The sequence below is a fragment of the Enterobacter cloacae genome, from assembly GCF_013375935.1.
In the GTDB taxonomy this organism is placed as follows: Bacteria; Pseudomonadota; Gammaproteobacteria; order Enterobacterales; family Enterobacteriaceae; genus Enterobacter; species Enterobacter pasteurii.
Map to the genome: position 1 here is coordinate 2,810,177 of NZ_CP056117.1, position 57,671 is coordinate 2,867,847.

At 58.4% G+C, this 57,671-nt stretch carries 48 protein-coding genes, 2 tRNA genes and 3 pseudogenes (2 of these 53 running past the window's edge); 18 read left to right on the forward strand and 35 right to left on the reverse strand.

Translation table 11 applies throughout. The annotated features are described in order from the left end of the window. Together HWQ14_RS13160 and HWQ14_RS13165 are read right to left on the reverse strand one after the other, a co-directional pair. Window positions 1-2,281: the 5' portion of an efflux RND transporter permease subunit gene (locus HWQ14_RS13160; RefSeq protein WP_176609965.1), read on the reverse strand. Its footprint begins 782 nt before the window's first position; only the first 2,281 of its 3,063 coding nucleotides appear in the window; it begins with the start codon at window positions 2,279-2,281; its stop codon lies off the left edge, out of view. After that, a complete protein-coding gene (locus HWQ14_RS13165) occupies window positions 2,281-3,366 on the reverse strand; it encodes an efflux RND transporter periplasmic adaptor subunit (protein ID WP_176609966.1) in 1,086 nt (361 codons plus the stop codon). The genes HWQ14_RS13160 and HWQ14_RS13165 overlap by 1 nt, the downstream gene beginning before the upstream one ends. A 469-nt stretch (window positions 3,367-3,835) precedes the next feature. Between HWQ14_RS13165 and HWQ14_RS13170 the strand changes: the two genes are divergently transcribed. The 3 genes from HWQ14_RS13170 (at window position 3,836) to ldtA (ending at window position 7,967) form a co-directional block, all read left to right on the forward strand. Further along, complete coding sequence (locus HWQ14_RS13170) at window positions 3,836-4,267, forward strand: universal stress protein (RefSeq protein ID WP_148418192.1); 432 nt, start codon at window positions 3,836-3,838, stop codon at window positions 4,265-4,267. Between the two features lie 46 nt (window positions 4,268-4,313). After that, window positions 4,314-7,007, forward strand: a complete 2,694-nt coding sequence (locus HWQ14_RS13175; protein WP_176609967.1) for a cation-transporting P-type ATPase — start codon at window positions 4,314-4,316, stop codon at window positions 7,005-7,007. A 63-nt stretch (window positions 7,008-7,070) separates the two neighbouring features. Then, a complete protein-coding gene (gene ldtA / locus HWQ14_RS13180; protein WP_176609968.1) occupies window positions 7,071-7,967 on the forward strand; it encodes a L,D-transpeptidase in 897 nt (298 codons plus the stop codon). Between the two features lie 78 nt (window positions 7,968-8,045). Here ldtA and HWQ14_RS13185 read toward each other — a convergent pair. Next, window positions 8,046-8,121: transfer RNA gene (locus tag HWQ14_RS13185), tRNA-Asn, on the reverse strand. Window positions 8,122-8,441: 320 nt separating this feature from the next. On the opposite strand from HWQ14_RS13185, the gene nac reads away from it, so the two are divergent. Together nac and cbl are read left to right on the forward strand one after the other, a co-directional pair. Next, on the forward strand, window positions 8,442-9,359 hold the full coding sequence (gene nac, locus HWQ14_RS13190) for a nitrogen assimilation transcriptional regulator NAC (protein WP_176609969.1): 918 nt from the start codon (window positions 8,442-8,444) through the stop codon (window positions 9,357-9,359). A 96-nt stretch (window positions 9,360-9,455) separates the two neighbouring features. After that, window positions 9,456-10,406 (forward strand): HTH-type transcriptional regulator Cbl, encoded by a 951-nt coding sequence (gene cbl / locus HWQ14_RS13195; protein ID WP_176609970.1) that lies wholly within the window; start codon window positions 9,456-9,458, stop codon window positions 10,404-10,406. Window positions 10,407-10,520: 114 nt separating this feature from the next. On the opposite strand, the gene HWQ14_RS13200 is transcribed toward cbl, so the two are convergent. The 6 genes from HWQ14_RS13200 to HWQ14_RS13225 all read right to left on the reverse strand — a co-directional run bounded on the left by HWQ14_RS13200 (window position 10,521) and on the right by HWQ14_RS13225 (window position 18,726). Further along, a tRNA-Asn gene (locus HWQ14_RS13200) sits at window positions 10,521-10,596 on the reverse strand. A 163-nt stretch (window positions 10,597-10,759) separates the two neighbouring features. Continuing rightward, a complete protein-coding gene (locus tag HWQ14_RS13205; protein ID WP_176609971.1) occupies window positions 10,760-12,949 on the reverse strand; it encodes a TonB-dependent siderophore receptor in 2,190 nt (729 codons plus the stop codon). A 26-nt stretch (window positions 12,950-12,975) separates the two neighbouring features. Then, complete coding sequence (locus tag HWQ14_RS13210) at window positions 12,976-14,301, reverse strand: lysine N(6)-hydroxylase/L-ornithine N(5)-oxygenase family protein (protein ID WP_176609972.1); 1,326 nt, start codon at window positions 14,299-14,301, stop codon at window positions 12,976-12,978. Next, complete coding sequence (iucC, locus tag HWQ14_RS13215; RefSeq protein WP_176609973.1) at window positions 14,298-16,040, reverse strand: IucA/IucC family protein; 1,743 nt, start codon at window positions 16,038-16,040, stop codon at window positions 14,298-14,300. Before iucC ends, HWQ14_RS13210 begins: the two co-directional genes overlap by 4 nt. Next, on the reverse strand, window positions 16,037-16,984 hold the full coding sequence (locus tag HWQ14_RS13220; protein ID WP_176609974.1) for a GNAT family N-acetyltransferase: 948 nt from the start codon (window positions 16,982-16,984) through the stop codon (window positions 16,037-16,039). The genes iucC and HWQ14_RS13220 overlap by 4 nt, the downstream gene beginning before the upstream one ends. Then, the gene (locus tag HWQ14_RS13225) at window positions 16,984-18,726 is read right to left on the reverse strand and encodes an IucA/IucC family protein (protein WP_176609975.1); all 1,743 of its coding nucleotides are present in this window, start codon (window positions 18,724-18,726) and stop codon (window positions 16,984-16,986) included. The genes HWQ14_RS13220 and HWQ14_RS13225 overlap by 1 nt, the downstream gene beginning before the upstream one ends. A gap of 138 nt (window positions 18,727-18,864) precedes the next feature. On the opposite strand from HWQ14_RS13225, the gene HWQ14_RS13230 reads away from it, so the two are divergent. Next, a complete protein-coding gene (locus HWQ14_RS13230) occupies window positions 18,865-20,073 on the forward strand; it encodes an MFS transporter (RefSeq protein WP_176609976.1) in 1,209 nt (402 codons plus the stop codon). Here HWQ14_RS13230 and mtfA read toward each other — a convergent pair. Continuing rightward, complete coding sequence (gene mtfA / locus HWQ14_RS13235; protein ID WP_148418181.1) at window positions 20,070-20,867, reverse strand: DgsA anti-repressor MtfA; 798 nt, start codon at window positions 20,865-20,867, stop codon at window positions 20,070-20,072. The two genes, HWQ14_RS13230 and mtfA, sit on opposite strands and share 4 nt — an antisense overlap. A 266-nt stretch (window positions 20,868-21,133) precedes the next feature. Here mtfA and HWQ14_RS13240 point away from each other — a divergent pair, with 266 nt between their 5' ends. Beyond that, window positions 21,134-22,036: a LysR family transcriptional regulator gene (locus HWQ14_RS13240; RefSeq protein ID WP_176609977.1), complete on the forward strand. Its 903-nt coding sequence runs from the start codon at window positions 21,134-21,136 to the stop codon at window positions 22,034-22,036. Here the strand turns inward: HWQ14_RS13240 and HWQ14_RS13245 are convergent. From HWQ14_RS13245 to HWQ14_RS13255, 3 genes are all read right to left on the reverse strand, one after another. After that, window positions 22,008-22,796, reverse strand: coding sequence for a substrate-binding domain-containing protein (locus HWQ14_RS13245; RefSeq protein WP_176609978.1), 789 nt, complete (start codon window positions 22,794-22,796; stop codon window positions 22,008-22,010). The genes HWQ14_RS13240 and HWQ14_RS13245 overlap by 29 nt on opposite strands. A gap of 6 nt (window positions 22,797-22,802) precedes the next feature. Then, window positions 22,803-24,104 (reverse strand): MFS transporter, encoded by a 1,302-nt coding sequence (locus HWQ14_RS13250; RefSeq protein ID WP_148418178.1) that lies wholly within the window; start codon window positions 24,102-24,104, stop codon window positions 22,803-22,805. Between the two features lie 260 nt (window positions 24,105-24,364). Further along, complete coding sequence (locus HWQ14_RS13255; protein WP_176609979.1) at window positions 24,365-25,660, reverse strand: serine hydrolase domain-containing protein; 1,296 nt, start codon at window positions 25,658-25,660, stop codon at window positions 24,365-24,367. A gap of 95 nt (window positions 25,661-25,755) precedes the next feature. On the opposite strand from HWQ14_RS13255, the pseudogene HWQ14_RS13260 reads away from it, so the two are divergent. Continuing rightward, window positions 25,756-26,663, forward strand: a pseudogene (locus HWQ14_RS13260) (LysR family transcriptional regulator). Here HWQ14_RS13260 and fumA read toward each other — a convergent pair. Then, complete coding sequence (gene fumA / locus HWQ14_RS13265) at window positions 26,652-28,301, reverse strand: class I fumarate hydratase FumA (protein ID WP_176609980.1); 1,650 nt, start codon at window positions 28,299-28,301, stop codon at window positions 26,652-26,654. The pseudogene HWQ14_RS13260 and the gene fumA sit on opposite strands and share 12 nt — an antisense overlap. Before the next feature lie 52 nt (window positions 28,302-28,353). Further along, complete coding sequence (locus tag HWQ14_RS13270) at window positions 28,354-29,862, reverse strand: anion permease (RefSeq protein ID WP_148418174.1); 1,509 nt, start codon at window positions 29,860-29,862, stop codon at window positions 28,354-28,356. A 608-nt stretch (window positions 29,863-30,470) separates the two neighbouring features. On the opposite strand from HWQ14_RS13270, the pseudogene HWQ14_RS13275 reads away from it, so the two are divergent. Together HWQ14_RS13275 and HWQ14_RS13280 are read left to right on the forward strand one after the other, a co-directional pair. Next, a pseudogene (locus tag HWQ14_RS13275) lies at window positions 30,471-33,253 on the forward strand (flavocytochrome c). A gap of 94 nt (window positions 33,254-33,347) precedes the next feature. Further along, entirely contained in the window at window positions 33,348-34,310 is a 963-nt protein-coding gene (locus HWQ14_RS13280) for an FAD:protein FMN transferase (RefSeq protein WP_176609982.1), read from the forward strand. On the opposite strand, the gene dcuR is transcribed toward HWQ14_RS13280, so the two are convergent. Together dcuR and HWQ14_RS13290 are read right to left on the reverse strand one after the other, a co-directional pair. Further along, window positions 34,291-35,010, reverse strand: a complete 720-nt coding sequence (gene dcuR, locus HWQ14_RS13285) for a two-component system response regulator DcuR (protein WP_148418171.1) — start codon at window positions 35,008-35,010, stop codon at window positions 34,291-34,293. The genes HWQ14_RS13280 and dcuR overlap by 20 nt on opposite strands. Then, window positions 35,007-36,623, reverse strand: a complete 1,617-nt coding sequence (locus tag HWQ14_RS13290; protein WP_176609983.1) for a sensor histidine kinase — start codon at window positions 36,621-36,623, stop codon at window positions 35,007-35,009. Before HWQ14_RS13290 ends, dcuR begins: the two co-directional genes overlap by 4 nt. A gap of 153 nt (window positions 36,624-36,776) precedes the next feature. On the opposite strand from HWQ14_RS13290, the gene HWQ14_RS13295 reads away from it, so the two are divergent. After that, on the forward strand, window positions 36,777-37,640 hold the full coding sequence (locus HWQ14_RS13295) for an N-acetylmuramic acid 6-phosphate etherase (protein ID WP_176609984.1): 864 nt from the start codon (window positions 36,777-36,779) through the stop codon (window positions 37,638-37,640). A 40-nt stretch (window positions 37,641-37,680) separates the two neighbouring features. Here the strand turns inward: HWQ14_RS13295 and ompC are convergent, their stop codons facing one another. Continuing rightward, window positions 37,681-38,838 carry a porin OmpC gene (gene ompC, locus HWQ14_RS13300; RefSeq protein WP_176609985.1) on the reverse strand — a complete coding sequence of 386 codons (1,158 nt, stop codon included), beginning with the start codon at window positions 38,836-38,838 and terminating at the stop codon, window positions 37,681-37,683. A 284-nt stretch (window positions 38,839-39,122) separates the two neighbouring features. On the opposite strand from ompC, the gene HWQ14_RS13305 reads away from it, so the two are divergent. The 3 genes from HWQ14_RS13305 to HWQ14_RS13315 are packed head-to-tail and all read left to right on the forward strand — an operon-like array spanning window position 39,123 to window position 41,773. After that, entirely contained in the window at window positions 39,123-39,824 is a 702-nt protein-coding gene (locus HWQ14_RS13305) for a phosphohydrolase (protein ID WP_176609986.1), read from the forward strand. A gap of 43 nt (window positions 39,825-39,867) precedes the next feature. Continuing rightward, a complete protein-coding gene (locus HWQ14_RS13310; RefSeq protein WP_176609987.1) occupies window positions 39,868-41,301 on the forward strand; it encodes a DNA cytosine methyltransferase in 1,434 nt (477 codons plus the stop codon). Continuing rightward, window positions 41,282-41,773, forward strand: a complete 492-nt coding sequence (locus HWQ14_RS13315; RefSeq protein WP_148418165.1) for a very short patch repair endonuclease — start codon at window positions 41,282-41,284, stop codon at window positions 41,771-41,773. The genes HWQ14_RS13310 and HWQ14_RS13315 overlap by 20 nt, the downstream gene beginning before the upstream one ends. Here the strand turns inward: HWQ14_RS13315 and yedA are convergent. Next, the gene (gene yedA / locus HWQ14_RS13320) at window positions 41,745-42,659 is read right to left on the reverse strand and encodes a drug/metabolite exporter YedA (protein WP_176609988.1); all 915 of its coding nucleotides are present in this window, start codon (window positions 42,657-42,659) and stop codon (window positions 41,745-41,747) included. The genes HWQ14_RS13315 and yedA overlap by 29 nt on opposite strands. A 175-nt stretch (window positions 42,660-42,834) precedes the next feature. On the opposite strand from yedA, the gene HWQ14_RS13325 reads away from it, so the two are divergent. The 3 genes from HWQ14_RS13325 (at window position 42,835) to dgcQ (ending at window position 45,795) form a co-directional block, all read left to right on the forward strand. Next, a complete protein-coding gene (locus tag HWQ14_RS13325) occupies window positions 42,835-43,749 on the forward strand; it encodes a DUF808 domain-containing protein (protein WP_408939078.1) in 915 nt (304 codons plus the stop codon). A 78-nt stretch (window positions 43,750-43,827) separates the two neighbouring features. Further along, window positions 43,828-44,010: a YodC family protein gene (locus HWQ14_RS13330; protein ID WP_148418162.1), complete on the forward strand. Its 183-nt coding sequence runs from the start codon at window positions 43,828-43,830 to the stop codon at window positions 44,008-44,010. Between the two features lie 84 nt (window positions 44,011-44,094). Continuing rightward, window positions 44,095-45,795 (forward strand): cellulose biosynthesis regulator diguanylate cyclase DgcQ, encoded by a 1,701-nt coding sequence (gene dgcQ, locus HWQ14_RS13335; protein WP_176609989.1) that lies wholly within the window; start codon window positions 44,095-44,097, stop codon window positions 45,793-45,795. On the opposite strand, the gene HWQ14_RS13340 is transcribed toward dgcQ, so the two are convergent. Further along, window positions 45,780-46,580, reverse strand: a complete 801-nt coding sequence (locus HWQ14_RS13340) for a mannosyl-3-phosphoglycerate phosphatase-related protein (protein ID WP_176609990.1) — start codon at window positions 46,578-46,580, stop codon at window positions 45,780-45,782. The genes dgcQ and HWQ14_RS13340 overlap by 16 nt on opposite strands. A gap of 297 nt (window positions 46,581-46,877) precedes the next feature. Continuing rightward, entirely contained in the window at window positions 46,878-47,105 is a 228-nt protein-coding gene (gene yodD, locus HWQ14_RS13345; RefSeq protein WP_063151635.1) for a YodD family peroxide/acid resistance protein, read from the reverse strand. Between the two features lie 128 nt (window positions 47,106-47,233). Between yodD and dsrB the strand changes: the two genes are divergently transcribed. After that, window positions 47,234-47,422, forward strand: a complete 189-nt coding sequence (gene dsrB, locus HWQ14_RS13350; protein WP_003859583.1) for a protein DsrB — start codon at window positions 47,234-47,236, stop codon at window positions 47,420-47,422. Between the two features lie 98 nt (window positions 47,423-47,520). On the opposite strand, the gene rcsA is transcribed toward dsrB, so the two are convergent. From rcsA to fliF, 14 genes and pseudogenes are all read right to left on the reverse strand, one after another. Continuing rightward, on the reverse strand, window positions 47,521-48,144 hold the full coding sequence (gene rcsA / locus HWQ14_RS13355) for a transcriptional regulator RcsA (RefSeq protein WP_148418159.1): 624 nt from the start codon (window positions 48,142-48,144) through the stop codon (window positions 47,521-47,523). 289 nt (window positions 48,145-48,433) lie between these two features. After that, a pseudogene (gene fliR / locus HWQ14_RS13360) lies at window positions 48,434-49,226 on the reverse strand (flagellar biosynthetic protein FliR); the annotation flags it as partial. Between the two features lie 6 nt (window positions 49,227-49,232). Beyond that, a complete protein-coding gene (fliQ, locus tag HWQ14_RS13365; RefSeq protein ID WP_003859587.1) occupies window positions 49,233-49,502 on the reverse strand; it encodes a flagellar biosynthesis protein FliQ in 270 nt (89 codons plus the stop codon). 10 nt (window positions 49,503-49,512) lie between these two features. Beyond that, window positions 49,513-50,250 (reverse strand): flagellar type III secretion system pore protein FliP, encoded by a 738-nt coding sequence (gene fliP, locus HWQ14_RS13370; protein WP_176609992.1) that lies wholly within the window; start codon window positions 50,248-50,250, stop codon window positions 49,513-49,515. After that, a complete protein-coding gene (gene fliO / locus HWQ14_RS13375; protein WP_176609993.1) occupies window positions 50,250-50,624 on the reverse strand; it encodes a flagellar biosynthetic protein FliO in 375 nt (124 codons plus the stop codon). Before fliO ends, fliP begins: the two co-directional genes overlap by 1 nt. Window positions 50,625-50,626: 2 nt before the next feature. Next, window positions 50,627-51,040 (reverse strand): flagellar motor switch protein FliN, encoded by a 414-nt coding sequence (gene fliN / locus HWQ14_RS13380; RefSeq protein ID WP_003859592.1) that lies wholly within the window; start codon window positions 51,038-51,040, stop codon window positions 50,627-50,629. Continuing rightward, the gene (fliM, locus tag HWQ14_RS13385) at window positions 51,037-52,041 is read right to left on the reverse strand and encodes a flagellar motor switch protein FliM (RefSeq protein ID WP_006811158.1); all 1,005 of its coding nucleotides are present in this window, start codon (window positions 52,039-52,041) and stop codon (window positions 51,037-51,039) included. Before fliM ends, fliN begins: the two co-directional genes overlap by 4 nt. A gap of 4 nt (window positions 52,042-52,045) precedes the next feature. Further along, window positions 52,046-52,516 carry a flagellar basal body-associated protein FliL gene (fliL, locus tag HWQ14_RS13390; RefSeq protein ID WP_148418155.1) on the reverse strand — a complete coding sequence of 157 codons (471 nt, stop codon included), beginning with the start codon at window positions 52,514-52,516 and terminating at the stop codon, window positions 52,046-52,048. Between the two features lie 106 nt (window positions 52,517-52,622). Further along, the gene (fliK, locus tag HWQ14_RS13395; protein ID WP_176609994.1) at window positions 52,623-53,828 is read right to left on the reverse strand and encodes a flagellar hook length control protein FliK; all 1,206 of its coding nucleotides are present in this window, start codon (window positions 53,826-53,828) and stop codon (window positions 52,623-52,625) included. After that, entirely contained in the window at window positions 53,825-54,268 is a 444-nt protein-coding gene (gene fliJ / locus HWQ14_RS13400; protein WP_006811155.1) for a flagellar export protein FliJ, read from the reverse strand. Before fliJ ends, fliK begins: the two co-directional genes overlap by 4 nt. 21 nt (window positions 54,269-54,289) lie before the next feature. After that, entirely contained in the window at window positions 54,290-55,660 is a 1,371-nt protein-coding gene (gene fliI, locus HWQ14_RS13405) for a flagellar protein export ATPase FliI (protein WP_148418153.1), read from the reverse strand. Beyond that, complete coding sequence (gene fliH, locus HWQ14_RS13410; RefSeq protein WP_148418152.1) at window positions 55,660-56,370, reverse strand: flagellar assembly protein FliH; 711 nt, start codon at window positions 56,368-56,370, stop codon at window positions 55,660-55,662. Before fliH ends, fliI begins: the two co-directional genes overlap by 1 nt. Further along, complete coding sequence (gene fliG / locus HWQ14_RS13415; protein ID WP_148418151.1) at window positions 56,363-57,361, reverse strand: flagellar motor switch protein FliG; 999 nt, start codon at window positions 57,359-57,361, stop codon at window positions 56,363-56,365. Before fliG ends, fliH begins: the two co-directional genes overlap by 8 nt. Then, window positions 57,354-57,671, reverse strand: partial view of a flagellar basal-body MS-ring/collar protein FliF gene (gene fliF, locus HWQ14_RS13420; protein WP_148418150.1) — the end only. 1,365 nt of this gene lie beyond the right edge of the window; the window shows 318 of its 1,683 coding nt (coding positions 1,366-1,683); its start codon lies off the right edge, out of view; it ends in the stop codon at window positions 57,354-57,356. The genes fliG and fliF overlap by 8 nt, the downstream gene beginning before the upstream one ends.

Consider the following 57,671-nt stretch of genomic DNA (forward strand, 5'->3'; position numbering starts at 1 on the left):
TTTCCGGGGGGCGCACCACCACGGGTAACAGGTCGCTCCCTTCCCGGTACAGTCCCGCCCGGCTGCCGGAGAAATTCATCTCCAGGGCGTTATCGACGTCCTGCTTATCCACGCCAAGCTCGCGGCCGAGCGCGGCAACGTACTGGGGACGGATCACCTTGCTGCGGTTTTGCCAGTCGTTCCTTACGCTGTCGGTGGCCGGATCGCGCGCGAGGATATCATCCACCTGGCTGGCTATCAGGCGCAGCCTGTCAGGATCGGGCCCTTTGATGCGCACCTCAATGGCGCTGTCGCCGGAGGGGCCAAACATTACCCGCTTCGTGCTGGCGTTAACCTGCGGGTAGTGGCGGGCAATGTACTCATACACGTGGCGTGCCAGCGCCGGAATAGTACGCCGATCGTCCATCCGCACCATGATTTGCGCGTAGTTGCTGTACTGGCGCTGCCCGCTGTAGGTCAGAATAAAACGCATACTTCCCTGACCAATCGTTGAGACCGTGGTCTCCACGCCGGGCTGGCCGTTAATGGTTTTCTCGATATCCCCGGTCATCTTCTCGGTCCATTTGATGTCGGTTCCGTAAGGAAGCCAGAGGTCGACAAAGAAAATCGGCGTACTGGAGGAGGGAAAGAAGTTCTGGCGGACCGAACCAAAGCCCCAGACCGCAGCGGCCAGCAGGGCGGCCATGACGATCAGCGTCGGTGCCTTACGCCGCAGTAGCGCGCTCAGCAAGCCCTGATAGAGCCGATAGATGCGTTTGTCGTAAGGATCCGTTTCGTCTGCCTTCGGCGGCCCTGCGTCATGCTTAAACAGCCACCACTTAATCAGCACCGGCGTAATGGTGAGGGCTGAGAACCAGCTCAGCATGAGCGAAATCAGCAGCACCTGAAACAGCGATTTACAGTACTCGCCGGTGGAGTCCTGCGACAGCCCTACGGGCGCAAAGGCCAGAATAGCGATCACCGTCGCGCCCAGCAGCGGCAGGGCAGAGCGGCGGATAATGTGATTAATGGCCCCGTACAGGGGCGAACCCTGCTGCCGGGCAATAAGTACCCCTTCGACAATCACGATGGCGTTGTCCACCAGCATACTGAGGGCGATGATCAGCGCCCCCAGGGAAATGCGCTGTAGTTCAATTCCCCAGAGATACATGAATAGCAGCGTACCCAGCACGTTGAGCGCGAGGGAGAAGGCGATAATAATCCCGCTGCGCAGGCCCATAAAAATCAGCAGCACGCCGACGACGATTGCCAGCGCCATCAGGAAATTAACGATAAACCCGTTCACGGAATGGCCCACTTCCGCTGCCTGATCGTAAAACAGGTCGATATGGATCCCCGCCGGTTTTTCAGCGGACATCTGCTGAAGCTTCACCTCCAGCGCATGCCCCACGTCGATCACATTCACGCCGGGGATAAAAGAGACGCCCATGGTGACGGCCTTTCTGCCGTTGGCATGGTAGATGCCGGGCGGTGAGGCATTCAGCCCGCGCGACAGGGTGGCGATATCCCGCAGGCGGGTAGTCGCCCCGGTGCCGGACGGGGAGATGATGAGATCGGCAAGCTCGTCAATATTCTCGAACTCACCGGTAGGATGCAGGCGGATCGACTCGGTCCCGGCGGGAATGTCCCCCGCGCTGGAGACCACGTTCAGCCTGCCCAGCAGCGCGGAGAGCTGGTTTAGCGTGATTCCGCGCGCGGCCATTTTGCTCAGAGAAATATCCACGTTGATCTGCTGGCTGATGGCCCCGCCGATGGCAACCTTACCGACGCCCGGCACCAGGACCAGCTCCCGGCGCAGCTGCTCGGCATAGCGCACCAGTTCAGGATTGCTAAACTCATCGCCGGAAATGGCAAAGAAAAAGCCGAACACGTCGCCAAAATCGTCATTCACAAACGGGGTCACCACGCCCGGCGGAAACTGGCGCGCGGCATCCCCCACGCGGCGGCGCAGTTCATCCCAGATCTGCGGCAGGTCGTTTGAATGGTAGCGCGACGCGATGTTAATGGTGATTTGCGACAGGCCGCTGGAGGAGATGGAGCTGACGTTATCCAGGTACGGTAGCTGCTGAAGCGCGTTTTCCAGCGGCAGGGTGACCTCTTCCTCAACCTGCTGCGCCGACGCGCCCGGGTAGTGGGTGACCACCACCGCCGTTTTGATGGTAAATGCGGGATCTTCCAGCCTGCCGATATTCAGCAGGGCAAACACGCCGCCAACGCCCAGCAGCAGAATAGTCAGCCAGACGCGAACCGGGTTGTTGATAAACTGACGAGTGATATCCATTACAGTCCCCGTTCACGCGTCCAGATGCGAACCGGCTGGTTGGCATGCAATTCCCCCACGCCCGCGGCCACCACGCGCTCGCCGGCATGAAGTCCGCGCGTGATCACCACTCCCTCGGTGCTGACCTGGCCCACGCTGACCTTGCGATCTTCCAGGTGCAACGCATCGCCCTCACCCTTGACCACCCAGACGTGCGGCTCATTGCGCGGGCTGTTATCGGGGTTAAAGACCGCCTCAACCGGCACCACCAGCGCCTGAGTGCCCACCCCCGCGGGAAGGTTGGTTAGATTGACGGTGACCGTCCCGCTGACGCCCCCCACGGCGGGAAAATCGTCCGGCCGGGGCATGGTTAAAATTACCTGCCAGGTCAGGGTATTGCTGTCGCTGCTGCCCGAGTGCTCTTTGTAGACAGCGGTAAATTCGCGGTCGGGCAGGGCGTTAATCCTCACGACCGGGCGATACTGCATATTGCGGATATCGAAGGTTCTGAACAGATTCTCAGGAATGCTGAACACCACGTCCAGCGTGTCCGTGCGGGTCAGCGTGACGACGGGCTGGCCTGCTGAAACGACCTGATGGTTTCGCACGTGCACGCTGGCCGCAGTCCCGCTAAAGGGGGCGACGAGCGTCATCTGGCTTAATTCTTCGCGGGCAATCTGTAGCGCGGCGTTTGCGGAGTCGCGCTGCGCGCGCTGAACGTCCATCTCGGCCTTCGAAATGGCCTGGCGTCCCGCCAGCGTCTGGAAGCGGTCGAACTGCCGCTGGGCCAGCGTCGCCGCCGTTTGCCTGTCGTTCAGGCGCTGCTGCGCCTCGCGGGCGTTGAGCCTGGCGAGCGGTTGCCCCTGCCTGATGACGGCGCCCTGGCGAATATCGAGCGCCTCAATCTGCCCGGGACGCTTGAAGGCCAGATCCGTGGCGTCGCCGGATTCAATGCGGGCGGGGAAAACCCGCTGCTGCGCGCTGCCGGCTTCAGCCACCTCCGCGACCTTTACCATTTTGGGCAGGGGAGCGGCGGGATCGGGTCTGGAGTCGCACGCCGTCAGCAGCAGTAACGCGACGGGCAGAAAAGAGACGTAACGTTTCACGGTATACCCCTGAAAATAATTATTTTATTTCGCCATCAATGCTGAGGCGGCATTATTCTGCCAGGGCCGAGACGACCGCATAGGTAAATAAGCCGATTGCCGTGCTGGCGATAATGGCAAGCGCGATAAACAAACCAAGTCGAATCAGGCTTAAACCGTACATGCATTCCTCCATGAGGTGGAAGGTGGCGCGGGATAAATATCAGTGAGCGCGTTGCGTGCCTGACTATGAGCATAGTCGGTGAATAAATAAATGTTAAATAACCATTATTAGCGGCGTGTCGCCTTCGGGCTGAACGTTAGTAACAAAAGCTGGTTCGCTTTGAATAACATCCTGATATTCCTGTGCTACGTTTAATAGCATTCATCCCTTTTTTCTCTAAACGTCATTCACGCGTATACCCCTGCGCGTTATGCGATCTCTCCTGGTTCACACACCGTCGTGTTGGTCATAAAAAGGATGCTCGGTATGTATAAAAATATTCTGGTTCCGGTGGACGTCTATGAGACAACCCTCTCTGACAAAGCGCTTCAGCACGCTCAGTTCCTGGCGCAAAGCGCGTCGGGTGAAATCCACCTGCTGCACGTTATGCCAAAGTTTTCCGCTGAACTGACGCGCGGCTTTATTGCAGATGCAAGAAAGATGGATGAATATATGATTAATAACGCTAAAGAAAAGCTTGCCGCGCTGGTAAAAAAAGTCAACCTGCCGGAAGCCCACGTCCATCTCCACGTTCGCAGCGGAAATATTCGTGATGAGGTAATAAAGCTGGCGGATGAACTTAACGCCGGAGCGATAATTGTGGGGTCGCGCAATCCTAATATTCAAACCCACTTATTAGGATCTGAGGCGGCGAGTATCGTTCGTTACGCGCATGTTCCTGTTTTCGTTATTCGTTAATGGCGTGAAGCAAGGTGATTTCTGAAAAGAACCCGAGGAAGGAACGATGAAAACAGAAAAACCTCACCGTCCGTATTATCAACAGACCGTTGAAGAAACCCTGACAAATATACAATCCAGCCCCGACGGACTTAGCCGTACGGAAGCCACCGCCAGGCTGGAACAATACGGTGAAAACGCGCTGCCGCAAAAAGCGGGTAAACCCGGCTGGCTGCGCTTTTTAGCTCATTTTAACGATGTCCTTATTTATGTTCTGCTGGCGGCGGCGCTGCTGAAGCTGATAATGGGACACTGGGTAGATATGTTTGTCATTCTCGGGGTCGCCGTCATTAACGCCCTGATCGGCCATATTCAGGAGAGCAACGCGGAGAAATCGCTGCAAAGCATTCGCAATATGCTCTCCAGCGAGGCGGTGGTCATCAGGCAGGGCAGCCATGAAACCATTCCCACCACGGCGCTGGTGCCGGGAGACGTTGTGGTAATACGCGCCGGGGACCGCATTCCCGCCGACCTTCGCGTGATAGAGGCCCACAACCTGCGGGTAGAAGAGGCTATCCTCACCGGCGAATCCACCGTCGTGGAGAAAAGCAGCGATGCGCTCAGCGGCGAACTGCCGTTAGGCGACCGTTACAATCTGCTTTATTCCGGCACCACGGTCAGCTCCGGCGGGGGGAAAGGGCTGGTGGTGGCGACCGGCGGCGAGACCGAGCTCGGCCACATCAACCAGATGATGTCGGACATCGAAAAGCACCGTACCCCGCTGATGGTGCAAATGGACAGGCTCGGCAAGACCATTTTCATCACCATTCTGGTGATGATGGTGGCGCTGTTTGTTTTCAGCCTCATCTTCAGGGATATGCCCGTTTCAGAGCTGGTGCTGTCGTTGATAAGCCTGGCGGTGGCGGCGGTGCCGGAAGGATTACCGGCCATTATCTCGATTATCCTCTCGCTGGGCGTTCAGGCGATGGCGCGGCGCAAGGCGATTATTCGCAAGCTGCCCACCGTGGAAACGCTGGGGGCGATGACGGTCATCTGCTCGGACAAAACCGGCACCCTGACGATGAACGAAATGACGGTAAAAGCGGTCATCACCGCGGACATCACCTATCGCGTGGAGGGGGACAGCTACGAGCCGGTGGGGAATATTCACCCTGTTGACGACCCGACGCCAGCGAGCGTGGCCCGGGGCTCGGTGCTGGAGCGCTATCTCCGCACCGTCGATCTCTGTAATGACAGCCAGCTGATCAAAGATGAGCAGGGGCTGTGGAAAATCACGGGCGGCCCGACCGAGGGTGCGCTGAAGGTGCTGGCGGCGAAAATCCCGCTGCCTGCCGTCGATTCTGAGCTGCGCGGTAAAATCCCCTTTGATTCGCAGTACAAGTACATGTCCACCCTGTATCGTCTTGGCGACGAAGAGGTGATACTGATCACCGGCGCGCCGGACGTGCTTTTCCGCCTTTGCCAGCAGCAGCAGACGAACCGCGGGCTGGAGCCGTTCAATCAGCCCTACTGGGAAGAGAAAATTGAAGCGTATGCCCGTGAAGGGCTGCGCATGGTGGCGGCGGCCTGGAAACCTGCCGCCAGCGGCCAGCGCGAGCTGGAGCATGCGGATTTGCAGGAGGGCGTTATTCTGCTCGGTATCGCCGGCATGATGGATCCGCCGCGTCCGGAGGCCATTACGGCCATTGCCGACTGCCTGCAGGCGGGGATTCGCGTGAAGATGATTACCGGCGATCATCCGCAAACGGCAATGAGTATTGGCCAGATGCTGGGCATCGGTAACGCCGCGAGCGCCATCACGGGACGCGAGCTGGAGGCCATGGACGACCAGCAGCTGAGCGAGGCGGCGCAGAAATACGATATTTTTGCGCGCACCAGCCCGGAAGATAAATTCCGCCTGGTGCAGGCGCTGCAAAGTAAGCAGGAAGTGGTGGGGATGACCGGGGACGGCGTGAACGATGCTCCGGCGCTGAAGCGGGCGGATGTCGGCATCGCAATGGGCATCAAAGGAACTGAAGTCACCAAAGAAGCCGCCGACATGGTGCTAACGGATGATAACTTCGCCACCATCGCCAGGGCGGTGCACGAGGGGCGTCGGGTCTACGACAACCTGAAGAAGACCATTCTGTTTGTGATCCCAAGCAACATCGCCCAGGCGTTGCTGATCATTATTGCCCTGCTGGCGGGGAACCTGATCCCCTTAACGCCCGTGCTGATCCTCTGGATGAACATGGCGACGTCGGCAACGCTGTCGTTTGGCCTGGCGTTTGAAGCCGGCGAGAAGGACATCATGCACCGGCCGCCGCGGAAGTCGAATCTGCACGTCATGGACGGTTTCGCCATCTGGCGGGTGGCGTTTGTCGGCCTGATGATTGCCATCAGCGCCTTTGTGCTGGAGGCCTGGCTGCAGCCGCGCGGTTATTCGCCGGAATTCATCCGCACCGTGCTGCTGCAAATGCTGGTGACGGCCCAGTGGTTCTACATGCTCAACTGCCGCGTCACCGACGGTTTCTCCCTGAGCAAAGGTCTGCTGGCCAATAAGGGAATATGGATTGTCAGCGGCGTGCTGCTGATGCTTCAGCTTCTGATCGTCTATGCACCGTTTATGCAGATGCTGTTCGGTACCGAAGCGCTGCCGTTCCGCTACTGGATCATTACCTTCCTGATTGGGTTTGCGATGTTCATGATTGTCGAAGCGGAAAAAGTCCTTACCCGGAAGTGGCGCACGCCAAAAGCATAGCTATGCAAGTAAGATAAGCCTGCCCACCGGCAGGCTTTCTCTTTTAACCGAGCACAGAACATTATGATTCGATTTGCCTCGTTCGTTTTTACGCTTTGTTCCCTGGCGCCCGCGGCGTTTGCCGTAACCTATCCGCTCCCCCCAGAAGGAAGCCGGCTGGTGGGGGCACCCGTCACCGTTACCGTGCCCGAGGGCAATACCCTGCCGCTCGAAGCCTTCGCGGCGCAGCACGGGCAGGGGCTGAGCAATATGCTGGAAGCTAACCCCGGGGTCGATCCGTTTTTGCCCCGAGCCGGAACGCGGCTGGTGGTGCCGCAGCAGCTGATTCTGCCGCCAACGGTGCGTGAGGGGATCGTGGTGAACGTGGCGGAAATGCGCCTTTACTATTATCCACCCGACGGCAACACGGTGGAGGTGCTGCCTGTCGGCATCGGCCAGGCCGGACGCGAAACGCCGCGTAACTGGGTAACCGCCGTGGAGCGTAAGCAGGAAGGCCCAACCTGGTCACCTACGCCCAACACGCGTCGCGCTTACGCGAAAGAGGGCAAAACCCTGCCCGCGTTCGTACCCGCGGGGCCGGATAATCCGATGGGGTTGTATGCCATCTATATTGGCAGGCTGTATGCCATTCACGGCACCAACTCGAATTTCGGCATCGGGCTGCGCGTCAGCCAGGGATGCATTCGCCTGCGCAATGAGGACATCAAATACCTGTTTGATAACGTCCCGGTGGGCACGCGGGTACAGCTTATCGATATGCCCGTAAAGGTCACCACGGAGCCGGACGGTAGCCGCTGGGTAGAAGTGCACGAGCCGCTTTCGCGCAATCGCGCCGAATATGAGTCCACGAATAAGGTTCCGCTGCCCATAACCGCCGCGCTGCGGGCGCAGCTCGTTAGCGATGGCGCGCAGGCCGAACTGGAGCGGCGGTCGGGGATGCCGGTGAAGATCGGCATGTGAGGATAGTTCGACGGGCGGCTGCGACAGCGCAAATGCAGAAAAGCAAAAAGCCTGCTTTAAAAGCAGGCTTTTCAAATTTGGCTCCTCTGACTGGACTCGAACCAGTGACATACGGATTAACAGTCCGCCGTTCTACCGACTGAACTACAGAGGAATCGTGTGAACGGGGCGCATATTATCGACCCGCGTACGCCTTGTCAAAGGATGGATCGCCGTCTTTCGATCGTTTGCTGACAAAAACAGCAAAGTGACGATTTTGCCAACGTAATGCACCATTTTTGTGCAGATATACCCCGAATGGGGCAGATCGGAAACCGTTGCCTGCGCCTGAAAAAGGGCTTCAGCGATTGGCTTTCCTTATTTTCAGCCGCTTAGCGACGATATCGGACCATCTGCAAAAACTGGCATTCATATTGCAAAACCTGTTCAACAACACAGCCGTTAGCGGCACGGTATTTTCGAACAGGGGGCAACATGAACTTAAGACGACTGAAATACTTCGTAAAAATCGTCGATATCGGCAGCCTGACGCAGGCAGCTGAAGTGCTGCACATCGCGCAGCCTGCGCTGAGCCAGCAGGTCGCGACTCTGGAAGGCGAATTGAACCAGCAGCTGTTGATCCGCACCAAGCGCGGCGTAACGCCTACTGAAGCAGGTAAAATTTTATATACCCACGCCCGCACCATCCTGCGCCAGTGTGAACAGGCGCAGCTGGCCGTTCACAACGTTGGTCAGACCCTGAGCGGGCATGTCTCCATCGGGCTGGCACCGGGTACGGCCGCATCGTCCGTCACCATGCCGCTGCTTCAGGCGGTGCGCGCAGAGCTGCCGGAAGTGCTGGTTTACCTGCATGAGAACAGCGGTGCCGTCCTGAATGACAAACTGCTCAGCGGCCAGCTGGACATGGCGGTACTCTACGATCGCTCACCGGTTGCCGGGATCACCAGCCAGCCGCTGCTGAAGGAAGACCTCTATCTGGTCGGTACCCGTGACTGCCCGGGGCAGAGCATTGATTTAACGGCCGTGGCGGAGATGAACCTGTTCCTGCCGCGTGACTACAGCGCGGTGCGCGTGCGCGTCGATGAAGCGTTCTCGCTGCGCCGCCTCACGGCGAAAATTATCGGTGAGATTGATTCCATCTCCACGCTGACTGCCGCCATTGCCAGCGGGATGGGCGTGACGGTACTGCCCGAGTCCGCCGCACGTTCGCTGTGCAGCGCGGCGAACGGCTGGATGGCCCGCATCACCACGCCGTCCATGAGCCTGCCGCTGTCCCTGAACATGTCCGCGCGCGGTTCGCTTTCTCCGCAGGCGCAGGCGGTGAAAGAGATCCTGATGTCTCTGGTCAGCAAGCCATCGCTGGAAAATCGAGAGCTGCAGCTCGTCAGCTGATATTCCTGATAAGCATAAGATGCTGGTTTTTATTATTTGTTTTACAGCCCGGCTGACTCTAACAATAGCGTTATGTCAGATGCGCCGGAGTGAATCGTGAATTTCCAGCAGCTTAAAATTATTCGTGAGGCGGCCAGGCGGGATTACAACCTGACCGAAGTCGCCAACATGCTTTACACCTCCCAGTCGGGCGTCAGCCGACACATCCGCGAGCTGGAAGAGGAGTTAGGCATTGAGATCTTCATCCGCCGCGGCAAGCGCCTGCTCGGCATGACGGAGCCCGGCAAGGCGCTGCTGACCATCGCCGAGCGCATACTCAACGAGGCCAGCAACGTGCGCCGGCTGGCGGATCTCTTTACCAGCGATGCCTCCGGCGTGCTGACCATCGCCACCACCCATACGCAGGCGCGCTACAGCCTCCCGACGGTGATCAAAGCCTTTTGTGAGATCTTCCCGGACGTCCGTCTCGAGCTGATCCAGGGCACGCCGCAGGAAATCGAAGTGCTGCTGCATAACGGTGGGGCCGATATCGGCATTGCCAGTGAACGGCTGAGCAACGACCCGCTGCTGGTGGCTTTCCCGTGGTTCCGCTGGCATCACAGCCTGCTGTTGCCTGACGATCACCCGCTGAACCAGGTTTCGCCGCTGACGCTGGAAGAGATCGGTAAATGGCCGCTCATCACCTACCGGCAGGGCATAACCGGCCGCTCGCGCATTGATGAGGCGTTCAAGCGTAAAGGGCTCACGCCGGACGTGGTGCTGAGCGCGCAGGATTCCGACGTGATCAAAACCTACGTCGAGTTAGGGCTGGGGATTGGCCTGGTGGCGGAACAGTCCGGCGGCGAGCGTGAAGCCGGGAACCTGGTGCGTCTGGACACGCGCCATCTGTTCGACGCGAATACCGTCTGGCTGGGCCTGAAGCGCGGGCAGCTCCAGCGCAACTACGTGTGGCGATTTATTGAGTTGTGCAACGCCGGGCTCTCGGTAGACGAGATCAAACGTCAGGTGATGGAGCCGGAAGAAGTGGCGATTGATTATCAGATTTAAATTTCCGCGCGCAGTCAGAGAGTTTGCTGGCCGGGTAGGGCATAGCCGTCATCTGGCAAATTAACCGAATGCAGAAAAGCAAAAAGCCTGCTTTAAAAGCAGGCTTTTCAAATTTGGCTCCTCTGACTGGACTCGAACCAGTGACATACGGATTAACAGTCCGCCGTTCTACCGACTGAACTACAGAGGAATCGTGTGAACGAGGCGAATATTATCGACCTGCGTGCGCCTTGTCAAAGGGGAAAACGGCGTTTTTGTTCGTTTGCCGACAATTTCAGCAAACCGATGATTTAATAGCAAATTTGCTTTCAAATTGCACAGCAGGCTGCGCCGCCCGCAGGCGGCGCGAAGGATCAGAACAGGACGGAGTAGTTCAGACCAAAGGTACGTCCACGGCCTTTATAGGTATAAAGGCCCGGTGCGCCGTAGGTTGGGCTATACAGCCCCGGTGCGCGCTGGCCCCAGGCGGTGGTGTAGTCTTTGTCCAGCAGGTTTTCCACGCTGAAGCTGACTTTACCCACCGGCAGGGCATAGCTGCCCAGGAAATCAACGGTGTTATAGCCATCGATCTTCTTGCCGTCGGCATCGGACACGTCAAAGGTTTGCGTGCTCTGCACGCGCAGCGCCCAGTCGCCCGGCGCCCAGTTAACCCACGCGCTGGCCTTCGACGGGCTGGCGCTGTCTACCGTCAGCTTCTCCCATTTCCCGTTTTCGCGCGTCTCGGACTTAATGGCGTTAAAGTTCGCCCCGGTGCTCCAGTCGCTGTCGGTGAAGAAATAATCCACCTGGCCTTCAACCCCGTAAATACGGCGTTTGTCGTCTTCCAGGTTAATGGTCATGTCGCTCTTGTTGATGGTAATGGTCTTATCCGAGAGCGAGTAGTAGGCCGCCACCTGCGTACGCAGGTTATCGCCGGTGAAGCGCCAGCCCAGCTCATAAGCGTTGACCTTAATGCCGTCCAGCGTGGAGTCGTTCACGTTCACGCTGTTTTGCAGACGATAGTGACCGTCGACCAGCTGATAGGTACCGGATCCGTAGTACTTCGCCAGGTCCGGGATTTCAAAGCCCTGGGAGAAGTTAAACCACAGCTGCTGACGTTCGGTCAGGCGTCCCAGGATCCCCGCGTTGAACAGGAAGTTGTTGTAATCGGTTTTCCCGCCCGGCACCGCGTCTGCCGAGGTCGCTTTGCCCGTGGCGATAGCCTGCTGCTGGGCGTAACCGACAAATTCGTCCACCTTATTTTCGGTGTACTGGTAACGCACGCCGCCGCTCAGGGTGATGGCGTCAATGTCATAGCTGGCCTGGAGGAACGGGGCCAGGTTGGTAATGCTGTAGCCCGGATAACGGCCCACGTTATAGGCGTTGTCCAGCTTCATGCCGCCGCTTGCGGCCGCTTTGCTCAGGTCAAAGAACTGCTGGTTGGCGTCGAAGGTTTCGTGATCGGCATCCACGCCCCAGGTGAGGGTCAGGTCGTCCACCGGCTTGCTGTTCAGCGTCAGCTTGCCGCCGTAAAAATCGGTTTTCTGTTGGGACGCGCCAATGCTCGTCACCGTGCCTTTGCTCAGCGTCGGGAACGGGTAGTAGGTCAGGCTCTCATCGCGATAGTAAATCTGCGCGACCAGATCCTGGCCCCAGAAGTCGGTGTTCGAGTATTGCAGGTTAATCAGGTGACGCTCTGTGCCCGGGATCCGGTCAGAGTCCAGGTTGTTTTTGTTGTAGGCTTTGGCGTCGCCCGTTACCGCAGCGAAATTCTCCCCGAGGAAAAGGCCGTGCTTCCCGTCGGATTCGCTTTTGTAGTACTGCGTGGTTAGCTGGAGCTGCTGATGGTCGTCAATGTTGATGGTGCCGGTGCCCATCACGTCAATACGCTCGGAATACTGCAAGCCGGTCTGGGTGTTATCAATAATCACCTCGTCGCCGTTGCCGTCGTACCAGCCGCCGTAGCGCTGATAGGAGACCGACAGACGGCCAGAGGCGTTGTCGTTACCGCCGCTCACCGCGGCGGAGACGTTCTCATCGTGATCGTTATGGCTGTTAAATCCGCTTTTTGTACCGGTCTGGAACTCCACTTCGGTCTCAGGCTGGCCTTTTTTGGTGACGATATTCACCAGGCCGCCGGTGCTGCCGCCGCCGTAGAGCGAGGTGGCACCGGAAATAACCTCGATGCGGTCAATGTTGAACGGATCGATAGAGTCAAGCTGGCGGCTGTCGCTGCGGGAGGAGTTCAGGCGTACGCCGTCTACCATCACCATCATGGAGCGACCGCGCAGGTTCATGCCGTAGTTGGTACGCCCCTGGCTGCTGACGTCCATGCCGGGGATCAGCTGCGCCAGCACATCTTTAATCTCTTTCCCGCCCTGAACCTGCTGCTCAATTTCCGCACGCTCAATGACCCAGGTCGTCTGCGCCATCTCCGCCACGCTGCGGTGCGCGCGGCTGGCGGAAACCACAATATCTTCTTCCTTTTGTTCTTCCGCCCACGCAGAGGTAGAAAGCATGGCAAGCAGGCACGGATTTAATACCCAAAGATGAGAACGTTTCATTGTTATGTTGATCCTGAATGTGTGTGTCAGTACTCGGTGGTTTTTGCTAATGATTTAAAAACCGGGCTGCTCTCCGGGCCGGCGGTGCTCCGCCAGTGGATAACGCCGGGGGTGGTTGCCAGTTCAAACGGCTCGTCGCCGTGGGCGCGATTGAGTATTCGCGCCGCACGCCAGGCCATCAGGCTGAGCTGGGGTTCGGCAATGCCGAGACGGTGCATCCCGGCATTCACGGCAAACAGGCGGTTGCTCTGCGGGCCGTCCCATTCAAGGGTAAAATCATTGTTAATGCAGAAGGCTTCATCCTCGTCCAGGCGCAGGCGGTGAGAGAGCGGGGCCAGAAACGCAGGCTGCACGGCGCGGTAGCCGGTGGCGAAAATCACCACGTCGCTGTCCAGCTGCTCGCGGCCGCCGTCGAGGTGATGCTGTATGCTCAGGCGCTGCCCGTTTTCCTGGCGCGCCAGCGCCGTCACCGAGCGTGACGGCAGAAGGTGCGCCCAGGGTTTTTCGCGCAGCACTTCGAAGCGGTGGTACATGGCGCGGTAAATCGCCAGTAACGACTCGGTGGTGATCCCGTCGGAGGTCATTTTCTGCTCGTGCAGCATCTGGCGACGGGCGTCATCGCCGAGGGTGGAGAAGCTGTCCACATACTCCGGCGTGAAATATTCGTTGGCAAAGGCGGCTTCATCCAGCGCGTTGTAGTTGTTGCGGCGCGACACCCAGTTCAGGCTCAGCGGCTGGCCCCACTCACCGCGGAAGATATTCAAAAACAGATCTGCACCGCTCTGGCCGCCGACGACGACGGTGACGCGCTTGCCGGCGAGATCCGGCGCGCGAAGCATCATCTCGCTGGCGTGGAAGCAGGTATCGTCCTGCGCCGTGACGCAGTCGGGCAGATTGACCTGTTTGCCAATCCCCACGCAGACGTGGCGCGCCAGGAAGCGATCCCGCTGGGTCATAACCTCAAACAGGCCGCTTTGCTCATCAAAGCTGACCTGCTGCACCTGCTGGCTGAAGGACAGGTTAGTGAGGTTATCCGCCGCCCAGCACAGGTAGTCGGCAAACTCCTCGCGGGAGACGGTGCGCTGCTCGGTGGTGAGAAAACGATAGAACTTTTTACGCTGCACCAGGTAGTTCAGAAAGCTGTGGCGGTTGGTCGGCTCCACGGCGCTGACCAGATCCTTCAGGAAGCTGGTCTGCATGTGGCAGTCCGGCACCATCATCCCAGGGTGCCAGGAAAAATGCGGCTTACGTTCAAGAAACAGCGAGCTAAAACCGTCCAGCCCCTCCGCCAGTGCGGCGATGCTGAGGTTGAACGGACCAATACCGATGCCGATGAAATCATACGTTTTCATTGCGCTGACTCCTGGGAGACCAGAAAAAGAGGGTTATCAAGATCGCTGACGTAGTTCGGCAGCATGCGGCTGCCGCCGTCGTGTTCGGAGAAGGTCAGTTTGACCGGGTTGAGGATCACGCGAATAATCTGCGGCTTGAAGAGATCGAATTTGACGAAGCGTTCCGCCAGATCCGGGTGCGCGGTCATATAGCTGCGCAAAACCTGCGCCAGGATCTGGTAGAAGCGCGTTTCGCTGACGCCGCATTGCAGGGTAAGTCGCGAGATAAAGCGCAGCACCGTCACAAAGTTGCCGGTTTGCAGGTCGTGGATGATGTAATCCGCGCTGAGGCGCACGGTGACCGCTTTTACCGGGTCGGGCAGGCTCTGCGCCTGCGGAAAATCCTCGTCCACCAGACGCATATCACCCTGGAAATCCTTCAGCAGAATGCGCTGCACGACGTAGTCCTTCATTACCAGCGTCACGTTCTGGCCGTGGGCGATCAGCGCCACGCCGTAGCGGCAGAGCAGGTGATAGAAGGGAATAACCGTCGCTTCAAACAGCTTTTCCAGCCATGCCTCGGCGGTTAATCCCGAGCGCGCGATCCACGCGTCGATCAGCGGGCGTCCGGCGTTGTCGGTTTCCATCAGCGCCGCCATCAGCACCGCCTGTTCGCCGTCCTGCAGATAACGGGACGGATTCTCGCGCCAGATCGTGCCCAGCATCTCCTGGTAGCGGTAGGGCGCTTTCGGCAGGGCGGCGTAACCCGGATGTGCCAGATACCCGGCGGCGGGTTCGCCAAGCACCCGTGCCCCGGAGCGAACCAGCGTGGCATCGCTGGCAAACTGCTGCTGTAACCAGCGCGAGGCCAGCGGACCGGCGGCAATGTACTTGCCCGGAATGCCGCGGTAGCAGGAGGTGTTGTAGATGGTCAGCGGCAGCTTGATGTCATACGGCGCGCGACGGCTGGCGTTGGTCAGCGTGCGCAGGGACTGCTGCGCCAGATACTCATCGCCAAACTCGCCCAGCTCAACCATTTCGCCGCGCGCGAGCTGCGCTACGAAATGAATGGCAATTTTTTTCTGCCACTGCCACGGGTGCAGCGGCACCGGCAGCCAGCTGTCGTCCAGATCCAGCGCCTGCCAGCGGGCGTCGAACCGGGCGCGCTCGGCCTGATCCATGGCGCTGGACAGCAGGGCATTGATATCGCAATCGGCGTCGCTGCTCCAGACCAGCTGGTCGCGCTGCACGGCAACCCAGTGCAGGCGGAAACGCCCGCGATATTCCGGGGCGTACTGGCGCAGGGCATCCAGCCCCCAGCCGCGGCGTCCCTTGTTGAAGATAAACTTGGGGTGACCGCTCATCAGGCACTGCAGCTCGTCCGGGTCGAGATGAATGAGCGCGTCGGCATCCAGCGCCTCGCGCGCCTGCAGCAGCTGCATGTCGCCGCGCAGAGTGGCGTAGAGATCTTCCATGTGCTCCGCCGTTTGCGCGTCGCTCATCTCAAGCACGCTCGCCAGATGCAGCAGCGCGTGCTCCGCTTCTACCGTGGCGCCGCTGGCGGTGGTCAGGGTATCAGGGTCGATATGCAGCCAGCCCCAGATGCCGCGCGAGGCGCGAAACTGCCAGGCCTCGCTGCCCATGGTGATGCGCCAGCCGTCCGACGAAACCGGCTCCGCGCGCAGGGTGCGTTCGTATTCCAGCTCGGCGAGGATCTTCGCCACCATCTCGCGATTTACTTTCTGCCAGCGCGCGTTCACAGTTCCACCTCGCTGAAGAAGCGGTGACGCTCGCTCATGATGAGGCGAGAACGCTTGTGCGGGAAGTCGAACTCTTTCACCGTGTCGAAACCGGCGGACGCCAGATGGCGGAACAGGCGCTGGTTGTCGAAGCGCGGCTCGGCGACAATGCGCGCCGTGCGCGGCTCATCGAGATACAGATAGTGGCTCAGGCCGCGAAGCCAGCTGCGGATATACTGCGCGCCGCGCCAGTTTTCTTCACCCACCAGCATGTGCAGCCCGCGGTCAAACGGCTGCCAGCGATAGTGGCGGCCAATGCGGTCTTCCGCCGCCCAGTAGAGTTCAAAATAGCCGAACAGCTGATCGTCAAAGCAGCCGATCGCCGGATAGCAGTACGCCGAGTCGAGCTGACGGCGCAGGTAGTTCTCCTGTTCGGCCTGCGGGCCGGCCATCTCCCAGAAGGCGTTCACGCGCGGGTTATTCATCCATTGAGTGAATCGTTCGCCGTCCAGCGCCACGTCCGCCACGCGGAAGCTCAGGGTGCGTTTGATTTGCGGATCGTAACGACGATACACCTCGCCCTGCGGGCGATGGGGGCGCAGCGGGAAGTAGAGCTGGCGGCTCTCATCAAACTGCATCCCGCCGCTTGCCTGCGGCCGTTCGCCTTTCAGCCACAGCGGCAGCTGCCAGAACGTTTCGCGCGCCAGGTAGTCCCCGTGGGCCAGGCTGAACAGCGCCTGCGCCTGCGGTTCATCCTGCCAGGCTGCCCACGGCAGGGTAATGCCGGTCAGGGCGGGGGCGGCGACGAACAGCTGATCGAGGGCTTCCACCAGCCAGCCGTCCGGGATCCCGGTCAGGCGTTCCAGCACCGCGCTACCGTCGAGGCCCAGCGTCAGCGGCAGGGCCAGTTCCGTTGCGGCGCAGCGGAAGCCGAAGCCGGAATGTACGATATTCGCAATGGCCATCACGCCTTCTCCTTGTAAAACGGGTTGCTAAAGTCGAAATAGATCACCGCAGGATCGGCAATGGTGTTTTCGTTGCGGTCGTGCAGGTAGCAGAAGAAGTTGCCTTTGCAGTTCCAGGTCGGGCTGTCGAGCACGTAGTCGAGGCAGCGGGTCTGCTTCGCCGACCTGCGCAGGCCGGCCAGCGCGTCGCGCACGCGGGACATCAGGCTCTCTTCGCTGTCGAAACCGGCAGCGGCGAGGGCGGCGGTGACGGCAAGCGTGGAGTTAAGCAGCAGGTAGTAGGGGAAGTAGTGCAGCAGCTGGCTTTCGCCAAAGCGGTTTTCCACCTCGGTTTCGCCCGCCGCTTTCAGCCAGGCGTCGGCCCCTTCGGTCCATGCGCTGCCCTGGCAGTCGCGGTAGATAAGCCCGACCGGGAAATCCTGCTGCATCTCAACGAGGATGTTTTGCTGGTGCGCCAGCAGGACCAGACCGTAATCCGCCTCGGCGCTGAACAGCGGGAGCAGCACGCGATCGCAGTAGGCATCCAGCCAGCAGCGCGCGGCCTTGTCGAGCGGTAGCGCCAGGCGCTGGCTCAGACGGCGCACCGCCGCCGCGAGCAGGCTGTCGCCGCCGTCCGGCGCGGCCTGCGTCAGGCTTACCAGCACGTTGGTTTGCGTTTCAGGGGTATCAAACAGCAGGTTGACGCGCAGGGCCATCAGGCTCTCTTCCTGAACGACGCCGTGCTCGTCGGACAGGCCCGCCCAGCCGTCTTCCTGCATCACGCGCATGGTCGGGTAGCGGGCCTGAAGCTCCTGCCAGCGTTCTGTTTTCGCCAGGCGCGCCAGGCGCATTCCGCGCTTAACCTCTTTTACCGACAGCGTGCGCACGGAGTTGGTCAGGCGCACGCTCAGGGAAAACTTAATCATGTCGCTGTTGGTTTCGCTGTACAGCGAGCGGGAGGAGCTGGTGGGCAGCCACTGCGCCCCGGCTTCGCCGAGATCCTGAAGGGCGCCTTTTTCTACCAGACGCTGGCACCACGGCTGCTCAAGCAGATACGCCGCCTGCCAGGGATGCATCGGCAGCAGCCAGCGGGTGTCGGTGAAGTGGCCAAGAAGCCCGGGCGCGCTCTGCGCGGCAAAGCGCAGCAGGCGTTCGCGCAGGGAGACGTTCAGGCTGTCGCCGGTAATCTGCGTACTCTCCACCGCGAACCAGCGCAGCGGGAAACGGGAGGCAAAATCCGGCAGATAGCGACGCACCTCGGCTTCGTTAAACGGCTCGTGCGACTTGGGCGCCGGGTGAAACGCGTGGCCGACCAGCAGCGCCTGCTCCGCTTCGGCAAACGTCAGCGGCCCGTCGCGCAGGGTGGCCCAGCCGTGGCGTAAGTCAATGGCCTGCCAGGTATGCGTATGGCTTTCAAGCACGCGCTGCCTGAAGCGCGCCAGCGTACCGGCATCCAGCGAGCCTTTAATGGCGTCTTTTTCAAGAATTAAATCAATCAGTTGAGGGAAAGTGACCACGTCACCTTCATCGCTGTCTGCCTGAATCAGCGTTGCCGGAAAGCGATACTGATGATGCTGAGTGGGGGAGAAATAGTGTACCGGAACCCGGATGGCCCGGGATGGGGAGAGCGGGATATGAATCTGCGATAGCTCATCCGCGCGGGCTGCGGGAAGATAACGCCAGTCCTTCGTTTCGCGCAGCAGCGCGTTCAGGAAACACTGGGCCGCAACGTCTGTACCGGCGGAGCGGGGCAGAGTACGCATAGGTGTACCTCATTCCATGACTGATAATAATTCTCGTTATGATATTCATTCTGTTTACAGCCGCAACTATTTTTGCAATATTTGTTTTCATAAACTTCATAATTTCCACACATTTATTGACATTATCTTCACAATTCTATGCGCACCCGTACCGAAAATCTCACTGAAATCATCGCTCCCAAAGCGAACTGGCCCCTGGCGCTGTGCGCAGGGTTACTGGGCATCGGGCAAAACGGTTTGCTGGTTATGCTGCCGCAGCTGGTTTCCCTGACCGGCCTGTCGCTCTCCGCCTGGGCGGGACTGCTGATGTTTGGCTCGATGCTTTTTCTGCCGGCGTCGCCCTGGTGGGGGCGTCAGAGCGAGCGGCGCGGCTGTAAGGTGGTGATGATGGCCTCGCTGGGCGGGTATCTGGCGAGCTTCGGCGTGATGGCGCTGGTGGTATGGGCGATGGCCAACGGCGTGCTGAATACCCTTTGGGGAATGGCGGGGCTGGTGCTGTCGCGTACGCTGTACGGCCTGACGGTTTCCGGGCTGGTGCCTGCAGCGCAGACGTGGGCCATACAGCGCGCGGGTCTGGATAAAAGAATGGCCGCGCTGGCGACGATAAGCTCCGGCCTCAGCTGCGGACGTCTGTCAGGGCCGCCCCTGGCCGCGCTGATGCTCAGCCTTAACCCGATCGCGCCGCTCTGGCTGATGGCGCTGGCACCGCTCATCGCATTGCTGCTGGTGCTGCGCGAGGCTGCCGATCCGCCGTTGCCGCCGGTGGCGCATCAGTCAGCGCGCCTGCAGGCTTCAATGCTGCCTTTTCTGCTGCTGGCGCTGCTGCTGGCGGCGCTGGTCAGCCTGATGCAGCTTGGCCTGTCCCCGCACCTTGCCCCGCTGTTCAGCGGCGACGCGGTGCAAATCAGCCATCACGTGGCGCTGCTGCTTAGCCTTGCCGCGCTGGCGACCCTAGCGGCGCAGTTTCTGGTGGTGCGCCCGCAGCATTTTAGCCCGAAGGTGCTGCTTTCCATTGCAGCGGTGCTGATGGTGGCGGGGCTTGGACTGATGTGTATCGCGGACGTGGTGCTGTTCTACGTGGGAATTGTCATCACCTCGCTGGGGGCCGCAATGGCGACGCCGGGCTACCAGCTGTTGCTCAACGATCGGCTGACGACGGGCAAAGGCGCGGGGGCGATCGCCACCAGTCATACCCTGGGCTACGGCGTCAGCGCGCTGCTGGTACCGGTAGTAACGCGCTTTTACGGCGAGCAGTATTTGATTACTGCCGCATGGGGAATGGCGCTGCTATTCCTCGCGGTATGCGCGTGGGTACGATCTGCCGACCGTACCCCTGTCGAACGTTAATGGAAGGCGTGAGGGGAATTGTTCGCAGAGTCTTCACTCTGACGCAGGCGCTGCAGCGGATCCTGCTGATAGAACTGGCAAAAGCGCTGCCACAGCGCCGGGAAGCGAGGAGCGAAAAGCTCAGGCGCGCTAAAGAAGTACTCGGAAAGCACCGCAAAGCACTCGGCGGGATCGGTTGCGGCGTAGGCATCAATGCTGGCCGCACTCTCGCCAACCAGGTCTATTTCATCCTGAATGTTTTCCATCGCCGCGTGCAGGTCGTGCTCCCAGCCCGCGACGTCACGCAGCGGGATCATCGGCACGCCGCTGGCGCGATCGCCGTTGCGGGTATCCAGCTTGTGCGCCACTTCATGAATAATCAGGTTGAAGCCCGATGCATCGAACGAGTCCTGAATATCCAGCCAGTTGAGAATAATTGGCCCCTGCTGCCAGCTTTGTCCGGACTGCACCATACGCTGGTTGTGCACCAGGCCAATGTCATCTTCCCACTCGTCGTCCACGATAAACGGCGCCGGGTAGATCAGCACTTCGTGGAAGCCATCCAGCCACTCGATGCCCAGCTCCAGCACCGGCAGGCAGAAGAGCAGGGCGATGCGCGCGTTTTTCAGCGGATCCAGCTCGAAGCCCTGTAGCGGTACCAGGCGCTTTTGCTGTAAAAAACGCTCGGCCATCTGAGTCAGCCTGGATTGCTCTTCGGGCAAAAGATTAGCCAGGACGGGGATCGCCATAGCCTCGTCCCAGGGGAGCGTCATATTTCGATCGGCGTCGTTCGTTTTCCAGGGCCACTTAATCATCGCTTTGCTCGTTACTCGCACGTGAAAAAAATGGAAAGGTCAGGGGCTGTTAGCGTGCCAACATACTCTGTTTTGTAGTATGACATTCCTCTGCTGCGGCGTGCTGACTTGCAGCCTGTTTAAGAGGAATCCAGCCCGCATAAACTATCATTATGTGCCGTCAGGTTGATAGCGCTTTAGGTGTATCCCCTTCATTTTGTGAAGTATGTCGTGCGCAACTGTGATAAATCTTTTCTAACCCTACTGTGCTCAAGGATCACGTCCGTATGCCCGTCAATTTTGACCTCAACGATCTCTACGCTTTTCGCGCGCTGCTGGAATATGGCAATTTCCGTCTTGCGGCAGAGTCTATCTGCCTTTCCCAGTCGGCGCTGAGTCGCAGAATAGAAAAGCTGGAGGCGGCGCTGGGGGCAAAGCTGTTCGACCGTACCACCCGGCGCGTCACGCTGACGCTTTATGGCCAGACCTTTGCCGACCGGTGCGGGCAACTGCTTGCCGACGTGGAGTCCATGCTCTCGGATATCGATAAAGCCAGCGAGGATCGAACGGGGCTGATCACCGTGGCGGCCGTGCCGTCCGCCGCCTGTTACTTTATGCCGGACGTGATCCGCCGTTTTCAGACGCGCTACCCCCGGGTGCGTATTAAGCTCATCGACAGCAGCGCCGGAAACGTTATCGACGCCGTGACCGGCGGGCAGGCGGATTTTGGCATCTGCTTTTCCCAACGTTTGCCGTCCGACGTTGAGTTTGTTCCGCTGGTGGAGGATATCTACGTTGCCGCCTGCCGACGCGACAGTAAGTTTGCAAAAAGAAAAAGCCTGACGTGGCAGGCTTTTTATCAGCAGGATTATATCGGCCTGGACAAGACCTCCGGGAACCGCAACCTCCTAGACCAGCGGATCGGCCATATTCGTCCCGAGCGCCCCAGCATCTGCGAAACGCGCCACGTCACGACCATGCTGGGGATGGTTGAAGCGGGGATCGGCATTGCGGCCGTCCCCGCCATGTCGATGCCCCGCCCGGAGCATTCCCTGCTTACGTCTGTTCCTCTGACTGAGCCCGAGGTCAGGCGAACCGTAGGGCTGATTCGCCGCCGCGGGCGGATCCAGTCCTATATCGCGGCTGAGCTGGAAACGCTTATCACCGAGCAGTATCGCGAGCTGCGCTAACGGGCTGTAAGCCGGTGGCGGTAATGATGCTGGCGGCCTCTGCGGAAGAGAGGAACGCCAGCAGCGCGCCGCCCTGCTGCGGATGGTCGGCGCCCCGGGTGACGGCTCCGGCAAAACGGGTAATGTATTGCACATCTTCCGGCAGCTTACCGACAAACGTCACCCCCGGAACGGGCAGAAGCTCGCTGACCTGCTGGAAGCCGAGCGCGTATTTCCCTTTCGCCACTTCAGACGCCACCGGAATGCGCTCAACCCGATGTCCCTTCGTTGTTATCCGATCCGCAATGCCCAGCTTATGCAACAGGGCGCTCTCAACGTACCGGCCGCTGGCGCTGTCGGACCAGGCAACGGAGTGGGCCTTCAGCAGCGTTTGCCGCAGGGCGGGCACCGTGCTGATATCCGGCACTGGCGCACCCGCCTTCACCACCATCCCGACGGGCGAATCCGCCAGCTCCACGCGGGAGCCCGGCGCCGTGCGGCGATCCTGTTCAAGCTTCTCCAGCGCATCGCCCACCATAATCACCACGTCCGCCTTTTCTCCCCGCGCGAGCCGGGCCGGAATGGCCTGCGGCGTTTTGCCCATCGACGGGCCGGAAATTAAAATCAGCCTGTCGCCGCTTTTCGCTTCGTACTGCGGCGTCAGCTTCTCCAGCGCCGCCCTGAAGCCGCCAGAGATCATCACCGTCACGTCCTGCGCAAGCGCGCCCGCGCTGAAGCCGACGAGCGTCAGGGCGGCAGCCACCGTTCTGAATGTATGCATGCTGAATCACTCCTTAACGGCGGCGTGCAGGGTTAACGAGCGACGACGATAGAGATAGAGCGTCGCCAGCAGGGCACACACGGCGGCAAAGCTCATCCAGTATCCCGGAGAGGCTTTGTCTCCGGTGTACTCGATAAGGGCGGTAGAAATGACCGGCGTGAAGCCGCCAAAGACCGCCGTTGCCAGGCTGTACGCCAGCGAGAAGCCCGCCACGCGAACTTCCGTTGGCATGATCTCCGTCAGCGCCGGGATCATCGCGCCGTTATAAAGGCCGTAAAGGAAGGAGAGCCACAGCAGCACCGCCAGCATCATTGAGAAGCTCGGGGCCGCCGCCAGCATCGTCAGCGCCGGATAGCTGGTCGCCAGCGCCAGCAGCGTCATGGCAATCAGCACCGGCTTGCGCCCGAAGCGGTCCGACAGCGCGCCGCCAATCGGCAGCCAGATGAAGTTAGACACGGCGACCAGCAGCGTGACCAGCAGGCTGTCTGACGCGCTCAGCATCAACACTTTTTTGCCGAAGGTTGGGGCGTAAACGGTAATCAGGTAAAAGGCCGTCGTGGTCATCGCCACCATCAGCATGCCCGCCGCAACAACCTGCCAGTTCGCGAGCAGCGTGGTGAACACCTGACGCATCGCCAGATGATGGCGACGGGCGCTAAACTCCTCGGTCTCCTCCAGCCTGCGGCGCAGGAAAAAGATGAACGGTACGATCAGGCAGCCAAACAGGAACGGAATACGCCAGCCCCATTCGCGGATGGCGCTCTCTTCCAGCATCATATTCAGCGCAAAGCCCATTGCCGCCGCGACCATAATCGCCACCTGCTGGCTACCCGACTGCCAGCTGGTGTAAAAACCTTTGCGGCCCGGCGTGGCGATCTCCGCCAGATAAACCGAAACCCCGCCAAGCTCCGCCCCCGCAGAAAAGCCCTGCAGCAGGCGGCCCGTCAGCACCAGCAGCGGCGCCCACAGGCCAATGCTCTGATAAGAGGGAATCAGCACAATCAGAAACGTTCCGGCGGCCATAATCGACAGGGTGACGATAAGCCCTTTACGGCGGCCCACCTTGTCAATGTAGGCCCCGAGGACAATCGCCCCGACGGGACGCATCAGAAAGCCTGCGCCAAAGACGGCGAAGGTCATCATCAGCGAGGCAAATTCACTGCTCGCCGGGAAAAACGTGTGGGCGATGTAGGTGGCATAAAAGCCGAAAAGAAAGAAGTCGAATTGCTCAAGAAAGTTGCCCGAGGTGACGCGAAAAATCGCGCCGGCTTTCGCACGGACCGTTGCAGGTGAGGTTGAGGTAACCATGATTATCTCCAGTTTTATAGTGACGTTATGCCCGTCTGTTTCTGAAAACTGGATCAGGAAGCGGAAATTAATAAGCGCATTTAGCGCATAGGCCGATGCGCGATGCGCATCAATGACGCTACGTTGACCAGGATTTACATTGCCAACAATAACTTAACAATTCGGCAATTTTTTATTCACCGTTTCAGCCTAAGTTGCTGAAATGCCTGTTTTGTGACATGGCGCAGAAGTGAAGCCAGGCAGCGCCTGGCTCAGGTTGTTTAGCGCAGCGCGTTCGCTATCGCGCTGAACATCAATGACGCCTCCAGCGGCTGGGCGCTGAACGACGGCTCCGCCTGCGGCCAGGTGGACCACTGGACGATAACCAGATTTTCCTTCTGGTTGACCATAATCATCTGACCAAAAATTCCCAGCGCCCAGAGGGAATCCTTCAGCGAATCCTCCACTTTCGGCGTCACGCCGACGGCATTAGCCGGCACTTCGTTATTCCACCACTGATAGCCGTACAGCCCTTTCGGGTGCGCCTCTGACACCGACCCGTTAGCCTGCGTCCAGTCTGAGGACTGCTTCACCCAGCCTTCCGGCAGGATCTGCCTGCCGTCCGGCAGCGTACCGTTATGCAGGATAAATTCCCCGAAGCGCCCCCAGTCCTCCAGCGTGGCGTTGAACCCGTGCGCCCCCACGTCGTGCTGGCTTTTGCTGTAGGCGTGCCACACGCCGTCGCTCGCCATGCCGTAAGGCTGCCAGATGCTTTTCTCCAGGTATGCGGCAAGCGTCATTCCCGTGGCGCGCTCAAGCACGTCGCCCAGCAGCCACGCGCCGCCCGACGAATACGACCAGTTTTCTCCCGCCGGATGCGCGCGGCGTAACCCCTTCACCAGCGTGCGCACGCAGTCGTACGCGCCGGGTTTCGCTTCACATTCGGTAAGCCGGGCGAAGTCAGATTTTGGGTTCGTGTAATCTTCATTCCACGCCACGCCCGAGGTGTGGGTGATGAGCTGTTTCAGCGTCACGCCCTCCCAGGCGGTGCCTTTGAAGTCCGGTTCGTATTGAGTGACAAGATCGTCCAGGGAGTGGATTTTCCCCTCTTTAATTGCAACGCCCACCAGCGCCGAGACCACCGATTTTCCCACGGAGCGCGACGTCCAGAGCGTTGAATCGGTATTGCCTTCTCCCAGATATTTAAAGGCGATCTTGCCGTCCTTGAGCACCAGCATGCCGCTGACGTTCTGGCGTTCGAGGTAATCCTGAAGATCCCAGGTCTTGCCGTTCACCTGATAGCGGACGTCAGCGAGCGGCTTTTCCGCGGCGAGCAGCGGCGAGACGTTGCCGTGGCGGAACACGTCGCCGGCGTAGTTGCGATAATCATTGCGAAAGCCCACCACGCGATCGGCCTGGCTCCAGGTGAGCATCGTATGCGCATCCGGAAGCCGTGCGTCAAAAGGCGCCGGGCAGGTAGCGAGATCGGTACCGTGGCAGGCCGCCATGGCGGCGGGCGACAGCAGGCTGCTGACAACAAGCGCCGCGAGCAGCGTGAGGTTCGTTTTAGTTTTCATGTTTATCTCGTGTGGCTCAGGAAGGGCTTCAGTTTAAGAACCCCCGGCCTATAATAAAAAGCGCGTAATGGGGGAAAATCCCCCACAACATCCCCGTGGAGGATGACGTGTCGTCACTAAACTATTCGTTTGCCCAGCTTGAGGCATTCACCGCCGTCGCCGAGCACGGCAGCCTGATGAAGGCGGCGATGAAGCTTGGCAAAGATCGTACAACCCTGCGCGATCTGATTGATTTTCTTGAGGACGGGCTGGGCTACGCGCTGTTTCTGCGAGAGGGGCGCAGCCTGCGCCTGACGCCGGAGGGGGAGCAGCTTCAGCGGCAGGCTCATCTGCTGATGCGCCAGGTAAAAGCATTTGAGGCCTTTGCCAGAGCGGTACCGGCCAGCGCGACGCAGGACATTGCCCTCGTCTACGATCCGTTCACCCCCCGGGCTTTTTTGCAGGCGCTGATTGCCACACTGGCGACGCAAAAAATTCGCCTGAGCCTGACCAGCGCGTCGCGCGATGACGCGGAAGCCATGCTGGCAGTCGGTGAGGCCGATCTGGCGATCTGCCAGGCGCGCAACCGCAGCGTGGGCAATGAAATGGAGTGGCGGGCGCTGGGGGCGATCGACATGGATTTTTACGCCGCAGAGGCGCTTTTTGCGGAGGTGGCGTCGCCGGTGTCGCTGCTCGATCTCTCTCTCTGGTCCCGCAGGTGATTATGCATGACGCGTCTGACGAGCCGGTTGCCCGCCGCCTGCAAATCGCCGGACACACGCTCTACACCAATGAACTGGAGATGCTGCGCGGCCTGCTGGAACAGGGCTGCGGCTGGGGCTTTTTGCCGACCCATCTTCGCGCGGCGCGGTGGAAAAACGTAAAAAGGCTGCCCACCGAAGTGGGCAGCCAGGGAATAAGCCAGACGATGGTGACCATCTGGAAGCCGGGCAGCGACAAGCGCGGGCTGATTAACGATACGCTGTCGCTGCTGCCGGCGTTATGGAAACGCTCAGCGCTGTGAACATCCCTGGCACTGTTTATTCTGGATCTGCTGGAAGAAGTCGTTGCCTTTGTCGTCCACCAGGATAAACGCCGGGAAGTTCTCCACTTCAATTTTCCAGATGGCTTCCATTCCCAGTTCCGGGTACGACACGCACTCCAGACTCCTGATGCTGTTTTGCGCCAGCACCGCCGCCGGGCCGCCGATGCTGCCGAGGTAGAAGCCGCCGTGTTTGTGGCAGGCATCCGTCACCTGCTGGCTGCGGTTACCTTTGGCCAGCATGATCATGCTCGCACCGTGGGACTGCAGCAGCTCCACGTAGGAGTCCATACGCCCCGCGGTGGTTGGTCCTAACGAGCCGGAAGCGTAGCCCTCCGGCGTTTTCGCCGGGCCCGCGTAGTAGATCGGGTGATCTTTTACGTACTGCGGCAGCGCTTCGCCGTTATCGAGCAGCTCCTTCAGCTTCGCGTGGGCGATGTCGCGCGCCACGATGATGGTGCCGTTCAGGGACAGGCGGGTAGAGACCGGGTGCGCGGAAAGCTGCGCCAGGATCTCGTTCATCGGCCTGTTCAGATCGATGCTGACCACGTCGCCTTCACCCTGCTGGCGCAGGGATTCAGGAATATACTGGCCCGGGTTGTGCTCAAGCTTCTCAATCCAGATGCCGTCGCGGTTGATCTTCGCTTTGATATTGCGGTCGGCGGAGCAGGAGACGCCCATGCCGATTGGGCAGGACGCGCCGTGGCGCGGCAGGCGGATCACGCGAATATCGTGGGCGAAGTATTTCCCGCCAAACTGCGCGCCCAGGCCGAGGTTTTGCGCTTCCTGAAGCAGCTCCTGTTCGAGCTGAACGTCGCGGAACGCCTGGCCGTGCTCGTTACCCTCGGTTGGCAGGTCGTCGTAGTAACGCGCGGAGGCGAGCTTGACGGTTTTCAGCGTGGCTTCCGCCGAGGTTCCGCCGATAACGAAGGCAATATGGTACGGCGGGCACGCTGCGGTGCCCAGGGTACGCATCTTCTCAACCAGGTAGTTTTTCAGCTTCGCCGGGGTGATCAGCGCTTTGGTTTCCTGGTAGAGATAGGTCTTATTCGCTGAACCGCCGCCTTTCGCCATGCAGAGGAATTTGTACTCATCGCCGTCCACGCTGTAGAGGTCGATCTGCGCGGGCAGGTTGGTGCCGGTATTCACCTCTTTATACATATCCAGCGCCGCGTTCTGCGAGTAGCGCAGGTTATCTTCAATATAGGTGTTATAAACGCCCTGGCTTAGCGCCGCTTCGTCACCGCCGCCGGTCCAGACGCGCTGGCCTTTTTTACCCATGATGATTGCCGTGCCGGTATCCTGACAGGTCGGCAGCACGCCTTTCGCCGCAATCTCGGAGTTGCGCAGGAACTGCAGGGCAACGTATTTGTCGTTCTCGCTGGCCTGCGGATCGCTCAGAATAGCCGCAACCTGCTTCTGGTGCGAAGGACGCAGCATAAACGCCGCATCGTGGAAGGCCTGCTGTGCCAGCAGGGTCAGGGCTTCCGGCTCTACTTTCAGCACTTCCTGTCCGTCAAACTCGGCAACCGAGACGTGCTCTTTGGTCAGCAGATAGTATTCGGTGTCGTCGTGCGCGAGCGGGAACGGGTTCTGGTAGAAAAACGGTTTGTTCGACATAGCTTGCTCCATAAAAATAAAACCGCCGGAGGGTTAGCCCGGCGGTCAGGAATCAGAACATCATGGACATCCACGGATAACCAATCAGCAGCAGGGCCGCCAGGAAGATGGCACCGAAGATGGTGCCGAGGCGCCAGTAGTCTTTGGTTGGCAGGTAGCCGCTACCGTAGTAAATCGGGCTTGGGCCAGTACCGTACGGGGTGATGATCCCCATTACGCCCAGCGAGGTCACCATCAGCAGGACAAACACTTCCATATTCATGCCCGGAATGGTGGAGGCGATGGTCAGCATCGCCGGCAGCAGCGCCGTGGTGTGCGCGGTGGTGCTGGCAAACAGGTAGTGCAGCAGGTAGAACGCCAGCAGCAGCACGATAGTAGCCACGCCCGGCGAGATGCCGCTCATCAGCAGGCCGCCTTCTTTACCCAGCCAACTGATAAAGCCGGTTGAGGAGAGGCCATCCGCCAGCGCAACCAGGGTGGCGAACCAGACGAAGGTGTTCCACGCGGCTTTGTTACCGGTGATATCGTTCCACTCCAGCACGCCGGTCCACAGCATCAGGCCAACGATGAGCAGGGCGGCCATGGCCGGTTCAATCCACGCGGCGGCGAAGATCCACATCAGCAGCGCACAGCACACAAACACCAGCAGCAGGATTTCATTGCGCGACAGTTTGCCGAGTTTTTCCAGTTCACGGGTTGCCCACAGCGGCACTTCATTATTCACTTTGACTTCTGGCGGGTAGAACCAGTAGGCCAGCAGCGGCATGGTGAGGATCAGCAGCACGCCGAGCGGCAGGAAGGCGAGGAACCAGGTCCCCCAGGAGATATCAATGCCTACCGTACTTTTTACCAGCGCCAGCGCCAGCAGGTTAGGCGCGAGGGCGGAAAGGAACATAGAGCTGGTGATACAGGCGGCGGTGATCGCCACCCACATCAGGTACGAGCCAATTTTACGCGCGCTTGGGTCGTTCGGTTTTGAACCGTACAGCGGCGGCAGGTTAGCAATGATGGGGTAGATTGTCCCGCCGCTGCGCGCGGTGTTGGACGGGGTAAACGGTGCCAGCAGCAGGTCCGCGAAGGTAATCGCGTAGCCGAGCGTCAGGCTGCGGCGGCCCAGGTATTTCACCAGAATCAGCGCCAGGCGACGGCCAAAGCGAGTTTTGTCGTAGCCCGCGGCAAACATAAAGGCACCGAAGATCAGCCACACGGTAGAGTTACCAAACCCGCTGACCGCCCATTTAAAGGAGGCACCCGCCAGCTTGAACTTAGGATCGGCCAGCTGTTCCGGGCTAAAGAGCACCCACTGGCTGCACAGCGCAATCGCCACCACGCCGGTGAGGCCGATCACGGCACCCGGCAGCGGTTCGAAGATTAACCCGACGATGACGCCAACAAAGATTGCGAAGTAGTGCCACGCGTAAGGCGGCAGGCCTTCAGGAACGGGAACAAATAGCAGCAGTACGGCAACTATGACGGGCAGGGCCATCATCAGCAGTCGTTTAGCTGTTCCATTTGATGCTTGATTCGCCGCAGGAGGCGTTACAGCAGTTTTTGTTTTCATAGTTTCACGTCTTAAGTTGTCAAAAATTCGTCATACGATGAAATAGCCGGTTCGCTTTATTTAATTTCTTTGCTTTTTTTAGTTATTAAAGCGGTGCTTCAGTTATTTCAGTAATAGGGATTAAACGCTTTTTGTTGGGCGCTTAATTAAAAAATGATGATATTTATATATTGCGCGTTTAGGTGTCGAAACTTTTGATCGCGATCAAATAAACAGAAATGGATGCGTATTTTTATGCTCTTTTAAATAACCACTACGGCGTATGTGGGTATTAGGTGTTTTTCTTGTTCGTTTTTTCATTTTGATAACATATAAAGTTCGGTAGTTATGTAATTGGTTGATAAATGTGAGTTTATTTATCGTTGATAAAATGGTCTTACCTTAAGTATGTTAACGAAGTTTGCATTGTTGTAAATGGATGAAATTATATGACTAACACCAATGTATTATTGTTGTTATCGCAGGGATTAAATAGTTTATTAACTAACGTAATGGCTTTATAAACTAAAAAAAGCATTATATTAATATCATGACATCGGCAAAAACGACGAAATAAAAATTCAGCCCGATAACGAATTCTTAATTTTTTAAAGTTTGGAGTTTCTATTATGAGCACTAACGAACGTATGTTAAGCCCTTTCACATTACCGAATGGTACTGAACTGAAAAACCGTTTGTTAATGGCGCCGATGACAACCTGTACCGGCTATTACGATGGCACCGTGACCAGCGAACTGGTGGAATACTACCGCGCCCGCTCTGGCAGCATCGGCACCATCATCGTTGAGTGTTGCTTTGTCGACGATCTCGGCCTGGCGTTCCCGGGCGCAATTGGTATTGATAACGACGAGAAAATCGCCGGGCTGGCGAAAATCGCTGACGCCATTAAGTCCAAAGGATCCAAAGCCCTTCTGCAAATCTACCACGGCGGCCGCATGGTCGATCCTAAGCTTATCGGCGGCCGCACGCCGGTTGGTCCCAGCGCCGTTGCCGCGCCGCGTGACGGTGCCGCGACGCCGGTTGCGCTGACCACCGAAGAAGTGGAAGGCATGGTGGGCAAGTTCGGTGAAGCCGTGCGCCGCGCGATTCAGGCCGGATTCGACGGTGTCGAAATCCACGGGGCGAACACCTATCTCATCCAGCAGTTTTACTCCCCAAATTCTAACCAGCGCGATGACGAGTGGGGCGGCAGCCGCGATAACCGCGCGAAATTCCCGCTGGCGGTGCTGGACATTACCCATAAAATGGTGCGCCAGTACGCGGACGACGCGTTCATTATCGGCTATCGTTTCTCGCCAGAAGAGCTGGAGGTCCCGGGCATTCGCTTCGACGACACCATGTATCTGCTGGAAAAACTGGCCGCGCGCGGCGTGGATTACCTGCACTTCTCCGTTGGCGCCACCCTGCGACCTTCTATCGTCGACACTCAGGATCCAACGCCGCTGATTGAAAAATACTGCGCGATGCGTTCTGAAACCCTGGCACAGGTGCCGGTGATGGGCGTTGGCGGCGTGGTAAATGCCGCCGATGTGAATGAGGCGCTGGATCGCGGCTACGATCTGATTGCCGTCGGGCGGGCCACTATCGCTTACCCGGACTGGACCGACCGCATCGCTGCCGGTGAAAGCCTCGAGCTGTTTATGGACAGCACCCGCCGTGAAGCGCTGAACATTCCTGAACCGCTGTGGCGCTTCTCGCTGGTGGAAGCGATGATCCGCGACATGAGCATGGGCGAATCTAAATTCAAGCCCGGTACCTTCACCGAGAAAGTGCAGGACGATGCTAACGAGCTGGTGATTAACGTCAGCCTTGAAACCGATCGTATCGCGGATATCGAACTGGCCTCCGGCCCCGGCGATGACGTGGAGTTTGCGACCAGCTTCGAAGAGATCCGCACCCGCATTCTGGACGCCAACACCCCGCACGTGGACGCGATTACGGGCGCAACCAGCCAGAGCGAGGCGGTGAAAAAAGCGGTTTCGAAAGCGATGCTGAAATCCAGCAAGGCGCTGGCGGCAGAAGAGGGCGCGGACCCGAATGAAACCAGGAGCGTGGATGTTGTGGTGGTCGGCAGCGGCGGCGCAGGTCTGGCGGTGGCGATTCAGGCTCATGACGAAGGCGCGAGCGTGCTGATCGTCGAGAAAATGCCAACCATCGGCGGTAACACCATCAAAGCTTCGGCCGGTATGAACGCCGCCGAAACCCGCTTCCAGCGCGTGAAGGGCATCCAGGACAGCAAAGAATTGTTCTATCAGGAGAGCCTGAAAGGCGGCGGCAACAAGAACAACCCGGAACTGCTGCGTCGCTTTGTCGAGAACGCACCGGAAGCCATCGAGTGGCTGGCTACGCGCGGTATTATGCTGAACGACATCACCACAACCGGCGGGATGAGCATCGACCGTACTCACCGTCCAAAAGACGGTTCCGCGGTGGGCGGTTACCTGATCAGCGGCCTGGTGCGTAACGTCAACCGGCGCAACATTGAGGTGATGCTGGATACCTCCGTCAGCGACATCCTCTTTGAAAACGGCGAAGTCACCGGCGTGCGCCTGACGACGGAAGAGAATGAAACCCTCACCGTGGCAACCAAAAGCGTGATTGTCGCGACGGGCGGCTTCAGCGCCAACAGCCAGATGGTGGTGAAATACCGTCCGGACCTGGAAGGGTTCGTCACCACTAACCACAAAGGGGCGACGGGGGGGGCGGTATCGCGCTGCTGGAACGTATTGGCGCAGGCACCGTCGATATGGGCGAAATCCAGATCCACCCAACCGTTGAGCAGAAAACCTCGTATCTGATTTCCGAATCCATCCGCGGCGGCGGGGCGATTCTGGTGAACCAGCAGGGCAACCGCTTCTTTAACGAAATGGAAACCCGCGACAAGGTCTCGGCGCAAATCATCGCGCTGCCGGAGAAATACGCTTACATCGTCTTTGACGAGCATGTTCGGGCTAAAAATAAAGCCGCGGATGAGTACATCGCAAAAGGTTTCGTCACCAGCGCCAGCTCGCCGGAAGCCCTGGCGGAAGCGCTGGGAATGGATCCCCACCAGTTCCTGGCAACGCTTGAACGCTACAACGGCTTTGTGGAAAAACAGCACGACGACGATTTTGGTCGTACCACCGCGCTGCGTGCGCCCATCAACGAAGGGCCGTTCTATGCCATTCAGATTGCACCGGGCGTACACCACACCATGGGCGGCGTGACCATCAACACCGATACCTGCGTGCTGGACGGCAACCACAACGTACTGCCAGGGGCATTTGCCGCGGGTGAGGTTGTCGGGGGCATCCATGGTGGTAACCGCATCGGCGGTAACGCGGTGGCAGATATCATTATTTTTGGTACGCTTGCCGGACATCAGGCGGCGATGCGCGCGAAAAAAGCATAAGGCTCCTGTACTGTAGGCCGGATACGCATCGCGCTATCCGGCATTAAACCCCGGCGGCGCGGTGCCTGCCGGGGCTACATCTGAGGACTTTGCCATGCCTGACGACAACCGCGTTTACAGCTACTCCGCCGTTCTGATGGGCTCGCCCATTCTCCTGAAACTCTTTTCCCATGACGAAGCGCTTGCTTCCCGCGTGTTTCGACTCATCAAACAGTACGAAGATCTCCTTACCGTCAATCGTGCCCATTCTCAGGTGATGGACATCAACCATGCCGCCGGCAGTCATCCGGTTGCCGTTAGCCGTCCGGTATTCGATCTCATCCGCTGCGCGAAAGCGGCAAGCCTGCTCAAGGACAGCGCGTTTAACCTGGCGATTGGGCCGCTGGTGAAGCGGTGGAAAATCGGCTTTCGGGGCGACACCGTACCGCCTGCGGATGAAATCACGGCATTGCTGGATCTGACCCATCCCGCTGACGTGGTGCTGGATGATACCAGCAGCAGCGTGTTTCTGGCGCGGGCCGGCATGGAGATTGATTTGGGCGCCATTGCTAAAGGCTATATTGCCGATCGGGTCCGGGACTATCTGCGCAAGGAGGGGGTCGAGCTGGGGCTCATTAACCTCGGCGGCAACATCCAGACGTTAGGCTCCCCGGAAGGGGGCTGGAGCGTAGGCCTGAAAAAACCGTTCGCCGGTGATGCGCTGATTGGGGCAATGTCGGTAGAGAACCGGTCTGTCGTGACGTCAGGTACCTATGAGCGCTACTTTGAACAGAACGGTAAACGCTATCACCACATCCTGGATCCGCGCACCGGCTACCCGCTGGATAACGAGCTGGACAGCGTGACGATTATTTCCGGAGACTCCATCGACGGCGATCTCTGGACCACGCTGATCTACGGCATGGGAGTGGAGAAGGGCTGCGCCGCGCTGCGCTCGCGCCCTGATATTGAAGCGATTTTTGTCACCAAAACGAAAGAAGTGGTGTTCTCCTCGATGCACCACTTCCGCTTTACCCTGCTGGACGAGGGCTACCGTATTACTGGCAGTACTGCTTGAGCAGCCCGGTCTGTTCCGGCTGTAAACGATAGCGATACACCGGGCGGCCCGTGGCGCCGTAGTGGATGCTGGTAAACAGGATGTTGATTTGCGCCAGCCAGATCAGGTATTTGCGGCAGGAAACGCGTGAAATGTTCACCGCGTTGGCCAGATCGTCGGTAGAGAATTCCGTCTCCGGATGGCTGTCGATCCACTGGCAAATCGTGCGCAGCGTCTGCGGCGTTAACCCTTTCGGTAATTTCTTGCTGTCGGCCAGCTCCGGCGCACCGCCGTGGATCAGCCTGTCCACGTCGGCCTGTTCATAATATTGATGCGATCCCATCAGGCTGCGCTTTGCCTTCCAGCCGTTTAGCGCCTCTTCAAAACGCGGGAACTGGAACGGTTTAATCAGGTAATCCACCACGCCGTAGTGCATGGACGTCTGGATCGTCGCCGCGTCGGAGGCCGATGAGATCATGATCACGTCAATCGGGCGGCCCGACGCGCGGATGACGGGCAGCAAATCCAGCCCGTTATCCTGCTGCATATAGACATCCAGCAGCACCAGGTCGATCGGCTGGGCCGGGTTTGCAATCAGCGCCTCGGCCTGGTTGAGCGTGGAAGCGACGCCGCAGCAGCTAAAACCCTCAACGCGGTTAACGTACAGACGGTTGAGGTCGGCTACCATGGCGTCATCATCGACAATTAACACATTTATCACGCGATATTCCTCTCGCTATCCCAGGGGATCTGAACAAAAAATTGGGTAAACACGCCAGGCTCCGACTCGACGGTAATATCCCCGCCGAGGTTCTGGATCTGCTGACGCGCAAGGAACAGCCCAACGCCGCGGTTTTCACCTTTGGTTGAGTAGCCCTTGGTAAAAATAGCCTCCAGCCGCTCGGGGTCGATGCCGGGACCGTCATCGCTGACTTCACCGCTCAGCCAGCCGTTCTGGTAATGCAGCAGCAGTCCGATCTCACCCTCCGGCTGGCCTTCCATCGCATCCAGGGCGTTTTCAATTAAGTTACCCAGCACGGTAATCAGCACCGCAACCTGCTCTTCATTGGCCGTGTCCGGAAGCTGGCTCTCCTCCGCCAGCGTCAGGGTTACACCGGCCTCTTTCGCGCGGTTGATTTTACCCAGCAGGAAGCCGGCAATGACCGGCGATTTAACCTTACGCTGTATCGCACCAATGTCGGTCTGATAATTCTGCGCGGTCTGGATGATGTACTCCTCCAGCTTGTCGTAGCGCTTCATGTGCAGCAGGCCGAGGATCACGTGCAGCTTGTTCATAAACTCATGCGTGTGGGAGCGCAGGGCGTCAACGTAGCTGACCATGCCATCAATACGCTGCATCAGCTGGCTGATTTCGGTTTTATCGCGGAACGTGCTGATTGCCCCGATCACCTGATTCTGGCTTTTTACCGGCACCATGTTGCACAGCAGCAGCCGTCCGTTACAGCCAATCTCCTGATCCTGACGCGCAATGCCGGTTCTCGACACCTCCCTCAGGCTGGCCAGCAGCGGCTCGCTGCTGCTTTCGGAGTGCTGGCCGGAGGTCAGGAGTAAAATTTCTCTGGCGGTATGGTTAATCATCGTCACGCGGCCGTGAATGTCCACGGCCATAACGCCCTCGCGCAGGGACTGCAGCATGGCCTGACGCTGCTCAAAGAGGGCGGAGATCTCATAAGGCTCAAGCCCGAACAGGATGCGTTTGAGAACCCGGACTAAGCCCCATATCCCCAGCGAGCTCATCAGAACGCTGAACAGGATGGTCCACACGGCGTTGAGCCGCCCGCGGGCAATCTGATCTTCCACCTTATTCAGCGAAATGCCGACCACCACCACGCCTATCTGCTCGTGCTGGTCGTCATACACCGGCGTAAAGACGCGCAGCGCTTCCGCGAGCGCGCCGCGGTTTACGGAGACATTCTCTTTCCCTTCCAGGGCGGGGGTCAGATCGTCGCCGATAAAATGCAAACCTAACAGCGCCTCATTGGGATGGGAATAACGCACGCCGCGCAGATCGGTGACCACGGTAAACAGCAGATCGTTACGCTTCGTCACGGCCTGCGCTATCGGCTGGATGATGCCGGCCTGGGGCGACTCCATCAGGCCGCGCCTGATGTCCGGGCTGTCTGCCAGCGTACGGGCGATACCCAGCGCGGTGTCTTTTACGTCATCGCGCGTTGCCCGGGTAATCTGTACAGAATAGAGCGCGAAGACCACCAGCAGCACAGATCCGATAATGGCGCATACCATCAGCGTAACCAGCGTGTTCAGCTTCATAGGGCGCTTGCGCGTCGGGGAAAAGGGCTGCAAATCGCTCATTAACACTCCGCGATGATAAAGAATGGGCTAATTATCGCTGATGACGGGCGTTTCATAAAGCCATGTAAAGAAGGGCGTTTCGTGACCCTCCTCTCAGGTGACCTATATAAAACACTTTATAGTGTGGGGGTACTCATAATAAGGAGGCAGTTTATGAGCATTATGCTTACCGGTACGGCCAGGGAAAAACGGCACGCCAGCACGATGAATATCGACAGATTATCCACGCTGGATATGCTGAAAGTCATTCACCAGGATGACGCACAGATCGCTTCTGCACTTACCCCACACCTGACGATGCTCGCCCGCGTGGTAGATAACGCGGCGGCAACCCTTAGCCACGGCGGACGTCTGATCCTGATCGGCGCGGGCGCGTCCGGACGCGTGGCGGAGCAGGCGGCGGCGGAGTTTGCGCCAGGTAAACATCCCGTCATTGCGATTACGGCAGGCGATAACGCCGGAAGCTACGAGCGCGGCGTTGCCGATCTCCAGACGATCAATTTTGGCGAGCACGACATGATGCTGGCGCTGTCCGTTAGCGGCAAAACGCCGTGGGTGTGGGGCGCGATGCGCCATGCCTGGTCTTTGGGCTCAACGGTTGCTCTGGTCACGGGGGATACGCAAAGCGAGGCGGCGCAGCTGGCGAGCATGGTGATAGCGCCCGATCCGGGTGCCGACGTGGTGGCCGGGTACGCGAATACCAAAGCGGGCATCGCGCAAAAAATGATCCTGAATATGGTCACCACCGGTCTGGCGGTAAGAACCGGACGAGTATACAGCAACCTGCGCGTTGATATTGAGGCCACCAGCACCCGATGGGCCGAACGGCAAATCGCCATTGTAATGGAGGCGGGGGGATGCACCCGGGCGCAGGCAAAGGTCGCGCTGGAGAGCTGTAACCACCACTGCAAAACGGCGGTGCTGATGGTGCTGACGGGGCTTGATGCGTGGAAAGCGCATGAGCTGCTGGCGCAGAATAACGGTTTTATCCGTCTGGCCTTGCAGGAAGCGCCATAAAATAAAAAAGCCCGCGTAGCGGGCTTTACTGTTTTGCGGGTTAGAACTGGTAGGTCATGCCTACGCCAACGATGTCGTCGGTAGAAATACCGTTGGCTTCATAGAAGCGCTCATCGTTGTCCAGCATGTTGATCTTGTAATCAACATAGGTTGAGAAGTTCTTATTAAAGGTGTAGGTCATGCCTACGTCGATGTAGTTAACCAAATCCATGTCGCCTTTTTGACCCTGCGGGTTACCGGCGGTGCCTGGATAGGTCATATCTTTGCCTTTCGAGTAAACCCATGCCAGAGATGGACGCAGGCCGAAGTCGAACTGGTACTGTGCAACGGCTTCGAAGTTCTGAGTCTGATCCGCGATACCATAATCACCGTATGGGGTCATGTTGCGGGTTTCTGCATACATCATCGCCAGATAGACGTTATTGGCATCGTATTTTGCACCAATGGTCCATGCTTCGGCTGTTTCGCCACCAGCGAAATGTGCGCTGTAATGCTTGCCATAGGCTTCCTGCTTATTAGAGCGGTCGGAGGAAGAATACGCCGCACCCAGCGACAGACCGAAATCGAAGTTATAGGTGCTCGACATACCGAAGCCGTCGCCGTTCTGGAAACGCACATCGTCATGTCCGTTTTTGGTGCCTTCCTGATCTTCGTTTGCGTTCGCGCCTTCGTTAGCACCCTGGTATTGCAGCGCAAAATTAAGGCCGTCGACCAGACCAAAGAAATCATTATTACGGTAGGTCGCCACGCCATTAGTACGGCCAACCATATAGTTGTCAGTCCAGGTGTAGGAATCACCACCAAATACCGGCAGCATATCGGTCCAGGCTTCAACGTCGTACACGACGCCATAATTACGACCGTAATCAAATGAGCCATATTCACCGTATTTCAGGCCAGCGTAGGCCAGACGGTTAAAAGACTTGTCGCCCGCACCTTCGGTATCGTTAGCGTAGGTTTTATATTCCCACTGACCATAGCCCACCAGGTCGTTAGCGATCTGCGTTTCGCCTTTGAAACCAACCTGTACATAGGTTTCGTCACCGTCGTCGCCTGCATGGTCAGAGAAGGTATGACGCGCATCGACTTTACCGTACAGGTCGACCTTGTTGCCGTTTTTGTTGTACATCTCAGCCGCATTTGCTGCGCCAGCCATTAATAACGCGGGTACAAGAATTGCCAGAACTTTTCTTTTCATTATATATTCCCTTTAAATATAATTTGTCTGAATATATGTAATTACCCTCCGTAACTACATGGCCGATACTATTCTATGAAGAGTTATTTAGTTTCAAAAATAAATGTAATTAAATGGGTAAAAAGATTACAAAATATTTCTTTTTATCTCTTTATTTTTCAGGTGAATTAATTCATTGAAAATATGGGCTGTAATTATTATTAAGTATTTCGCGGTTCTATTTTTAAGTGGGTTTGATTCGGGTGTATTATAATTAACCCTCTTTTGAGCAACAGGATGAGAGTATGGAACTTGCGCAGTGGCAGCACCGTTTTGAACGCTGGCTGGATGAAAACCATTTCACCGATGATGCGGCCCACGACATTGCACATTTTCGCCGCGTCTGGGTGACCGCGCAGAACATCATGGCTGAGCTTCGCGTCGATCCGCTGGTCGTGCTGACCGCATGCTACTTCCATGACGTTGTCAGCCTGCCGAAAAACCATCCCGATCGGAGCCAGTCCTCGCTGCTGGCGGCGCGCAAAACGCGTGAGATCCTGCGCCGCGATTTTCCTGACTTCCCGCCAGAGCGCTATGCGGCCGTTGAGCATGCCATTGAGGCGCATAGCTTCAGCGCCGGGGTTGCGCCGCAAAGCCTTGAGGCGAAAATCGTGCAGGATGCCGACCGGCTGGAGGCCTTAGGCGCTATCGGCCTGGCGCGCGTTTTTGCCGTGTCCGGTGCGCTGGGCGTCGCGCTGTTCGATGCCGACGACCCGTTTGCCGGTGCCCGACCGCTGGATGATAAAACCTTCGCGCTCGACCACTTCCAGACCAAACTCCTGCGCCTGCCGGACACCATGCAAACCCCGCGAGGACGCGAGCTTGCGCGCCACAATGCCGACTTCCTGATCCAGTTTATGGCGAAGCTCAGCGCTGAACTACAGGGCGATTATCTCGGAACGGATAGCCGGGTGCTGAACCATTTCCGTCGCAGTTTGCGATCCTGAACTGTGGTAATCTGTTTTCTGTCTTTATTGCCCGGTTAAGAGAATGCTGGAAAATCTATCAGTGACTGTACCCGCGCCCGAGCGGGTTGAGAAATCAACGGCATCTGTGCAGGCACTGCTGCGTCAGCTGCTGGAAATGTACGATGCTAAAACGCTGGCAAACCAGCTGGAGGCTCATGGCGAAAGCCACTGGAGCCCGGCGATACTCAAGCGGCTGCTGATAAGCGACAGGGCAGGGCACCGCCTCAGCGACGGCGAGTTCCGCTACCTGCAAAATTTGCTGCCGCGACCACCCGCTGCGCATCCGAATTATGCCTTTCGTTTTATCGATCTCTTTGCCGGCATCGGCGGCATTCGCCACGGCTTTGAAGCCATTGGTGGGCAGTGCGTGTTCACCAGCGAATGGAATAAGCATGCCGTGCGCACCTATAAGGCGAACTGGTACTGCGACCCCGACGAGCACCAGTTCAATGCCGACATCCGCGACGTCACCCTGAGCCACAAAAGCGGCGTCAGCGACGAAGAAGCCGCTGAGCACATTCGCAACACCATCCCGGCGCACGATGTGCTGCTGGCCGGCTTTCCGTGCCAGCCGTTCTCGCTGGCAGGCGTCTCGAAGAAGAACGCGCTGGGCCGCGCGCACGGCTTTGCCTGCGATACGCAGGGAACGCTGTTCTTTGACGTTGCCCGCATCATCGACGCCCGCCGCCCGGCGATTTTTGTGCTGGAAAACGTCAAGAATTTAAAGAGCCATGACGGCGGGAAAACCTTCCGCATTATCATGCAAACCCTGGATGAGCTGGGTTACGACGTGGCGGACGCGGACGATATGGGGCCGGACGATCCGAAAATTATCGACGGCAAACACTTCCTGCCGCAGCATCGGGAACGCATCGTGCTGGTAGGCTTCCGTCGCGATCTGGATCTGAAAGGCGACTTTACGCTGCGTGATTTGCCCTCGCTGTATCCGGCGCGCCGCCCTACGGTTGCGGATCTGCTGGAGCCCGCCGTTGACGCCAAATTCATCCTGACGCCGGTGCTGTGGAAATACCTCTATCGCTATGCCAAAAAGCATCAGGCTAAGGGCAACGGCTTTGGTTTTGGCATGGTCAACCCGCTTAATCCCGACAGCGTGACGCGCACGCTGTCGGCGCGCTACTACAAGGACGGCGCGGAGATCCTGATTGACCGGGGATGGGATAGGGCGCTGGGCGAAAAGGATTTTGACGATCCGCACAACCAGCAGCACCGACCGCGTCGCTTAACGCCTCGCGAATGCGCGCGTCTGATGGGCTTCGAGACGCCTCAGGGCTACCGCTTCCGCATTCCGGTGTCGGATACCCAGGCCTATCGCCAGTTTGGCAACTCGGTTGTGGTGCCTGCCTTTGCCGCCGTAGCAAAACTGCTGGTGTCGCGCATCGGTAAGGCGGTTGAAATTCGCAAGAGTGAGGCCGTCAATGGCGGACGTTCACAATAAGGCCACGCGCAGCAAGAACATGCGCGCGATCGGCACGCGTGATACCGCGATCGAAAAGCGGATTGCGGGCCTCCTGAGCGCCGTCGGGTTTACGTTCCGGGTTCAGGATGCCGCGCTTGCCGGGCGTCCTGATTTCGTGATCGACGCTTACCGGTGCATCATCTTTACCCACGGCTGTTTCTGGCATCACCACGACTGCTATCTGTTTAAAGTCCCGGCGACGCGCACCGATTTCTGGCTGGAGAAGATTGGCAAGAACGTCGAGCGCGACAAGCGCGACGTTTCGGCGCTTTTCGCTCAGGGCTGGCGCGTGCTGATCGTCTGGGAGTGCGCGCTGCGCGGCAAACTGAAGCTCGGTGACGACGCTCTGACCGAGCGGCTGGAAGAGTGGATCTGCGGCGGCGGTCAGGCCGCGCAGATCGATACGCAGGGCATTCACCCGATCACGGTTTCTCCGCCCCACACGCCGTGACGATCGGCTTGGCGGGCAGCAGATATTTACCCAGCGTGACCAGCACCACCGCAAAGACAATGACCCCCAGCGCCAGCCATTCAATCGTCGACAGGACTTCGCCGGCAAAACCGGTGCCCAGCAGTACGGCAACCACCGGGTTAACGTAGGCGTAGCTGGTGGCGATCGCCGGCGATACGTTACGGATAAGATACATATAGGCGTTGATGGCGATAATGGAGCCAAACAGCGCCAGATACCCGACGGACAGGAAACCGGACAGACCCGGCATCGCCGTCAGCTTTTCGCCCGCTATCGTGGAGGCAATCAGCAGCACGATGCCCGCCGCGAGCATCTCAATGGCACCCGCCATCATCCCGGCAGGCAGTTCAATGCGAGAGCCGTAGACCGAGCCGAAGGCCCAGCTCATGGAGCCAATCATGATCATCACCGCCGCCCACGGATTGCCGCTCAGGTTACCGCCGCTGTTGAGCATGATGATACCCGCAAGCCCAATCGCGATGCCCAGCCATTCGAGCTTGCGGGTGCGGATCCCGAACAGACGGCTAAAGCAGAGCGTGAACAGCGGCACGGTCGCGACGACCACTGCGGCGATCCCCGACGGCACGTTCTGATGTTCGGCGACGGTAACCGCACCGTTGCCCATAGCCAGCAGCAGCAGGCCGATCAGGGCGGCGTTAAGCATCGGGCGCAGCGGTGGAAGCCTATGGCCGCGCAGCAGTAAAAACGCCAGCAGCAGCACGCCGGCTGCAAGAAAGCGAACGCCGGCCATCATCAGCGGAGGCCAGCTTTCCACGCCAATACGGATAACAAAATAGGTGGATCCCCAGATGATATACAGGGAAAAAAGTGCTCCAATGAGCGGTAGCAGATGCCGGAAACGCATAGTCCCTCACGACGAAATAAAAAGTTCGCTCATAGTTAACGCCAAAACTATCTCGCTGGCGAGCGCTTTAATTGTGCTGGTTATGTGAAATTTTTGTTGACGCGAGGTGCCTGTTTCCGGGCCGCGAGTTTTGTTCCATACTATTCACTTAATTAGCAAAAAAAGAAGGATAGAGATTTTGGCAGGAAGTAGCTTATTAACATTACTGGACGATATCGCCACGCTGCTTGATGACATTTCGGTGATGGGAAAACTGGCGGCGAAAAAAACCGCCGGGGTGCTGGGAGACGATCTGTCGCTTAACGCGCAGCAGGTCAGCGGCGTGCGGGCGAACCGTGAGCTGCCGGTGGTGTGGGGCGTGGCGAAAGGATCTTTTATTAACAAGGTGATCCTCGTTCCGCTGGCGCTGCTGATCAGCGCCTTTATTCCCTGGGCCATTACGCCATTGCTGATGATTGGCGGCGCGTTCCTGTGCTTTGAAGGTGCCGAAAAAGTGCTGCACATGCTTGCGGCGCGCAAGGAGAAAGATACCCCTGAGATGCGCCAGCAGCGTCTGGAAGCGCTGGCCGCGCAGGATCCTAAAACGTTTGAGCGCGATAAAATCAAAGGCGCGGTTCGTACCGACTTCATTCTCTCGGCGGAGATTGTGGCGATTACGCTTGGGATCGTCTCCGAAGCACCGCTGATGAACCAGGTCATGGTGCTGTCGCTGATCGCCATTCTTGTGACGGTTGGGGTGTATGGCCTGGTCGGCCTTATCGTCAAGCTGGACGATATCGGCTTCTGGCTGGAAAAAAAATCCAGCGCCATTGCGCGCGGCATCGGCAAAAGCCTGCTGGTGCTGGCTCCGTGGCTGATGAAAAGTTTGTCGATAGTGGGTACCCTGGCGATGTTCCTGGTCGGCGGCGGAATTATTGTACACGGCGTTGCCGCGCTGCATCATGCGATTGAACATCTGGCGTCAGGACATGGTACGGTGGTCGCCGCCATTCTGCCGACGCTGCTTAACCTCGTGCTGGGCTTTATCGTCGGCCTCATTGTGGTGGCAGTGGTTAAGCTGGTTGGAAAAGTACGCGGCACATCGCATTAATTATTGACCGGCTGCGGGTGCAAAAAGCGCGTTCCTCGTCTAAATTGATAACGTTTCACCCTGATACAGGAGGCAGGTATGGTCTTTTTGGTCAGTGATGAAGTTAAGCCTAAGGGTGGCGGTCCGAGCATGATCGTCACCGGTTATTCCAGCGGAATGGTGGAATGCCGGTGGCATGATGGATACGGCATTAAGCGCGAGGCTTTTCGTGAAGACGAGCTTCAGCCCGGTGATGAAAGGCAAAGTCGCGATAAGGCTTAATCACGTAACGCCCGGCTCTGCCGGGCGTTTTTACTGACTGATGGCTTACCATGCCGCAGGGTGAACGGCAATCAGGGAGTGTGTGTGCAGCACGATACGTACGTTGTTAAACAATCTTTTTTGCAATGGCTGCACAAGCGTAGCAATCCCCTTTTGGTTGTTAACCTCTGTTTTATTGTTGTGCTGATCTTCTCCACCCTCCTGACCTGGCGCGAAGTCGTGGTGCTGGAGGAGGCCTACATCTCCAGCCAGCGTAACCACCTGGAAACCGTTGCCAGCTCGCTGGACAGACAGCTCCAGTTTAGCGTCAATAAAATGCTCTACTTTCGCCACAGCATGCTGGACGCGCTGGAGACGCCGCTGGCGTTTGGGGTTCTGCAGGATGCGGTAAAGCGTTTTGATCGCGTGCGGCGTTCCCCCGTCTGGCAAATTGCGGTCGATAAAAAGCGCACGCTGCCGATCAACGGCGTTTCGGATGCGTTTGTTGAAAAAACAACGCTGCTCACTCGCGATGACGATTACCTGAATAACGAGCTTTCCGCCGCGCTCGAAGTGGGCTATTTGCTGCGCCTGGCCTCCACAAATTCACGCCACGAGGAGCGGGTATTATACGTTTCTCGCGCTGGGTTTTTTCTGGAAACGGATACGCCTGCGCATCACGGCGATATTGCCCAGCGCTATTACCATCTGGTCACGCAGCCCTGGTTTACTCAGCAGACAGATCGTGAAAACCGGGCGCGGGCGGTTCGGTGGTTTATCTCGCCTCCCTCGGCTTTTGCCGGTAAACAGCCGCTCATTACCGCCAGCGTGCCGGTCTATTACCATCACGTCTGGTATGGCGTAGTGGCGATGGATTTCACCTTTGCCACCATGCGCCAGCTGCTGGTGGAGGCGATGGACGACCATACGGAAGGGGAGTACCAGCTGTATGACAGCCGCCTCAACATGCTCGCGACGACTGAGACCCCGGCAGAGGAGGTTAATCACTTCGACGAGCGGGAATTGGCGCAAATCGCGCATGCTATAGAGCTGGACACCGAGGGCGGCATTCGCCTGGGAAGCCGCTTTATCAGCTGGGCGCGCCTCGATCATTTCGACGGCCTCGTCCTGCGGGTACACACCCTGGATGAGGGGGTTCGCGGTGATTTCGGCAGTATCAGCATCGTGCTGGCCCTGCTCTGGGCGCTGTTTACCGCGATGCTGCTCATTTCATGGCTGGTGATCCGGCGCATGGTCAGCAATATGTATTCGTTGCAGAACTCGCTGCAGTGGCAGGCCTGGCACGATCCGCTTACCCGGCTGAATAATCGCGGGGCGCTGTTCGAGCGGGCGAAAGTTCTGGCGAAGCAGTGTGAACAGCAGTCGCTGCCGTTCTCCATCATTCAGATCGATCTGGACTGCTTCAAGAGCATCAACGATCGTTTCGGTCACCAGGCGGGTGATAAGGTGTTGTCCCATGCGGCGGGGCTGATTGCCAGCACCGTTCGCGCCGGCGATATTGCCGGGCGCGTCGGCGGCGAGGAGTTCTGCGTGGTGCTGCCCGGGCTGACGCTGGAGGAGGCGGCTGAGGTGGCCGAGCGTATCCGCGAGCGAATCGACAGCAAAGAAATTCTGATTAAAAAGAGCACGACCCTGCGCGTGAGCGCGTCGTTTGGCGTCTCCGGGGCGCAGGAGAAGGGCAACTATCACTTTGAACAACTGCAATCCGCCGCCGATGCACGGCTGTACGAGGCGAAACAGAGCGGGCGTAACCGGGTTATCTGGCAGGATCAGGATAAAAAGTAATCAAGCCCTTCGCGCCAGCCAGCCGGTCCGCTGAGCCGGGTATGATAAACCCGTGCGGGGCTGTCGTTCTTCAGGCTGATGCCTGCCCGGTTGAAGCCTTTGACGACCACCGCATAGTCTACGCTGTCCAGCAGCGGCGCATCGTTGGGGCCGTCTCCCAGACCCAGCGTCGTGAATTCTGAGCCGTCGCGCTGGCGATAGCGCTCAACCAGCCAGTTAACCGCCACGTCTTTTCCGCAGCGCGCGTCCAGAATGTGCCAGAAGCGTGCGCCCTGCACGATCTTCAGCCCCTGTCCGGCCAGCAGCCGTGCAAAGCGCTGCATTTGCCCATCGCTGTCGCGCCAGATAAGCGTCACGGAAGCCTCGTGCTGGCGTGCCAGCACGGAGCGAGGGCGGCTCAGTCCCGTCCATTCGGCCACGACCCGCTCATCCACATCATCGAAGGTGGTGAACTTGAGGTGCAGCTCCAGGCGAACCCGCTCGATGAATTCCCGAATACCGCCGTGCTGCTTTTCTGAAATGAAACGCGCGGCGTTTTCCCACCGGACGTCAGGCTGGATCACCGCACCGTTTTCCGCAACGTACGGCAGACCGACAAGCCCCAGCTCCTGCTGGATATCATTCATCTCCGACGCCGTTTTGCTGCTGCACAGTATGACCGGAACCTGCTCATCCTGCAGCCTCTCCAGCCACGCGGCGGCGGGCTGCCAGTCGAAGGTATGAAAATCCAACAGCGTGCCGTCGAGGTCGGTAAAGACGAGCAGCGTCTCCTGAAGCGAAGGCATAAACTCTCCCGGATGATGGCGGTTTTTATGAGAAAATTCTTAAAAAAGAGAAGCGTTGTCACCCCGTTGAACCGGTAACGATCCCGACAAACCCACACCCCACGCAGGTTTATACTCATAACAAAAATTCACATGTATAAAATATTATATTCGCTCAGAGAATATATGCTTGTAAGACAAAACCGATGGGGCTAATGTCTTACCTGCATCAGATTTCCTGGTGTAACGAATTTACAAGTGCTTCTTGCATAAGCAAGTTTGATCCCGGTCATCCCCATGACCGGGATTTTTTTCATCCTAGCGGTTCGTCTCCGAGACGCTAAAATCATGAATGTCGAGCTCGAACGCCTCGGCGAGTTCACGGTAGGTGTGGTAGTCACGCCCGTTAACCACGACATGGTCTGAATTATCCTCGGCGCGATGTACTTCGGACTCGCTAATTTCGTTAATGGCGGCAAGCAGGGCGTCGACATCCACTTCTACCTCACGCTTGATGGTGTCGCTGTACTCTTTGTCGGTCTTCATTGCGGGCTCCTCATTTAACCATCTCCACAGCTAAGTATAGACCGCACACAAAAACGCCATTCGCGCCCGGCGCCGATGTCAGGCAATCCATTTTGTTCTACACTGGCTCAAAACCACAGGAGGAAAGTATGAAGGTTAACGATCGGGTAACCGTGAAAACGGACGGTGGGCCGCGCCGCCCGGGCGTGGTGCTGGCAATAGAAGAGTTCAATGAAGGCACGATGTACCTCGTGTCGCTGGAAGACTACCCGCTCGGCATCTGGTTCTTTAACGAACTGGGGCATCCGGATGGGATCTTTGTGGAAACGGCGGAATAGCGCGGCGTCGGGGGCTTGTCACCCCGGCTTCTGCGGCTAAAAAGCAAAATCTCTGGCCAGGCCAGAGATAGAGGTAGGGTACAACATGGCCGTGCAGCTTAGCGCATATTAACGAAAATCCCGTTCGTCACATTATCTGTCAGGCGTACGACGTGGTATATCACTTGCTTATTATGCGTTTTAATTTTCCTTTTAATATTTCCTTTGTGTGACGATACTGTTTTTGCCTTAATATTCATCTGGTCTGAGATCTGAATTGTCCCTTGTCCAGCCATCCACATTCTTAGCATACTTGATTCAGTTCTGCTTAATGATAGGGTGGGTAAGTTAACCGCACCTACATTCTTAACTTCTTTATTCAGGTAATCGCCCAGAATATCATCAAGTGACTCTGGTTTAATCGATTTAGAGCTGATTAATAAGTTTTTACGGACCAACAAATATTCATCGAAATGAATATTGGCGATCGCCATAAAGACAATAAACAAGGTCTTAGGATGCTGATTAATGATTTGCTTAATGTGCTGACTGTTAGCGGGATCGTGAATGAAACAGTCCTCATTAATAAACACCACGCCTGGCTTGTGAACGTCACAAGCGGCTGCGAGTTCTTCAACGGTGTGCGCATCGTTGATATCTCTCTTTTTTACCCCTCTGCTTGCTAAGTACCCGGTTAACCCTAGCCGGGTGTAGCTGCATAAATCCATAATGATCGTTGACATGGCATACCCTCACTCAATGCGTAACGATAATTCACCATCTGCCTGAGAGCTCATAAACAGCCATACGGGATGGATAAAACCTAATAAACCTGTGAGCATGACAAAGACTTTCAGGCGGACTCACTATCCCGTAAAGTTACGTATAATTTGCCAGGAATCATCTTAAAGTAAAGTAAATATTAAGTATTGTGAGGTGGTTAGAAACATTTAAACCGCGTCAGATATATCCTGGTAGATGTTTTTTGAGTTTTATTTTAGGAATATCCTCAGAAAGACATTGCAAACGTTGGGGGTTATTATTTGCGTGGAAGTTCGCTGACAATATCCGCTAACAGATTGAATATCTCACTGAATAAATGCTCGCAGAAGGGGGCGATAAGTGGCATCAGCAATGACATTAATAAAAGCCCTACCGTCAGCGTCACCGGAAAGCCGATGACAAATACCGACAGCTGCGGCGCCATGCGGTTGAGTAACCCTAACGCGAGGTTGACGGTCAGCAGCAGGGTGATGATCGGCAGCGCCAGCATCAGCCCGTTAAGGAAGATAAGCCCGGCAGCGCGCACCAGCGCCAGAAAGGCGTTGCTGTTCACCGGGTCATCACCAATCGGCAACGTGTGGAAGGTATCCACCAGCATGGAGATCAGCCACAGATGGCCGTTGAACGTGAGAAACAGCAGCATCGCCAGCAGGTCGATAATCCGCGCCAGCACCGGCATATTCAGGTGGCTGCCTGGGTCAACGAAGGTCGCGAAGGATAAGCCCATCTGCAAGCCGATCAGTTCCCCCGCGGTACGCACCGCGGCGAAGGCAAGCTGCATCGTAAACCCAACCGCCACGCCGATCATCACCTGCTGTAGGGCAATCCAGACGGCGTTCGGGGAAAAAATCGGAATATCCACCGGCGGCAGGGCAGGGGCAACGATAATGGTGATAACGATGCCCAGCCCAACCTTGACGCGCTTGGGTATCGATTTCTCACTGAGAATAGGGGCGGTTGAGATCAGCGCCATGATGCGCAGCATCGGCCAGAAATAGATGCCGAGCCACTGAACAAACTGATCGCTGGTGAATTGAAGCATCGTCCGTCAGCCGATGATGTACGGCAGGTTGGTGAACAGGTTGCGCATATAGTCCAGCAGCAAGTTGAGCATCCACGGCCCGGCAACGATAATCGCCACGAAGACGGCGATGATCTTCGGGATAAACGACAGGGTCATCTCGTTAATCTGCGTGGCGGCCTGAAGAATACTGATAATCAGACCGGTCACCAGCGCGACCAGCAGCAGGGGCGCGGCAACGGCGATCGCGACCTTCATCGCCTCCGTGCCCATCATCATGACCGACTCAGGCGTCATTGCGCGCTCCTCAACTGTAGAAACTCTGCGCCAGCGAGCTGACAAGCAGCTGCCAGCCGTCGACCAGCACGAACAGCATGATCTTAAAGGGCAGGGCAATGGTGGCGGGCGGAACCATCATCATCCCGAGCGCCATCAGGACGCTGGCGATCACCAGGTCAATGATCAGGAACGGAATGAAAATGGTGAAGCCAATCTGGAACGCGGTTTTCAGCTCGCTGGTGACGTAAGCCGGCAGCAGGATACGCATCGGCACCGCTTCCGGCCCCTGAAGCTCGCCCGTGTTGGCGAGGCGGGCGAACAGGGCCAAATCCGCTTCGCGCGTCTGGCGAAGCATGAATTCCCGTAACGGCTGCGCCCCTTTCTCCAGCGCGACCTGCATCGAAATCTTATCTTCGCTGAACGGCTGGTATGCCTCGGTGTAAATCTTATCGATAACCGGCGACATAATGAAAAAGGTCAGGAACAGGGCTAACCCCAGCAGCACCTGATTCGGCGGCGCGGAGGGCGTACCGAGCGCGTTGCGCAGCAGGCCGAACACGATGATGATGCGGGTGAAGCTGGTCATCATCAGCAGGATCGCCGGAATAAAGGTCAGCGAGGTGATGAACACCAGCGTCTGCACGGACAGGGACCAGCTTTGTCCGCCGTTCGCCAGCGGGGTTGAAACCAGCCCCGGCAGTTGCGCATACACAGCGGGGGCGAACAGGCTCAGGCCTGCCAGCGTAAGGGGTAACAAACGGCGCATCAGGATCTCCCGGAACGCTTGAGCAAACTCTTCATGACGGACTGAAAATCCGCAGGGGCTTGTGCGTTAGCCTCCACCGCGGCAGGCGCAGGCGGCAGCGTGTGAAGGACGTTGATGCTGGAGGCGGTAACGCCCAGCACCAGTCGCGCATCGTCAACTTCAACAATGACCACGCGCTCGCGCGGCCCGAGCGTCGTGCTGGCGCTGACCTTCAGCCCGCGCGTGCCGGCCGTTTTCCCCGCCAGACCGAAACGCTTTGCCAGCCAGGCGGCGATAAGGATAAAGGCAATAATACCGAACAGCGCACCGCTCACCTGAAGCAGCGGTGAGCCTGGCACGGCGGAGGGCGCGGAAATTGTTGCCTGGGTTTTCATGCTTAACGGCTCAGGCGACGCATACGTTCGGATGGGGTGATGATGTCGGTGATGCGCACGCCGTATTTATCGGCCACCACCACCACTTCGCCCTGGGCAATCAGGTAGCCGTTGATCAGAATATCCAGCGGCTCGCCGGCCAGACCGTCAAGCGCCACCACGGAGCCCTGGGTCAGGCGCAGCAGCTCTTTGATGGTCATGCGGGTGCGGCCCAGCTCAACGGTCAGCTTGACCGGAATATCCATAATCAGGTCGATATCCTGCAAAGTGCCGCTGACGTCGCCGCCGCCCAGCTGCTGGAATACCGCGTCCGCCGCGCTTTTCGTCGGCGTGGTTTTTTGCTCGTTTAACGCGTCAGCCCACAGATCGTCCAGTGCTCCGCTGTTTTCATCGGACGGATTGTTCATGTCACTCATTTGGGCTGTTCCTCATTCAGCGAATTCAAAATCGGGTTGATCAGGTGCTCAACGCGTAACGCATACTGACCGTTAATCGTGCCGTACTGGCTTGTCAGCACGGGTACGCCATCCACGTGGGCAATAATGCGGTCGGGTTTGTCTATCGGCAAAACGTCGCCGGGTTGTAATTTCAGGATCTGGGACAGGCGCATGGAGATATCGGCGAAGTTAGCCACCAGCTCCAGCTGCGAATGCTGTACCTGACGCACCAGGTTTTCACGCCAGTTCTGATCTTCATGACGTGAGTTTTCCAGCGGCGGGTTCACCAGCAGCTCGCGCAGCGGTTCAATCATGCTGAACGGCAGGCAGATGTTGAACTCGCCCGTCAGGTTGCCGATCTCAACGTGGAACGGGGTGTTAACCACGATGTCGTTCGGCGAAGTCGTGATGTTGGTAAACTTCACCTGCATCTCGGAACGGACGTACTCCACTTCCAGCGGGTTAATCGCCTTCCACGCGTCGCTGTAAGACTCCAGCGCCAGCTTCAGCATGCGGTTAATCACGCGCTGTTCGGTATGGGTAAATTCGCGCCCTTCCACTTTGGTCGGGAAACGGCCGTCGCCGCCGAACAGGTTATCCACCGCAATAAAGACCAGGCTTGGCGAGAACACCACAAGGCCGGTACCGCGCAGCGGCTTCAGATGGATCAGGTTAAGGTTGGTTGGCACCGGCAGGTTGCGGGCAAACTCATGATACGGCTGAATGCGGATCGCACCCACGGTGATGTCCGGGCTACGACGCAGCAGGTTAAACAGCCCCATGCGGAACTGACGTGCAAAACGTTCGTTGATGATCTCCAGCGCCTGGAGACGCTCGCGCACCACGCGGCGCTGGGTGTTGGGATCGTAGGGACGAATATTGTCGTCGCCGGTGAGACCCGGTTTCGGATCGTCACTCTTATCGCTGTCGCCGTTGAGCAGCGCGTCGATTTCTGCCTGAGAAAGAATACTGTCGCCCATGTCGTTACCGCAGAATGAAGGCTGTATACAGAACGTCAGTGACTTCCTGCTTAGGTTGGCCGTTGACCAGCGGGGTCGACAGCGTCTGTTTAATCGCGTCGACCAGCTTTTGCTTACCCACATCGGTGGCGAGCGCGGAGGCATCCTGACGGGAGAACAGCAGCAGCAGACGGCTACGCACTTCCGGCAGGTAATCGTTCAGACGCGCACGGGTCGCTTCATCCTTCAGACGCAGCGTAATGCCCACGTAAAGCACGCGATCCGCATCGCCCAGGTTAACGGTGAACGTATCCAGCGGGAAGAAGACCGGCGCCGGAGGTGGCGGCACTTCAGCCTTGGCGGCAGCGGTGGACGGTTCCTGCTGCATACGCCAGTAACTGTAGCCTGCGGTGGCGCAGGCCGCGAGGGTAATCAACACCAGCAGCGGGATCCAGATGGAACGCTTGCTTTTTTTGGTGATAGCGGAGTCTGTCATCTGATACGAGCTTCCTGTTTCGGTACAGCTTAATACGGTGATTATCCCGTGTCCGGCTTCGGTCAAAGCGTGGAAAAGACGGGGATAATCACGTTACCTCTGGCGTTTAGGCAAAGATGTCTACGGCACTGGTGCCGCGAGCGGCGGATTGCAGGGCGGCAGGGGCCGGCAATAGCTCCTCGCCCTCATCGTTAAAGCCGCCGTGCTGGCCGGAACGCGACGCGTGCTGCTGTTGTCCGGATGAGGACTGCTGCTGTCCGGCAAAGCTCTCACCGCTGACGCTGCTTTGTGAAAGCTGAATGCCGTTTTCCGCAAGCTGCGTGCGCAGGACAGGCAGGGCCGCTTCCAGCGCCGCGCGGACGTGGCCGTGCGGGGAAACCATCTGCAGCTGTGCCTGGTTGTCATCGAGCTTAAGCGAAATGTGCACCTGACCCAGATCCTCCGGGTGCAGACGCAGCTCCGCGGTCTGCTGTCCCTGCTTAGTGAACAGCGTGATGTGCTGGCTCAGGTTCTGCTGCCATTCTGGCGTGCCCAGCGGCTGGCTTAGCACCGGCGCAGTGGCAACGGTCGCGGCTGGCTGAGACGGCGTCAGGCCGCTGAGTATCGGTGCCAGCGTTGCGGTTGGGCCCGCGGTGGACGACGGGGTGCTCAGCACGTCCTGTTTCTCAGCGGCGGCGACAACAGGCGTAAGGGTTGCCGCGGCGGGCAGCGTCTTATCGCTATCCTGAACCGATACGTTTTCCTGACCGGTTAACGTGCGGCTAAGCGTCGATTGCGGGCCGTTACCCGTCTGGGCCAGGGCAGAGGTGAGGGTGGCACGCGGCGCGGCTCCCCCGGTACCCGCAGGCTGCGGCGCTACCGGCGCGGCGATCTGCTGGTGCGGTAGCATCGCCATCAGCGCGCTTAACCCGGCCAGCTCGTCTTCGTCGGTGGCGGCGTCGGGGTCTGCTTTCGCATCCGCATGGGCCAGCACCTTCAGCGCATCGGTGCCCGTCGCAGGCTTAAGCCCGGAGACGAGGCTTTGCAGGGTAGTGTCATCCCCGGATAGCGTCTCCTGGCGGGAAATCAGCTCGGCGATTTTGGCCTGTAGCGCGGTATCACCGCTCTTTTCCTGCGCCGCTTTCGACAGCTTGCTGCCCGCCGCCTTCAGGTCGGCCAGCGTCAGCGGCGCATCTTTGCCTTTACCGGTGGTCTCCGTCAGCGCGCCCGCCAGCAGAGAGAGAAAATCCTGCGCGCCCTCAGCGCCTTTTCCGGCCAGCGTGCCGCCGGACAGGTCACTGTCGGTCATCAGCAGTTGTTGCAGTGTGATCATTCTGGTTTCCTCATTGATGCGCGCTGGGCAAACTCATCCATTTTTTTCTGATCCAGACGGTTTTCCGCCAGGGTCGAGGCGGCAATCTGCCGGTCCTGTAACGTTTGCCAGGCCTGCAGCCGCTGTTTTTTCTCGCGCCAGAAATTGAGCGCAGTATCCACTTTTTGGGTCCACTGGTTAAGCTGCTGGCGATGCTGCTCAATTGCCTTTTCCAGCGTCTGGATAAACTGCTGGTAGTTAATCCAGCGCTGGCTGCCAATGCCCTGCGTCATGTCGGTGTTAAGGTTGGTGCGATATTCATGCTGATAGTCGATTAACATCTTCAACTGCTCTTCAGCCTGCTGGCACCCGCGCCGCATTGCGCCAAGCTGCAGTGCGGCATCGTCAACTTCTTTTTCAGCCAGATCTTTTAGCGTTGATAACGCGCTGTTTTGCGCCATGACCTTCGCCCTCCACCTGTGTTACGCCTGCGGGAAAATCAGCTCCAGAGCCTGGATGGAATCGTCCCAGTCGGCGCGTTCAAAAATACCCTGTTGCAGAAACGCCTCCAGCTGCGGCCACAGGGCAATCGCCTTATCGAGCATCGGGTCGCTGCCTTTGGCGTACGCCCCAACGCTGACCAGATCGCGGTTGCGCTGGAAGCTGGAGAGCAGTTGTTTGAAGTTACGCACGCGGGCGTAGTGCTTCTCGGTAATCAGCGCCGTCATCGCGCGGCTGATCGAGGCTTCAATATCGATAGCCGGATAGTGCCCGGCTTCGGCCAGACGGCGCGACAGCACAATATGGCCGTCGAGGATCGCGCGCGCGGAGTCGGCAATCGGATCCTGCTGGTCATCGCCTTCGGTCAGCACCGTGTAGAACGCGGTAATCGACCCTCCGCCGCTGATGCCGTTCCCCGCGCGTTCAACCAGCGCCGGGAGTTTGGCAAAGACTGACGGCGGATAGCCTTTGGTGGCCGGTGGCTCACCAATGGCCAGCGCGATTTCACGCTGCGCCATCGCGTAACGGGTCAGGGAGTCCATGATCAGCAGCACGTGCTGGCCCCGATCGCGGAAATCTTCCGCAATGCGGGTGGCATAGGCGGCTCCCTGCATACGCAGCAGCGGCGACACGTCAGCCGGTGCGGCGATCACTACCGAACGGGCGCGGCCTTCCGCACCCAGAATATTTTCGATGAAGTCTTTTACTTCGCGACCGCGCTCGCCGATCAGGCCAACGACGATGACGTCCGCCTGGGTATAGCGCGCCATCATGCCGAGCAGAACGGATTTACCGACGCCGGATCCGGCGAACAGGCCCATACGCTGCCCGCGGCCTACGGTGAGCAGGGCGTTGATGGGGCGCACGCCGGTATCCAGCACATGCTCGATGGCAGTGCGCTGCAGCGGGTTAAACGGCTGCGTGATCAGCGCCCCGGTTTCGGTGGTGTCGGGGGAGGGGAGGCCGTCAAGCGGCTTACCGCTTCCGTCCAGCACGCGTCCCAGCAGCGCCGGGCCGAGCGGCAGCTGTTTGCCGCTTTGCAGCCCATCGCCGGTGATGTTTTTCGCGTAGACGCGCGCGCCGGGCAAAATGCCCTCCACTTCCTCAAGGGGCATCAGGAAGAGCCGCTGGCCGTTAAATCCGACCACTTCGCTCTCCACTTCGCGCATCTCCAGGCCGTCCTGACGCTCAATAACGCAGGTGGCGCCGAGCGGGAGCTGTAGGCCCGTCGCTTCCAGCACCAGACCGGTGGCACGCGTCAGGCGTCCATAACGACGAACGGACGGCAGCTGCGCCATCTTCGTTTCAAAATTATCGAGCGTGTTGAGCCAGCGCGTCAGGCGTGCGGTCATCAGACGACTCCCGGTGCCGCCAGGCGACACAGTTCCTGCCAGCGGGTCGCGACGCTGGCATCCAGGTCACCCTCATCGGCGGAGACTTTACAGCCCCCGTGATGGAGCGACGGGTCGCCCCGCAGCCGCCAGCCGTGCAGGCTCAGGGTTGCGCCGAGGCTCTCCTCCACGCGCTGTAGGTCATCCGGGTGAACGCGCAGCTGCGGCTTACCGCTGAACAGCGGCTCCTGCTGGAGCAGGGCCTGGATCTGCTTAATCAGCGCCGCGTTATCCACTACTGGCGTCTGGCCAATTACCTGGCGGGCCGCCTCGAGCGCCATCTGCATCAGGCGCGAGGCGATGACGCTGTCCAGCGCGTCCAGCGTGTGCTGAAACTCGCTCACCAGCTGCTGCATGCGGGCATGAAGCGGCGCCTGCTGCTGGCGCGCCTGCTCAATACCCTGCTCTAAGCCTTTTGCCATCCCTTCCTGATAGCCCTGCGCGTGGCCAGTCTGACGACCTTCGCTCATCCCGGCGTTAAAGCCCTGCTCGTGAGCCTGCATTTGCAGCTGGGCCAGCATCTGTGCGCGCTGTTCCTCCTCGCTCAGCTCCGGCACCTCCTCTGCACCGGTGTCGTCCTCGTCGGACGACAGGACGGCGGGCGTAAACGCCGCGGCTGGGGGGGAGAGGTCGTCAGGCGTCCAGCGCTTCCACGACAGTTCATCAGACATAGGTGTCGTCTCCGCTGCCAATCACCATCTCGCCGGTTTCCGCCAGACGACGAACGATAAGCAGGATCGCTTTCTGCTCGTTCTCTACCTGAGACAGACGCACCGGACCACGGTTGGCCAGGTCGTCGCGCAGAATATCTGCCGCACGCTGGGACATGTTGCGCAGGAACTTCTCGCGCAGCGGCTGCTCGGCACCCTTGAGGGCGATAAGCAGGGATTCCGAATCCACTTCCTGGAGCAGGCGCTGGATGCTGCGATCGTCCACTTCGACCAGGTTTTCGAACAGGAACATCTCGTCGATAATTTTCTGCGCCAGTTCGCCGTCGAACTCGCGTACCGCCGTAATAACGGCTTCTTCCTGCTGGGTTTTCATCAGGTTGATAATTTCTGCCGCCGTTCTCACGCCGCCCATTTTGCTGCGCTTGAGGTTCTGGCCGTCGAGCAGGTTGTTCAGCACTTCGGTCAGCTCCGCCAGCGCGGCTGGCTGGACGCCGCCGAAGGTGGCGATACGCAGCATCACGTCGTGGCGCAGGCGCTCGTCGAACAGCGCCAGAATATCGGCCGCCTGGCCCCGTTTGAGGTGGACCAGAATGGTGGCGATAATCTGCGGGTGCTCGTCGCGAATAAGATCCGCGGCGCTCTGCGGCTCCATAAAGTTGAGCGTTTCGATCCCGCTGGCGGTGTCGCGCGTTTCGAGAATATCTTCCAGCAGGCTGGCGGCGCGCTCTTCGCCCAGCGCCTTGACCAGCACGGAGCGCAGGTAGTCGTTGGCGTTGATGTTGAGCGCCGCGAACTGTTCTGCTTCCTGCTCGAACTCGGACAACACCTCGGTCAGCTGCTTGTTGGAGATCTGGCGCACGTTCGCCATCGCCGCGCTGAGAATTTGCACTTCGCGCTGGGAGAGGTGTTTAAACACCTCTGCCGCGCGATCCTCGCCAATGGTCATCAGCAGGATGACGCTCTTATCGGTGCCTGTAAGCGTGTTACTCATGTTCGTTACCCATCCACTGGCGGATGACCAGCGCCACAACGCGCGGATCGTTATCTGACATTTCGCGAATACGCTGGCTCATCACCTCAGCGCCCATGCGCTGATTCGCCCGGCGCTGCTGAAGCTGTTCATCTTTGCTGAGGCGAACTTCAACCGCTTCCTCCACGTCCTGACGCGTGTTCATCTGTTCCTTAGCGGCTTTCTCGGCTTCAGCACGACGCTGCAGCTGAGGACGAACGCCTTTACGCCACAGCAGCCACGCGACAATCAGCACCAGCAGCCAGCGGCCTGCGGACATCAGCTGGTCGAT

Bases quoted from the DNA above. Each gene is read 5' to 3' on its own strand.
- HWQ14_RS13170 (WP_148418192.1), top strand. From the start codon at position 3,836: ATGTATAAAAATATTCTGGTTCCGGTGGACGTCTATGAGACAACCCTC.
- HWQ14_RS13175 (WP_176609967.1), top strand. From the start codon at position 4,314: ATGAAAACAGAAAAACCTCACCGTCCGTATTATCAACAGACCGTTGAA.
- ldtA (WP_176609968.1), top strand. From the start codon at position 7,071: ATGATTCGATTTGCCTCGTTCGTTTTTACGCTTTGTTCCCTGGCGCCC.
- nac (WP_176609969.1), top strand. From the start codon at position 8,442: ATGAACTTAAGACGACTGAAATACTTCGTAAAAATCGTCGATATCGGC.
- HWQ14_RS13205 (WP_176609971.1), bottom strand. From the start codon at position 12,949: ATGAAACGTTCTCATCTTTGGGTATTAAATCCGTGCCTGCTTGCCATG.
- HWQ14_RS13210 (WP_176609972.1), bottom strand. From the start codon at position 14,301: ATGAAAACGTATGATTTCATCGGCATCGGTATTGGTCCGTTCAACCTC.
- HWQ14_RS13220 (WP_176609974.1), bottom strand. From the start codon at position 16,984: ATGGCCATTGCGAATATCGTACATTCCGGCTTCGGCTTCCGCTGCGCC.
- HWQ14_RS13225 (WP_176609975.1), bottom strand. From the start codon at position 18,726: ATGCGTACTCTGCCCCGCTCCGCCGGTACAGACGTTGCGGCCCAGTGT.
- HWQ14_RS13230 (WP_176609976.1), top strand. From the start codon at position 18,865: ATGCGCACCCGTACCGAAAATCTCACTGAAATCATCGCTCCCAAAGCG.
- mtfA (WP_148418181.1), bottom strand. From the start codon at position 20,867: ATGATTAAGTGGCCCTGGAAAACGAACGACGCCGATCGAAATATGACG.
- HWQ14_RS13240 (WP_176609977.1), top strand. From the start codon at position 21,134: ATGCCCGTCAATTTTGACCTCAACGATCTCTACGCTTTTCGCGCGCTG.
- HWQ14_RS13245 (WP_176609978.1), bottom strand. From the start codon at position 22,796: ATGCATACATTCAGAACGGTGGCTGCCGCCCTGACGCTCGTCGGCTTC.
- HWQ14_RS13250 (WP_148418178.1), bottom strand. From the start codon at position 24,104: ATGGTTACCTCAACCTCACCTGCAACGGTCCGTGCGAAAGCCGGCGCG.
- HWQ14_RS13255 (WP_176609979.1), bottom strand. From the start codon at position 25,660: ATGAAAACTAAAACGAACCTCACGCTGCTCGCGGCGCTTGTTGTCAGC.
- fumA (WP_176609980.1), bottom strand. From the start codon at position 28,301: ATGTCGAACAAACCGTTTTTCTACCAGAACCCGTTCCCGCTCGCGCAC.
- HWQ14_RS13270 (WP_148418174.1), bottom strand. From the start codon at position 29,862: ATGAAAACAAAAACTGCTGTAACGCCTCCTGCGGCGAATCAAGCATCA.
- HWQ14_RS13280 (WP_176609982.1), top strand. From the start codon at position 33,348: ATGCCTGACGACAACCGCGTTTACAGCTACTCCGCCGTTCTGATGGGC.
- HWQ14_RS13290 (WP_176609983.1), bottom strand. From the start codon at position 36,623: ATGAGCGATTTGCAGCCCTTTTCCCCGACGCGCAAGCGCCCTATGAAG.
- HWQ14_RS13295 (WP_176609984.1), top strand. From the start codon at position 36,777: ATGAGCATTATGCTTACCGGTACGGCCAGGGAAAAACGGCACGCCAGC.
- ompC (WP_176609985.1), bottom strand. From the start codon at position 38,838: ATGAAAAGAAAAGTTCTGGCAATTCTTGTACCCGCGTTATTAATGGCT.
- HWQ14_RS13305 (WP_176609986.1), top strand. From the start codon at position 39,123: ATGGAACTTGCGCAGTGGCAGCACCGTTTTGAACGCTGGCTGGATGAA.
- HWQ14_RS13310 (WP_176609987.1), top strand. From the start codon at position 39,868: ATGCTGGAAAATCTATCAGTGACTGTACCCGCGCCCGAGCGGGTTGAG.
- HWQ14_RS13315 (WP_148418165.1), top strand. From the start codon at position 41,282: ATGGCGGACGTTCACAATAAGGCCACGCGCAGCAAGAACATGCGCGCG.
- yedA (WP_176609988.1), bottom strand. From the start codon at position 42,659: ATGCGTTTCCGGCATCTGCTACCGCTCATTGGAGCACTTTTTTCCCTG.
- HWQ14_RS13330 (WP_148418162.1), top strand. From the start codon at position 43,828: ATGGTCTTTTTGGTCAGTGATGAAGTTAAGCCTAAGGGTGGCGGTCCG.
- HWQ14_RS13340 (WP_176609990.1), bottom strand. From the start codon at position 46,580: ATGCCTTCGCTTCAGGAGACGCTGCTCGTCTTTACCGACCTCGACGGC.
- yodD (WP_063151635.1), bottom strand. From the start codon at position 47,105: ATGAAGACCGACAAAGAGTACAGCGACACCATCAAGCGTGAGGTAGAA.
- dsrB (WP_003859583.1), top strand. From the start codon at position 47,234: ATGAAGGTTAACGATCGGGTAACCGTGAAAACGGACGGTGGGCCGCGC.
- rcsA (WP_148418159.1), bottom strand. From the start codon at position 48,144: ATGTCAACGATCATTATGGATTTATGCAGCTACACCCGGCTAGGGTTA.
- fliQ (WP_003859587.1), bottom strand. From the start codon at position 49,502: ATGACGCCTGAGTCGGTCATGATGATGGGCACGGAGGCGATGAAGGTC.
- fliP (WP_176609992.1), bottom strand. From the start codon at position 50,250: ATGCGCCGTTTGTTACCCCTTACGCTGGCAGGCCTGAGCCTGTTCGCC.
- fliO (WP_176609993.1), bottom strand. From the start codon at position 50,624: ATGAAAACCCAGGCAACAATTTCCGCGCCCTCCGCCGTGCCAGGCTCA.
- fliN (WP_003859592.1), bottom strand. From the start codon at position 51,040: ATGAGTGACATGAACAATCCGTCCGATGAAAACAGCGGAGCACTGGAC.
- fliM (WP_006811158.1), bottom strand. From the start codon at position 52,041: ATGGGCGACAGTATTCTTTCTCAGGCAGAAATCGACGCGCTGCTCAAC.
- fliL (WP_148418155.1), bottom strand. From the start codon at position 52,516: ATGACAGACTCCGCTATCACCAAAAAAAGCAAGCGTTCCATCTGGATC.
- fliK (WP_176609994.1), bottom strand. From the start codon at position 53,828: ATGATCACACTGCAACAACTGCTGATGACCGACAGTGACCTGTCCGGC.
- fliJ (WP_006811155.1), bottom strand. From the start codon at position 54,268: ATGGCGCAAAACAGCGCGTTATCAACGCTAAAAGATCTGGCTGAAAAA.
- fliI (WP_148418153.1), bottom strand. From the start codon at position 55,660: ATGACCGCACGCCTGACGCGCTGGCTCAACACGCTCGATAATTTTGAA.
- fliH (WP_148418152.1), bottom strand. From the start codon at position 56,370: ATGTCTGATGAACTGTCGTGGAAGCGCTGGACGCCTGACGACCTCTCC.
- fliG (WP_148418151.1), bottom strand. From the start codon at position 57,361: ATGAGTAACACGCTTACAGGCACCGATAAGAGCGTCATCCTGCTGATG.